This is a genomic window from Acinetobacter terrestris (assembly GCF_004331155.1).
Classification (GTDB): Bacteria; Pseudomonadota; Gammaproteobacteria; order Pseudomonadales; family Moraxellaceae; genus Acinetobacter; species Acinetobacter terrestris.
Window position 1 is genome coordinate 1 of record NZ_SJNZ01000002.1, and the last position, 57,671, is coordinate 57,671.

Sequence of the window (57,671 nt, forward strand, 5' to 3'; positions counted from 1 at the left end):
AATAATTCAAGTGAATTTATTTGAAATAAAAACCTTAAAAGCGTTATTTTCACCCGATAAAGTCCCCATCAAACAAGAGAAGCTTAAATGAGCTTCCTCTTGTAAAAATTGTGGGACAGCAGTGCCCTTTGGGGTGCTTTTTTATTTCTATAAAAAACATTTCTTGCTCAACCCACAATGAGTCTTGCATTTCAAATCCTGAAATGTAGATTTACCACGTTCTTGGATCCCACGGCTTAAATGGCGTAGTCAGTTGTACATCTTCCTCAGGATCATATTTCGCAGGTTTCAACTTTTGAGCTTTTTTACGCACTTTACCTGTATTTTGATCTTGGGCCACAAAGTTAAGACTTTCCGACTTTAACTGGGTAAATGCGATTTCGTTTAAGCCTGCTTTTTCAGGCACGATCATCAAGGGTCCCGAAACTTCACGACGGGTACTTAAATTTTCTTCATCATATTTAATGAAATAAGACTGCCCTGCTTCTAAGGTAAAATCTAAATATTTAGGCTTTTGAAAATGCTGTGTACCCAAAGGACGACTGCTCGATAAACGATACGTTCCTGCGGGCAATTCCATCCAGTAATAATGATTATTCAATAAACTCGGAATACGCTCACTATTAATAAAAAGACTGGATGCCACAATTTCTTGACGGTTCCATTTGCTGTCAGGTCGGTACATATACACAATGGCAGCTTGATCATTTTGTGCTTGTACAGGCTGAAAGCGCTGTCCTAATTTTTGGTTGACCCAAGCTCCAATGGTAAACATACCCAGACGGTGCTGCTCAATAAAGCCAGGTTCACTGTTAAAATCAACAGGTTTTAAGGTTGATGTTACTTGAGCATGTTCAACAGCAGATTTGCCATGACAACCCATCAAAATAATACTTGCACAGACCGCAATACAGACTCCACGCATGATTTTCCCTCACCGCGTATTTTTTATTTTTTGTACTCAATTAAACACTTAATTTTTCGCTATTATTAATCGCGATATTAATTTTACTTCGTTAATTTTATTTAGACGTCCACGCCTAGTGATTAAGATTAACATTCAGTTTTATTTTTGGAAATAAAAAACGTGCGAAAACACCAGTTTTCCGCACGTTTCAGACGAATAGCGAATTAAGCAGATTTAGAATTTACAACTTTCAAATCTACTTTAAGCGCAGCTTCAGTCTCTGCTTTAGGTTGACGCTCTGCCTTTAACTCTGGCTTTCCTTCACCACTAATCACCGCATCATTTACAATCACAGTACCCACATCGGTACGGCTTGGTAAATCATACATGGTTTCAAGTAAAGAATTTTCCAGGATTGAACGCAGACCACGTGCACCTGTATTGCGTTCTAATGCTTTTTTAGCAACAGCACGCAATGCAGAATCTTCAAATACAAGGTCAACATTTTCCATACCGAATAAATATTGGTATTGGCGTATTAAGGCATTTTTAGGTTCAGTCAGAATCTGCATCAGTGCTTCTTCATCCAACTCTTCCAAAGTTGCAATAACCGGTAAACGACCAATGAATTCTGGAATTAAACCAAATTTCACCAAGTCATTCGCTTCTACTTGACGGAACAAATCAGACAATTTTTTAGTTTCGTCTTTTTTCTTCACGTCTGCAGTGAAACCAATACCGCCTTTTTCTTGACGTTGTTGTACGATTTTCTCAAGACCCGAGAATGCACCGCCACAAATGAACAAGATATTCGAGGTATCAATTTGAATGAACTCTTGTTGCGGATGCTTACGACCACCTTGTGGTGGAATTGAAGCAACTGTACCTTCGATCATTTTCAATAATGCTTGCTGAACACCTTCCCCCGATACATCACGGGTAATGGATGGGTTTTCAGACTTGCGGGTAATCTTGTCGATTTCATCGATATAGATAATACCCTTTTGCGCTTTTTCTACATCGTAATCCGCTTTTTGAAGAAGTTTCTGTACGATGTTTTCAACGTCTTCACCGACATAACCGGCTTCGGTTAATGTCGTTGCATCTGCCATAGCAAATGGAACATCTAAAAGACGCGCTAAAGTTTGAGCAAGTAAGGTTTTACCTGAACCTGTTGGTCCAACCAGCAAAATATTACTTTTCGAAAGTTCTACAGCATCATCAGGTTTATGGCCTGAGTTGGTGACTTTTAAACGTTTGTAATGGTTATAAACCGCAACTGAAAGCGTTTTTTTCGCGACATCTTGACCAATGACATATTGATCAAGCGCAGCACGAATTTCATGTGGTTTTGGCAAAGGTTTAGTTGCCCAATCACCAGATTCGACTTGCTGACTGGTCTGGACTAAATCTAGGCATACGTCCACACACTCATTACAGATGTAAGCGTCCTCACCTGCAATCAGTTTCCCGACTTCAGACTGCGTTTTACCGCAAAATGAACAATGCTTTTGTCCTTGAGGATGTTCGGACATATTCACTCCAATATTAAAATCTGAAAATTATGGACGTTTACTTAACACTTCATCCACGAGACCGTATTCTTTCGCAGCCTGAGCTGTCATAAAGTTGTCACGGTCAGTATCTCTTGCAACAGTTTCATAGTCTTGACCACTATGCTCTGCCATTAAACGGTTTAAACGTTCTTTGATGAATAGAATTTCACGGGCGTGAATTTCAATATCCGATGCCTGGCCACGGAAACCACCGAGTGGCTGGTGAATCATGACACGGGCATTTTCCAAGCAATAACGTTTGCCTTTTGCACCGGCATTCAACAAGAACGCACCCATAGATGCCGCTTGACCCATACAATAAGTCACCACATCCGGTTTAATAAACTGCATGGTGTCATAAATTGCCATACCTGCAGTTACAGAACCACCTGGTGAGTTAATATAGAGGTGTATATCTTTATCTGGGTTCTCTGCTTCTAAAAACAACATCTGCGCAACAATTAAGTTGGCCATGTTGTCTTCAACTTCACCGCTCATAAAGATGACACGCTCACGTAAAAGACGTGAAAAAATATCAAAAGAACGCTCACCACGAGACGATTGTTCTACAACCATTGGTACTAAAGCGTTATTAATTGTTGGAACATACATACGTTATTTATTCCTAAATTTTTTGTTACTCAACTCATAGTCACAATATGAGGGATAATTGTCGAAATTGCAAAATATTCCCAATTAAATAACAGATATTTTTTGCATAAGCATTATTAATACAAGCCACGCTCAGTATAAGCCAATGCATAAAAAAAGGCGCATGATGCGCCTTTTTTCGATCAGCTAAACTTAGCCTTGTTGACGAGCTTGTTGCTCTTTCAACAATTCTTCGTAGCTTACCGCTGTATCAGTCACTTTAGCAGACGCTAAAATGTGATCAACAATTTGATCTTCTAATACAACCGCTTCGATTTGAGCACGTTGCTGTTTGTCATTTTTGAAGTATTCAATCACTTCAGTCGGGTCTTCGTAAGAAGAAGCCATGTCGTCGATATAAGCTTCAACGCGAGCAGGATCAACTTCGATTTTAGCATCAGCTAAAACTTTGCTCACCAACACACCCAATTTAACTGCTTTTTGAGCTTGTTCTTTGAACAAGTCATCTGGAAGCATGCTGCTGTCAAATGCTTGCGCACCTTGAGCACCAAACTGTTGAGTGAATTGTTGAATCATTTGTTGACGTTGACGGTCAATTTCTTGAGCCAACATAGATTCAGGAACTTCAACTTCGTTTGCAGCTACAAGCGCGTCAAAAGTCGCAGCTTTAACTTGATTACGAAGACCGTTCTTCACTTCACGATCCATGTTTTTGCGAACGTCAGCTTTTAATTTTTCAACGCCTTCTTCTTCAGTTAAACCAAAGGTTTTCAAGAATTCAGCATCAATTTCTGGAAGTTTTGGTTTTTCAACCAGTTTCACAGTAATTTTGAACTGTGCAGCTTTACCAGCAAGGTTTTCAGCTTGGTAGTCTTCAGGGAAAGTAACATCAATCACTTTCTCTTCGCCTTTCTTCATTCCAACGATACCGTCTTCGAAGCCAGGAATCATGCGACCAGAACCTAAAACAAGTTTAAAGTCTTCAGCAGTACCACCTTCAAACTTTTCACCATCAACAGTACCTTCGAAATCGAAAGTTACTTGCATGTCTTTTTTAGCCATGCCTTTGGTTTCAGCCCAACCTTGACGTTGTTTCTGAAGATTTTCAATCATCTGGTCAACGTCTTTGTCGTTAACTTCAGTTGTTTTACGTTCAACTTCCAAAGCGTCAAAAGCTTTCACTTCAACTTCTGGATAAACTTCTACAGTTGCTTCATAAACAAGAGCATCTTCTTTATTTTCAACTTTATCAATGTTTGGCATGCCAACAGCATTGATTTTTTCTTGCTGAATTGCTTCGAATACTGTGTCACGAATTACATCGTTCACAACTTCTTGATAAATACCCGCGCCATATTCACGACGTACAACATTCAAAGGCACTTTACCTGGACGGAAGCCGTTGATCTTCACAGTTTTAGCAGTGCGTTTTAAACGAGCTTCAAATTGCTCGTTCACACGGCTCGTCGGTACAGATACATTTAAACGACGGGCAACGCCCGAAACCGCTTCAGAAGTTACTTGCATGGCTTCCTCGATATAGAAATAGTAATTGCAATTTTGAAAGTGCCATATTATATGACAACATTGGAAGATATACAAAACAGGATGATTTAACCATTAAATTTTAAGCTTTCTTCCGATAAAAATCCGTTTTTATTTCAATTTCCTAACATTTTATCTGCCAAAGACGCTCATTTCGTATATATTTTAGCTAAAAGCGTAAATTTTTCCAAGTTTGAGTTCTTTGCTGATTTAATTCATGCATCTTAAAGTAGTGTTGGATCATTGCTTATATTGACCAATAAAAAACCTGCATCAACTTTTAACAATTCCAATCACTGCACATCAGTTTTTAATGACTTGGAAAAATATATAACTCACCAATGCCATCGTTCCAACTTCTCTTCATCACATTCATCATCCAAAACAAAAACGGATGATCTGTGTGTAATTTCATTACAAGACATCTCTTTCATCACAAAAGATCTAGAATAAGTTGGGTATCCCTCTCCCATCGAGTGAAAAGATCCATTAAACGTTGCAGATTATTTGTATGAAATTATAAAGTCCAGACAGAGATTTTAAAAATGAGGCTGAACATCTGGAATTAAAATTACTTTTTTGTTTTGGCATGAATTTATAATTCAAGATAATTGTAACCAGCTTATGCGGTGGCTTTAACTCGAGCTATTCCAAATAAATGTAAGCGATGAAATCGAATAAACATGATTTAACATTAAATTAACTGTTCGATATCATAAATTGCTTAAAAAATGCTAAATATCAGTATGATTAAAATTCACAATCATAAAGAACGAATCAAGAGATTTTATAGATATATATTTAAAATCATATGCTTGATAAAAATTTATCGTATTTTATTATTCTTTCTTGGAATTATAAATACGATAATGATCGCAAACTCCAATCCAACTTAATAGTTATAAAAAATAAGAATCATTATTATTCTCATACCTTTTCCCAGTACACTTTTTGAGTTAGAAATGGCCTTCATTAAAACACGCAAAAAAATCGTATCTTCTGCGATTGTGTCATCACTTTCAGTCATGGCGGGTAATGCAATTGCACAAGATCAAGTGACCCAACTTGATACTATTCGTACTCAAGCAGAAACAGAACAAACACTTAAAGTCGATAAATCTGCGAATTCCAAGTTTGTTGCTCCACTGCTCGATACGCCTAAATCAGTTTCTGTGATTTCTAAACAGCTGATTGCAGATACTCAAGTGACAACTTTAAGCGATGCTTTGCGTACTGTGCCTGGTATTACTTTAGGCGCGGGTGAAGGTGGTAACCCAAATGGCGATCGTCCATTTATTCGTGGTTATAACTCTGAAAGTTCGATGTATGTGGATGGTGTGCGTAGCGCAACTTCACAAAACCGTGAAATGTTTGCTGTAGAACAAGTGGAAGTTACTAAAGGTTCTGCATCTGCAATGGGTGGTGCGGGTACCACTGGCGGTAGCATCAACATGATTTCTAAAGTTGCGAAGCAAGGTGACTTCCTAGAAGGTTCTGTTGGCGCAGGTACAGACAATTACCAACGTATTACTTTAGATGGCAACAAAGATTTTGGTAATGGCATTGCAGCCCGTGTTGCGGTATTGGGCCACAAAAATGAAAAAGCGGGTCAAGCCGATGGTGCTGAATATGCACGTGCCGGTATTGCGCCAAGTATTACTTTTGGTTTAGACACCCCTACTCGTGCAACTTTAAGCTATTACTACTTAAAATCTGACGATACTCCAGATTCAGGTGTTCCATATTGGAATTCTGCAGACAATACTGCTACTGGTAAACCATTAAATGCTAAACAAGGCATTTACTACGGCTGGAAAGACCGTGATTTCCAAAAACAGGAAAATCAGATTGGTACAATCAAGTTAGAACATGATTTAACCGACAATTTAACCATTAGCAATACTGCTGTGTATAGCAATTCTAAAAACGATTATCTATGGACCAACCCAGATGATTCTCAAGGGAACATTTATAAAAATGATAATGTGTGGGCACGTGTAAACTCTCGTGTCGCTGATACAGATACCTTTACCGACCAGCTGGCATTAACCGGCAAGTTCAATACTGGTGCTCTTGAGCATAGCTTTAACTTGGGCGCTGAATATTCAGATCAGGAAACTGACCGTACCCAATACATTATTGATGGCCTTAACGCTACAGGTAGTGCAAATAATGCCTGTACGCCTGCCAATATTACTTCGGGTTGGTGTACTTCTGTTCAAAATCCTAATCGGGGGCCATGGACAGGAAGTATCAGTACAGAAGGTGCAGACCAATACAATACACAAACCAAATCCACTTCTGTTTATTTCTTAGACAGCATTGAATTCAATCCACAATGGATTTTAGACTTGGGCGTTCGTTGGGACAAGTTTGATACTGAACAAACCATGACTTATGGTGCACGCAATAGTGCTGTTTTAGGATCATCCACTACCCCCCCAACAAAACTAGTTGGCGAGAAAGACACAGCTGAAAGTGATACTGACTTCTTTACTTATCAAGCAGGTCTTACTTTTAAACCTGTAGAGCATGGTTCAATCTATGCAAGCTATGCAACATCTGCAAACCCTGTTGGTGTAGATGCTGGTGACGGTTCCGAAGGGGTAGGTGCGGCATATAGCAACTTAGATCCTGAAGAAAGCCAAACTTTTGAAATTGGTACTAAATGGGATCTTTTACAAGATCGCTTGAATTTAACTGCCGCAATTTTCCGTACTGAAAAGCAGAATGCTCGTATTCAGTTGACTCCTACCACTTATAGCAACATTGGTGAAAGTAAAGTTGACGGTATCGAGCTTGGCTTGAACGGTAAAATTACTGACAAGTGGGATATCTCTGCAGGCTATACCTATCTAGATAGTGAAGCGACTAAGAATGGCGTAAGCTGTCGCGGTACAACCTGTACTGACCAAACTGTATTTAACGGTAACCAAATGCCTAACGTTCCTAAAAACAGCGCTACACTTTGGACAACATATCAAGTTCTTCCACAACTTCAACTTGGTGCGGGTGCAACCGCAATGGATAAAGTCTACGGTGACTTAGCCAATACCAAGTATGTTCCAGGTTACGTGCGTTACGATGCCATGGCACGTTACAACGTAAACAAAAATGTTGATCTGCAATTGAACGTCAACAACTTGTCTGACGAACGCTACTTCACGAAAGCTTATGCATCACATTATGCAACTGAAGCAGAAGGCCGTAGCGCTGTATTGTCTCTAAACTTCAAATACTAAGCTCAATTAAAACCATAAATTAATTATGGATTTGATTTTAAATAGCCTCATAATGAGGCTATTTTTATAGCTATACAAAATTCATTCTTCCAAAGGTGTATTGCCGTGATTCATCATATTCCTAACGTCCTGACTAAAGAACAAGTTCAATATTTCCGCGAAGAAATGAATAAAATTGAATGGGTCAATGGTAAAGTCACTGCGGGTACACTTTCAGCTACGGTCAAACAGAACCAACAGCTTCCAGAAGATCTTCCGCTGACCCATCATTTAAGTACGATTATTTTAGAATCACTCGGACAACATCCATTATTCCTGTCTGCCGCCATTCCTTTAGACATCATTCCTCCCCTGTTTAACCGTTATGAACGCAATGAAGCCTTTGGTTTTCATGTCGATAATTCAATTCGTCGAATCCGAGGAACCAATGAGCGTTTAAGAACCGATTTGTCCTGTACAGTTTTTTTAAGCGAACCAGAAGAATATGAAGGTGGTGATTTAGTCATCGAAGACACATATGGCTACCATGAAGTTAAACTTCCGGCAGGCGACATGATTCTCTACCCTTCCACAAGCTTGCATGAAGTTACGCCTGTGACCTCCGGTTGCCGTATGGCATCCTTCTTTTGGGTGCAAAGCATGATTCGTGATGAAGCAGAACGTCATATGTTATTTAATCTTGATCAGAGCATTCAGAACCTGCGTATGCAGCTGGGGGACCAGCATGCTGAAGTGATCAAGCTGACCAATCTTTATCATAATTTAATGCGTAAATGGGCTGAACTTTAAGCTTTATAACGCCAAAATAAAAAAGGCTGCTGGAACTTAATATCAGGCAGCCTAACCAGTAACTTGCAAGTATTTGAATTCTTAATTATTTTATCTTTTAGTCGAATTTAACTTCTTTGACATCGTTTTTCCCTTTAAGCATGATTGCTTTATCTAATAAATAAGCGCGAATTAAGTCATATTTCCATCCAATTTCATCATCATTAAATACTTGTTACTATTGTTAATGATAATAATTATCATTAGAATTCGCATCAATTGTTACAGGCCATAACAATATCTCCGCTTTTGCTGCTATTTTGCCGACTTTAAAAGTTGCAAGGCAGTAATGGAATTTTGTCATATACGATATTAGGGATTAGCTACAATGGCACAGATTAAAAGCCGCAAACACAATCGAAATGCTCAACTGGTTGCTTTAGCGGCCTCTCTCCCGCTCATGGCTCATGCAGCGAACACACAAGATGTCACTCAGCTTCCAACCATTACAGTGAAATCAGATGCAGAAAATAAATACAAAGCCGATAAGGTGAGTTCGCCTAAATATACTCAACCTCTGGTCGATACCCCGCAAACAGTTTCAGTCATTAAAAAAGAATTATTAAAAGAACAAGGTGCAACCTCCCTGGTTGAAGCCTTAAGAAATACCCCGGGAATTACCCTACAACTGGGTGAAAATGGCAATACCAGTGCCGGTGATGCTTTCCAGATGCGTGGATTTTCCACTCAAACTTCGACCTATGTCGATGGTATTCGTGATCTGGGTGCTGTTACTCGGGATGTATTTAATCTGGAACAGATTGAAGTAGTCAAAGGCCCTTCTGGTGCAGAAGCAGGACGCGGGTCGGCATCGGGTTATATTAACCTGGCCAGCAAACTTCCTCAGACTGAAAATAGCCGTGAATTTTCGGCTACCTACAATACTGCTGAGCATGCACGTCTGACTGCCGACATTAATCAGGTGATTAATAATAGTACCGCTTTTCGCTTAAATGCGATGGGACAAGACGGCGGGGTTGAAGGTCGGGACTATCTTGAAAATAATAGTTGGGCCATTGCTCCTTCCATTTCCTTCGGCTTAGATACCGATACACGTCTGCATCTCTATTCGCAACATGTTCGTCAACGTAATATTCCAGATGGCGGAATTCCGACTGTAGGGATGAAAGGCTTTTACAATGCCGATTCTGCTTTAAGTTCAGCGCCTAAAGTCAACCGTGAAAATTATTATGGTCATGTGGATGATCATGAAGATGTCGATGCCGATATGTTTACGGCAAAGATTGAGAGTGATCTGGCTGAAAACGTCAAACTGACCAATATTATTCGTTTAGGCAAAACCCATATGCAACGTGTATTAACCGGGATTAATACACTCAGTACCAACAGTTCAACCAATCCTAACGACTGGACAGTGAGCCGCTCTCGCCAAGGGGTGGATCAGGAAAATAAAATTCTCGCTAACCAGACGACTTTAAATTTAAATCTAAAAACCAGAGCCATTGAACATGATGTCGTTGCGGGTTTAGAATTTTTAAAAGAACAACAACATACAAAAACTTTAGCGACTCAAATGCCGGGCCAAACGGCTGTAGCAACACCTTGGGCAAATTTATACAATCCTGATCGGAATCAAGTATTACCCGGCTTAGTTTATAACGGTGGCTACAGCAACGGTGAAACAGATACAGCTGCCGCTTATTTGTTTGACACCCTGAAGTTTGGTGAACGCTTCCAGCTGAATGGGGGTGTGCGTGTCGATTATTATGATACTGAATATGATGGACTGGCTATTCCCCGTAATGAAAATGCCTTAGTCGCATCCAGTTTTGCTGCACATGACACGTTGGTCAGCTGGAAACTCGGTGGTTTATTTAAGCCAACCCCATTTAGCAGTGTCTATGCATCTTATGCAAAATCACTGACGCCTCCGGGAAGCGCGAATTTCACCTTGTCCGAAACAGGTGCAAACAGCTCGGCAGCCGAAGCTCAAGAAACCCATCATTATGAAATTGGCACAAAATGGGATCTTTTAGAGGGCAAATTGGCGTTGAATGCTGCAGCTTACCGTACTGAAAACGAAAACCAGTTTACGATTGATCCCATTACCCAGCTCTCGGTACAAGAAGGTAAAAAGCGCGTTGATGGTGTAGAACTCAGTGCTGTGGGACAAATCACCGATGTGTGGAATATTTCAGCAGGTGTCGCGCATATGAAAGTGAAACAGCTGAATCAACAGACGGAAACAGCAACAACCTTGGCTGAACGCTGGTCACCGGAATGGACTGCAAGTTTATGGTCTACTTATGATGTTGCAGGCTTTAAACTGGGCTTAGGTGCACGTTATGTCGATGATCAAAAACGTGTGATTACGGACAGCACTACAGCGGCAAATATGCCAAGCATTCCAGGCTATGTGGTATTTGATGCCATGGCAGGTTATACCCTGAATAAAAATACCTCTGTAAACTTGAATGTCTATAACCTGGCAGATAAAGAATTCATCAGCACCTTGAACAATGGGGGTGGTCGTGTGATATTGGGGCAACCGCGTTCTGCAGCCTTAACCTTTAACTATAAGTTTTAAGCAATTCGCCAAGTCTTAGCAGATTGAGTATAAATGTAGTGTATTAAAGCTAATGCACTACATTATTTTATTTTTGGGCCTCAACAATTCAAGGGATGCATAAAGCTGATGATGTTACATATTCCTGAAATTTTAACCAAACAGCAGGTTGCTGAATTACGTCAGCAACTGGATGCGAGTCATGCCTGGGTTCATGGTCAGCAAAGCGCCGGCTTTCAGGCTCAAAAAATTAAAGATAATCTGCAAATTGATGTGAACAGCATTATTTATCAGTCCCTTTCCCCGAAAATACTGCAGGCCTTACAACGAAATGCTCAGCTAAAATCGGCTGCCCTCCCCAAACATATCCTCTCTCCTTTATTTAACTGCTATCAAGAGGATGGCCATTATGGCAATCATGTCGATAGCGCAGTGCAATATTCAGATGCAACCGGACATGCGATTCGTACCGATGTTTCAATCACGCTGTTTTTGTCTGAACCTGATGAATATGCAGGGGGTGAACTGATTATTGAAGATAATTATGGCAGCCATGAAGTGAAGCTGGATGCTGGCGATGCCATTCTCTACCCAGCTACAAGCTTGCATCGGGTTGAACCAGTAACGCACGGTAAAAGAATTGCAGCATTTACCTGGTTACAAAGCATGGTCAAAGATGACTGGCAACGCAGTATGCTATTTAACTTAGATATGACCATTATGAAACTACGGCTACAAGTGGGTGATTCCGAAGAAATCATCAGTTTAACCAGTCATTATCATAATTTATTGCGCCAATGGGGCGATCTATGAAACCAGCTATCCCCCTTGAGCCCTTCAGCCAAATTCCAGCACATTTACAAACCCTTGCCGATTATGAACAACAGGCTGAAAAGCACCTTCCGAAAAATACCTGGCACTACTTACAAGGCGGTGCGATGGATGAAGTCAGCGTTCAAGAAAACCTGGATCAATTTAAAAAAATTCAGCTGATTCCCAGACATTTAAACGACCTGACTCAAGGCAATACAGAATGTGAAATTTTGGGGCAGACTTTTCCTCATCCAATTTTTTTGGCCCCGATTGGTCATCAGCAACTGTTCCATGCTGACGGTGAAATGGCGACTGCCTTAGCGGCTGAAGTACTACACAGCAACCTTATTTTAAGCACCTTTAGCAATACCGATATGCGTAGCCTCAAAGCTGAAAATCAGTACAAATGGTTTCAGCTTTACTGGCAAGGCGATCGTGAAAAATCGCTGGCACTGGTTAAACTGGCTGAACAGCAAAAATTCAAGGCGCTGGTGATTACGGTAGATTCACCGCATAGCGGCATTCGCGATCGTGAACGACGGGTATTTTTTCAGTTACCGCAAGGCATGCAACATCCACATACCCCGGCACATATTCCCCTGCCTGAAATTGGTGAAGATCAACATCCTGTCTTTAATGGCTTAATGCAGATTGCGCCGAAATGGCAGGATATTGAATGGATGATTGCCAACACGTCTTTGCCGGTTATTTTAAAAGGTGTGGTTCATCCCAAAGATGCAGAACGTGCAGTTCAATCTGGTGTGCAAGGACTGATTATTTCCAATCATGGTGGGCGGGTTTTAGACAGCTGCATTTCGCCACTCACTGCCCTGCAGCGGATTAAAGCAGTTGTGCCTCAGGATTTCCCTTTAATTGTCGATGGTGGAATTCGTCGTGGCACCGATATTTTTAAAGCCATTGCCTTAGGTGCTTCAGCGGTCTGTATTGGTCGACCTTATATTCATGGTTTAGCGGTTGCCGGTGCTTTAGGCGTTGCCCATGTGATTAAAATCTTGAAGGAAGAATTTGAGATTACAATGGCTTTAGCAGGAACTGCGACATTAAACGAGATCACTTCCGACTATATTTTTCATAAACAGCCAAATTAAAGGAAAATATTTTCTATAAAGTTGTTGTAAACGCAAAAATAGAAAATTATTTTCGGAATAAATGGATTAATATTTAGTTATAGATTTGCAAGTGCTGCAATAAAGCTAAGTCGTAATAATTTATCAATATTTTACGACTTTCGACTAAAGTATCCTAAGCATTACTTGTAAATTGATAGAATAGACACAATCTATATTCGTAGTACGTTGCCGTTATCCACGACTTAAGCAATGCCTGCTACACAAGGAGTTACCTCATGATGTTGGCTGATCCAAGTAAAAAATATCGTCGCATGTATCAACGTGTCGACTTGCCAGACCGTCAATGGCCAAATAATGAAATCAATCAAGCGCCTATTTGGATGAGCACTGACCTTCGTGACGGTAACCAAGCCATTTTCGAACCGATGGATATGGAACAGAAATTCAAAATGTTCCAGATGTTGGTGAAAATCGGCTTTAAACATATTGAAATCGGTTTCCCTTCTGCATCGCAAATTGACTTTGATTTCACCCGTAAATTGATTGAAGAAAATCATATTCCGGATGACGTTTACATCGAAGTTTTGGTTCAGGCACGTGATCATTTGATCCAACGTACGTTTGAGTCTTTACAAGGCGCGAAACGTGCGATTGTGCATATCTATAACTCCAACTCCCCGACTTTCCGTGAAAAAGTGTTGAATGTTGATGTTGCCGGCGCAAAACAGTTGGCGATTAATGCTGCACAGAAAGTGAAAGAATATGCAGCAAAACAGCCTGAAACTGAATTTGTATTCCAGTACAGTCCTGAATGTTTTACTGCAACTGAATTAGAAGTCGCAAAAGACGTTTGTGATGCAGTCACTGAAATCTGGGAAGCATCACCGGCCAACAAAGTAATCTTGAACTTGCCTGCAACGGTTGAAGTTTCAGGCCCACATGTGTATGCCGACCAAATTGAATGGATGCACCGCAACATTCAACGTCGTGACGGCGTGATCATTTCTGTGCACTGTCACAATGACCGTGGCTGTGGTATTGCAGCTTCCGAATTGGCGATTATGGCCGGTGCTGACCGTGTCGAAGGTTGTGTATTTGGGAATGGCGAACGTACCGGTAACGTCGACGTTGCAGCGATTGCCTTGAACATGTACACCCAGGGTGTTGCACCAAACTTGGACTTCTCCAATATTAATGAAATTATTGCGACCGTTGAAGAATGTACTGGTTTGCCTGTTCACCCGCGTCATCCGTATGCTGGCGACTTGGTCTTCACCGCATTCTCGGGTTCGCATCAAGATGCGATCAAGAAAGGTTTCGAGTTCCAGAAGAACCAAGAAATGTGGGATATGCCATACTTGCCAATCGACCCTAAAGATTTAGGTCGTGACTATGATGCGGTGATTCGCGTCAATTCACAGTCTGGTAAAGGTGGTATCGCCTACTTGTTAGAATCAAACTACAACGTGGTATTGCCGCGTCGTTTACAAATTGAATTCTCGCAAGCGGTTCAGCAAGTGACAGATGAACAGGCTAAAGAAGTTTCAGCACAAGATATCTGGGCTTTGTTCAAACAGAATTATGTTGCAATCAAAGATGCACATTACTCTGCGAAAAACTACCGCTTGTTTGATGACAATGGCAATCAGGTGATTGAGTTGGATATCGAAGTGAACGGTGAAAAGCAGCACTTGCGTGGCGAAGGTAACGGTCCTATTTCTGCCATCTTGAATGCTTTGCAATTGCCAATTGATGTGTTGAACTATGAAGAACGTAGCATTAGCTCGGGTGCGCATGCCAAAGCCTTGGCTTTAATTGAACTTCAAGTGAAAGGTACCGGTAAATCTGCATTTGGCGCAGGTATTCACGATAATATTGTGACTGCCTCAATCGAAGCGATTATTGCCTGCACCAACCGCATGATCGAGCAAGGTGTATTAAGTACAGAACAGGTGATTGCGGCTGCCGTATAGGTATTAGCAATAATATTTAGCACTAAAATGACTTTAGAAGGATACCCTCAAGTGGTATCCTTTTGTTTATACATCCTAAAGATTTAAGGCGAATTATTCCTGTGTCTTTTCCAGCTGACTCAGTGGGTCTCGTTACCCCACAAAAGTTTTCATTCGAAGAGCCGTTAGAGCTTGAATGTGGCCGCATTCTCCCACGTTTCGAAATCATGATTGAAACCTACGGTACGCTTAATGCCGATAAATCGAATGCAATTCTGATTTGCCATGCGTTGTCTGGGCATCATCATGCCGCCGGCTATCATCATGAAGATGATAAAAAGCCCGGTTGGTGGGATGCCTGTATTGGCCCGGGTAAAGCGATTGATACCTCTAAATTCTTTGTTGTTGCCCTCAACAATATTGGTGGCTGTAGTGGCTCTACCGGTCCGATCTCGCCGAATCCTGAAAATGACAACCGTCCTTATGGGCCAGATTTCCCTTTAGTTACCGTTCGCGACTGGGTCAAAACCCAAGCCATGCTGTCTGACCGTTTAGGCATTGATGTCTGGTACTCAATTATTGGCGGTTCGCTTGGTGGCATGCAGGCTTTGCAATGGTCGGTCGATTATCCTGATCGTTTAAAAAATTGCGTGATTATTGCCAGTGCACCCAAACTGTCGGCACAAAATATTGCCTTCAATGAAGTGGCGCGTCAGTCAATTTTGTCAGATCCAGATTTCCATAATGGCCGTTATCTGGAAAATGACAGCTATCCAAAACGCGGTCTGATTCTAGCCCGTATGGTCGGTCATATTACTTACCTGTCTGAAGAAGCCATGAAACAGAAATTTGGTCGTGACCTGAAGTCCGGCAAGTTTATGTACGGTTTTGACGTGGAATTTCAGGTCGAAAGCTATTTGCGCTATCAAGGTGAGCAATTCAGCCGTAACTTTGATGCCAATACTTATCTGATTATGACCAAAGCACTGGATTATTTTGATCCTGCACGTGAATATGAATTGTCTTTAACCAAGGCGATGGCGAATACCCAATGCCGTTTTCTGGTAGTTTCATTCACTACGGATTGGCGTTTTACCCCGAAGCGTTCACAAGAAATTGTGGATGCGCTGATCACCAATCATAAACCTGTCAGCTATGTCGATATTGATGCAGAACAAGGCCATGACTCGTTCCTGTTCCCTATTCCGCTTTATGTGAAATCATTACGTGCATTTTTAGGTGGCGCAGAACACCTTGCAGCAACACCTCAGGAGACTGTGTAATGCGTATCGACCATCAATTGGCAGAAACATGGATTAAACCCGATTCAAGCGTACTCGATTTAGGCTGTGGTGATGGTGAACTGCTGGCTCATATGGGCAAAAAGCACAATATTCGTGCCTATGGACTGGAAATTGATCAGGAAAAGATTGCAATTGCGGTCAGTCGAGGTTTAAATATTATCCAACAAGACTTGAACCTCGGTTTAAGCCGCTTTGCAGACCAGTCATTTGACTATGTCGTTATGGCACAGGCTTTGCAGGCAGTAGATGCACCAGACGTATTATTGCGTGATATGGTGCGTGTGGGGAAACAAGCGATTATTACCTTTCCTAACTTTGCGCATTGGAAGACGCGTTCTTTCTTGGCTTTAAAAGGAATGATGCCTGTTTCAAATGCTTTACCGTATATGTGGTATAACACGCCTAATATCCACTTATGTACTTTCCGTGATTTTGAAGCACTTTGTGCTGAAAATGATATCCGGATTATTAATCGACTCGCCGTGAATGGGGATCAACAAGGTAGTTTACTCAGTAAACATGTCCCGAATCTGTTTGGTGAAGTCGCTATTTATCGAGTGAGCGCATTATGAAAAAAATATTATTAAGCACACTACTGGTTGGTTTTTTTAGCATTCAAGCGCATGCGGATTATGTTGCACCAGCACCGTCTATTTCCAGTCAGGCTGCACAATATTCTGTCATGGATATTAATAGCCTGATTAAGTCAGCAAAATCTGGCCAGGCCGCTGCACAGTTTTATTTGGCGACCAAATATCAACTCGGCAAAGATATTCAAAAAGATGTACAGCAAGCTTTTGCCTGGTACAAAGCCGCTGCGGACCAAGGTCTGACTGCTGCCCAGTTGAATGTCGGTCGTATGCTGGCTGATGGTATGGGCACCAAAAAAGACGAAGCTTCGGCGCGTAAATACTTTGAAAAAGCTGCGAGTCATGGTGACAACCGTGCCAGCTTTAATCTTGCGATGATGGAAGAGCAAAAGAAAAATTACGTGGGTGCATATCAGTGGTATGAACTTTCTACCCGTGATGGCATGCTCGACAATAAAGTGATTTCATTATCTGAAGGTAAGAAGACAGCATTGGCTGCCAACTTAACTCAAGAGCAAATCCGTATGGCACGTGACCGTGCCGATAAATGGATTCAAGCGCAATAATTTTGCCTGACTCTAGAAAGCACCTTCGGGTGCTTTTTTATTGGCTAAATTATCTAGATAAGTTTGCTAAAATACACACAATTATTTTCACATTAAGATTGAAATCATGGCGTCTCAAGACTGGTTATCTCAAGGAACTCTCGTTCTTGCAAGCAACAACAAAGGTAAAATTGCAGAATTTGAGAAAATGTTTGCAGAACTCAAGCTGCCTGTCGAAGTGGTTGCTCAGGGCAAGCTCAACATTGAAGATGCGGTAGAAGATGGGCTGAGCTTTGTTGAAAATGCCATTATTAAAGCCCGTCATGCGGCTAAAATTTCTGGCAAACCGGCCATTGCCGATGATTCCGGAATTTGTGTACCAATTTTAGGCGGTGCACCGGGTATTTACTCAGCACGTTATGCAGGTGAGCATGGGGATGATGCTGCCAATAATGAAAAACTGTTAGCGGACTTAAAACCGCTACGTAAAGACGGCGAAGTGATTGAAGGGATGTTTGTCTGTGTACTTGCTTTGGTACAACATGCAGAAGATCCGCTTCCACAAATTTTCCAAGGTATCTGGAAAGGAGAAGTCTTGGAAGCAGCACGTGGTGAAAATGGTTTTGGTTATGACCCATTGTTCTGGTTGCCTGAACTTGGGATTTCCAGTGCAGAACTTTCTAAAGCAGAGAAAAATAAAATCAGTCACCGTGGTCAGGCGATGCAACTGTTTAAGGCGAGTTTGGAGAAGTAAAACCTTTTCCAGCACCTCCCTTTTTCAAAGGGAGGTTGGGAGGGATTTTATATTGAGCTCCCCTCACCCTTGCGCAACAGTGTTGCTCATCTCCCAGAGGGAGAGAGAACTTTTCTTATCTTTATAAACCCGGCACTAAAACGTGCAACACCACCCCATAAATCCCAATCAAGATTGCACTGGCAATTGTCCCTGATGCAATATATTTCGCTGAATGTCCTGTGCCCTGGTAATAGGTTTCTAAAGCCACAATATTGGCTGCTGGTGGCAAGGCAAAGAACATAAACATGACCGCATAAGTCAGCCACTGATGCGGTATCGGCAAAACATAATAAGCTGCCAAACACACAAAGACAGCTAAAAACATCCGGCTACTGATCAGTAATAAACTCTGTTTTAGATCACTCAAACCAATACGAATTTTACTGAGCCACATGCCCAGAATGCACATCCCGGTAAAGGTCACCAAGATCTTATTGGTTTGATACAACCTCTGTACCCATGGATGCGACTCATAAGCGGTAAAATCCCAGATCGACAGAATAGCGGCTAGACTTAAGGCAAGAACAGGAGGAGAAAGCAGGACATTTTTAATAATAAATTTTGGATCTTGCTTGCTTTGACTGACTGCCATCACTGCACAAATATTGCCAAACAAGGAACCGCCAATATATAAAGCGACAATTGTGCTGCTGGCTTTCGGGCCAAATAATGCCAAGGCAAAGGGAAAACCCAACCAAGCCCCATTTAGATAGCTTAAGCACAGCGCACGTAATTTATCTTTTTTAAAATAATAAAAAATACAAAAGAAGAATACCGAACTGATAAAGCTAAAACCAATCAGCCACAAACTGCCCTCTTGGTAAAACACCATATTGTAGACAATGATCGCTGGAATAAGCAATCGTGCCAGTAGCGAAGCCAATAGCTGTCGTATCGGTGTTAAAACATGGACTCCCCAATATCCAATCAAGAATGAAATTAAAGGAAGAATCAATGCCATAAGATGTAGTTTGATAAAAGCAGAATGGCTTAAATCCTAACATAATTCTATCGGGCAAATGGCTTGTTGCATCTAAACTGAAGAACAACGACGTTTATATTCTGCTTCAATCTCAATATAAAAAATCATCCTGCTTAGATTTAAAAAACTGGCTTGTTACCCGCATTTTTTAGTGGCTTATTTAGTAGCTTAAAGGCAAATTAATGTGAATAACATCCCCTTGAGTTTGGCCCTGTTGCGATTTTTCCTGCCACAACCATGTTTGATTTTTCATTCTTAAAAAATTAGAACAGCGTGTGCCATACACGGGACTTTGAATGAAAGTCGATGAAAGTAATTCTTCCATCTCTGCACTAATACCGGTTTGTGGGAGATGTCCAGGAAGGATCTTTCGTTCATCTTCTAGAATATCCCACACCATAACTTCAAGATCCGCTTCTGGTGTATCTGCATGCTGCAACATCGGCAAGAATTCTTGGGTAAAGCGTTTACGCAAATGTTTGGTCTTCTCCCAATGTTCAGTCATCAAACCATTGGATACCACATACACGCCTTTGGCTAAAACCTGGGGTGCTTCACCGCGATTGCTCATATAAACCGCCTGATCTTGATCGCCGAACAATAAATTAAAACCAGCATAATCACATTGGCGTTTTTCTAATGCTTGAGCAAAGCGGATCGGGGTTAAATCAGATTCTAAAAAGGCTTGAATCAGATGACCGCGTGAAGTCGGATAGGTTTTTTTATCGGTCGCATCCCGGAAGTTGGTCACGACTGCCCATCTGCCGGATTTTGTTACGCCCATCCATGTTCCACCCGATTGCAGGTCTTGTCCGGCAATAATCGGGCTATTTTCCCAAGCTTTTAAACCGGTTGTCGGGCGCTGATAAAACTCATCCCGGTTTGAAATAAGACATAAAGGCGTATCTTCCAAGACTTGCCAAGCTAAAGCGACAATACACATAATCTATGCTCTTTATCTTTACACATTGAATGTACAACATTTTTCATCACATTCAGCTAAAATCTGTGCAAAACAGAATCACAAGGAACAGGAATGCTGACCTATCCAAATATTGACCCAGTTGCCGTATCGCTGGGACCGTTACAAGTCCATTGGTATGGACTGATGTATTTACTGGCATTTTTATTTGCCTGGGGACTTGCCACTTATCGTACCAAACACCGGGATGGCTGGACACCCGACATGGTCTCTGACCTGATTTTCTATGGGGCTTTAGGTGTCGTGGTCGGTGGTCGTCTTGGCTACGTGTTCTTTTATGGCTTTGAGCAATTCCTTGCCAATCCGCTCTGGCTATTCCAGGTCTGGACAGGTGGTATGAGCTTCCATGGTGGCTTCCTGGGCGTGATGATTGCCATGCTGTTCTGGTGCAGAAAATATCAGAAAACCTGGTTCCAAACACTCGACTTTATTGCACCCTGCGTACCGACGGGCTTGATGTTCGGCCGTATTGGCAACTTTATTGGGGGCGAACTCTATGGTCGCCAAGTCACCGATCCAAACTTTGCCTTGGGCATGGTTTTCCCGACCGATCCGCTGCAATTGGTGCGTCACCCCTCACAGCTTTATCAAGCATTGGCTGAAGGCTTAATCCTGTTTATTGTGTTGTGGTGGTTCAGTTCAAAATCACGTCCACGTATGGCCGTTTCAGCCTTGTTCCTGATCGGTTACGGTATTGCACGTTTTGTGGTGGAATTCTTCCGCGAACCCGACAATGGACAGCTGTTTATTGGCTGGATGAGCAAAGGTCAATTCCTGACTGTACCGATGATTTTGATCGGGCTATGGATGATGTGGTATGCCTACCAAAAGAAAATTTATGATTGGGGTCCACAGAAAAATACTTAATTTTTAGCGAGGCAAAAGCCTCGCTTTTTTAGCTTTGTTTTTGCTAAAGTGCAGTCAGTCTCCGTCTATCTATCAGAAGAATATGCTCGAATTTTGGTTTAATCCTAAAGTGTCTATGCTCGGTAAACTCATGATCTTTGCTGTCATTGCGATTGCAACAGGCGTGCTTTACTGGATGGATCCGCTAAAACCTGATGCAATTCTGATGTTCCTGGGAACAGGGATCATTTTCCTGATTTGTCGTTATTGCAAAATTCATTTTGCCGCAAAAAACCCAACCGGACTGTTATATCGCCTGCTGACCTGGATTCCGATTGCCTTGTTACTGGCCCTTATTTTTATGCAGATGAAAGAGGGTGAAATTTTAATTCCGGGGGCACAAGGCATTGGCTTTACGGCTTTAGCCATCTGCCTGTTTTCACCTTTGTCTTTGCTAAATAAAAACAATGTTTCAGACGAGAAAAAATAATGCTGGAATTTTGGTATTCAGATCAATGTAGCCTTCAAATCAAGCTGATGGTCTGTATTGCTACCTGTGTGATGATTTATCTGTGCTCCACAGTGCAACAGCTTTCACCTATATTTACAGGAATTAGCATTGTGATCGGCATGGGCATCCATGGCTTAAGAGCATTAAGCTTAAAAATTGCAGCAGATAATCCCTATAAAAAAGGTTTTGTTATTCTCATTCTGGTGATGCCGCTTATGGCGTTCATCACTTTAATTTCAGCTTTACCGGCCCAGCATAAAATCATTCTCGCCATGCAAGTGATTGGATTTGCTGCAATCGGTTTGTTTATCTTGTCAATGTTTCCAAACCGTAGCTTTGATAAAAATGAACAGAGATGACCAGGCATCTTTGTGATTCAGCTGCAATTCATGCATCATTATCAAGATTGATGAATTTTATCATTGATCAATTTTCTATTTCTGAAAAATAAAAAAGACCGCTAAAAGCGGTCTTTTTTTCAATCATCCGAAGACGATTAAGCAGCTAATGCGTCTTTCGCTTTTTGAGCGATAGCAGCAAATGCAACTGCATCATGCATAGCGATGTCTGCAAGTACACGACGGTCGATAATCACTTGAGCTTTTTTCAAGCCAGCGATCATACGGCTGTACGATAAACCATTAAGACGCGCACCAGCATTGATACGTGCAATCCACAAAGCGCGGAATTGACGTTTCTTTTGACGACGGTCGCGGTAAGCATATTGACCTGCTTTAATTACTGCTTGGAACGCTACGCGATATACGCGTGAACGAGCGCCGTAGTAACCTTTAGCACGAGCAAGAATTCTTTTATGACGGCGATGAGCCTGGACACCACGTTTTACACGAGCCATTTATAAATCTCCTAAAGGTATGGGCACATACGGCGAACTGAAGCAACGTCACTTACGTGAACCATTACACAGCCGCGCAATTGACGAATACGCTTAGCAGATTTCTTAGTCAAAATGTGGCGTTTGAACGCTTGTTTACGCTTGATACCGTTAGCTGTCGCTTTAAAGCGTTTAGCAGCACCACGGCGAGTTTTCATCTTAGGCATAACAACCTCTTTTGAACACCTGTTCGGAACGTCTGCACCATTGCAAAAACGACCTGCAGGTAAGGGAGCCAGTATTCTAAAGCATCTTTGCTTAAAACGAAAGCAGATATGCCCAAAATACTCGACCAATCGTCTACTTCTCTTAGTTTTATTTCCCCTATTAAATGCAGGATCTTTTTATTAATAATTCAACTATTCAGCATTATAATTATCACGACATAAGAATATTGGACCAACATGACTCCCGCACAGGATGCTTTTGCAGCACTACGCTATCGTGATTTTTCTATTGTCACGATCAACCAGTTCTGTCTTACCCTCGCCATTTTAATTCAAGAAATTATTGTTGCGTATTCACTTTATCAGATTACCAAAGACCCTCTAACTCTCGGTTTAATTGGACTTGCCGAAGCAATTCCATTTATTACCTTGTCTTTATGGGGCGGCTATTTTGCAGACCGCTTTAATAAACAGACCATTATGAAAATCTGTTTGTTCTTTGCCGTGCCTTTACCTGTGGTTTTGTGGTGGCTGTTTCATGCCTATGGCCTAGGTCAAATCGGAGTGAATACGCTGTCTTGGGGAATTTATGCCGTGATTTTTGGCTTGGGCACGATTCGTGGTTTTTACAACCCATCTGCAACTTCACTCAAGCCTTTTCTGATTCCACGTGAACTCTATGCCAATGGTGCAACCTGGACCACGATCGGATGGCAAAGTGGTGTGATTATTGGTCCTATGCTCGGTGGTTTTATGCTGGCATTTTTAGGCCGTGAAACCAATTTGCTGTCGGTCGCGGTATTGCTGAGCATCAGTTTTATCCTGATTAACCTGTTGCAGAAACGCAGTTTCCCCAAAATTGAAACAGATAACCTGCTGGAAAGTCTGGGCGATGGTTTCCGCTTTATCTGGAAAACCAAGATTGTGTTGTGGGCAATTTCACTGGATCTGGTTTCCGTCCTGTTTGGTGGGGTCATTGCCCTGCTGCCTATTTTCGCAGAAGATATTTTAAAAATCGGCCCTGAAGGTCTAGGTTATTTACGTGCAGCTCCTTCCATTGGCGCACTTTTTACCATGATTGCCTTAACCAAGTTTCCACCCACGCAAAATGCCTGGCGCAATATGCTGCTTGCCGTAGCCGGTTTTGGAGTATTTACACTGCTGTTTGCCTTCTCGAACAACATGTGGCTATCCCTGTTTGCGCTAGCCATGACCGGTGCCTGTGACAGTATTTCAGTCGTGGTTCGGCAAACCATTCTGCAGATTTACCCACCGGAAAATATGCGTGGTCGCGTTGCCGCAGTAAACGGCATGTTTGTCTCAAGCAGCAATGAACTCGGGGCATTTGAATCGGGCTTGGCCGCAAAATATATGGGCACCATTATGGCAACAGTCTTTGGTGGCTGTATGACCATGGTGGTGGTTGCGATGAGCTGGGCAAAAACCCGTGATTTATTTGGCGTAGATATCACGAAAGGTGATGATCAAACAGGTTAATTTACTGTTTAGACTTGCGAGTATTTCTAATTCAGGAAATACTTCGCACTCACCATGCTCCGCTATCGATACAACCTCTGGCTTGATTAAAGAAATAAATATTTATGAAGCAAATCCTGTGTTTTTCTCTACTTATAAGCTTACCTTTAACTGCTACCTATAGCGCTACAGCTAAAGCACCAAAACAACTCTCGGTTCAGAAAAGTGCAGCCCTTCCCGCGCATTTAACCACGCGCATTCAGTGGACCAAATTCCCACATCCTTCTTATAAAAATGAAGACTTAAAAGATCAGAACCGTAGCGCGATTATCCGGATCTATGCAGATGAAACCGGCACAATTAGTAAAGCCAGCGTACAAGAAAGTACCGGCTTAACGCATTTAGATGATCTGTTAATTAAAGCGGTTCGTGAAGCCCACGTAAAACCCCATGTCGAAAATGATACTGCCCTGCCACAAATTGGCTATCAAACCTTTAGCCTTAAACTCAGCCAAGAAGATGATGCAGAAGTTTGCCAATACAGCTTTAATTCTGAAAATTGGCAGGCGCAGCAATATAATAAAAAAGCCCCCTTTTCGTATCGTGCTCAACCGGACTTAGATCTCGACTCTGAACAACTCAACGGACACAATCGTGCGGTGAAATTCACCTTTAAAGTGAATAAACAGGGTAACGTGAAAAAAGTAAAAGTGAAAAAAGGTTCAGGCATTTATGCTTTAGACCAGCAAATTGTACGTGCAGTCTCAAATGCAAAAGTAGATGTGCCGCGCAAATATTGGGTTTATAAAAAATCGACTCTTAAAGATGAAATCAAGTTTGATTTAGCTCAATGCCGGTAATTTAAATACTGATCTAGGCCATAAAAAGAGATGCGCAAGGCATCTCTTTTTTCAAAACATTAAAAAAGCGGCATAGATAAATAAATAACGGCCTACTTTGGCAAGGCTCACGATCCATAAAAAACGCCAAAAGTTTTCTTTGAGTAAGCCTGCAATCAAGGTAACCGGATCACCAATAATCGGCACCCAGCTCAATAGCAACGACCAGTAGCCATACTTTTGATAGGTTCTCTGTGCTTTCAACATTTGCTGCTCAGAGACAGGAAACCATTTTTTATCTTTATAGTGCTCGATTTGAAAGCCCAGCCACCAGTTCACGCAGGAACCCAGAATATTGCCCAAGCTTGCAACACACAGCAGTCCAATAACTGAATGGCTGCCCTCGGCCAACAAGGCCAATAGGACAGCTTCAGACTGTAATGGCAATAAGGTCGCTGCGCCAAAGGCAGAAATAAACAGTAAAGCGTAGGACAGCATTATGTGAACAACAGTTTAAAGGCCGAGTTTTAAAGACCAAGTTGTTTCTTGGTTTTTTTATATTCGTAAATCGACCACACAATGAATAAAGCCATCGCCAACCATCGTGCTAAATCATAGCGATGCGCAATCACGCGAAAAATTTCTTTAGATACAGATGGATCATTGGCTTTTAGCGTTTCTGCCACGGATTGCATATGCACAACTTCAGCAATAAACAGCAACAGGCAAGCTGCGATACCAAAGATGATTGCCCAATAAATTTTCTTATTCGTTTCAATAATACGGGTCAAATTTAAGAAAAAGTCATTCATAGCCATGAGGTCCAATAAAAAACCACCGCAACGGGTGGTTTATTTTTGCGAGATTTAAGCGGTGTTATTCCGCAATCTTAGCACAAAAAACATTTTTCAATTTTACCCTCAGCTATTCACTTGAATGGCCAATGCACGTTGCACTGCCGGACGTGCAGTTAAACGCTCCACATATTCTTTTACGTGTGGATAATCTTCGAGTTGAATTTGCTGCCATTCATAACGCAAAATCCACGGCAGAATGGCCATATCTGCAATTGAATATTCGCCAGCTACATATTTTTGACCAATCAGCTGCTTATTCAATACACCATATAAGCGTTTGGTCTCGGCGACATAACGATCAATGGCATAGGGAATTTTTTCAGGTGCAAATTTACCAAAATGATGATTCTGACCAAGCATCGGCCCCAAGCCACCCATTTGCCACATTAACCACTGCTCAACTTCAACGCGTTGCTGTTCATCCTCTGGATAATACAAGCCGGTTTTGCGGCCCAAATATTGTAAAATTGCACCAGATTCAAATACCGAAATGGCTTCACCACGTGGTCCATCCTGATCGACAATGGCCGGAATTTTATTGTTTGGAGAAATACGTAAAAAGTCAGGTTGAAACTGATCATTTTCCATAATATTGATGGGAAAAACTTGATAATCCAAGCCCATTTCTTCTAAAGCGATTGTAATTTTATGACCATTGGGCGTTCCCCAATAATATAGATCAATCATGTTCTCTACCTTTTGCCGTTCTCGTTTTACATGACATTATTGAACTGTGCCCATACTTATATCATGTTTTATATTGATAAATCATTAATCTTTACTCAAACTTAAAAGATAAAAAATTATGTATAAGCATTTATTTTTATTCACTATTATAAATTTTATCTTTTTTTAATCAGGAATTCTTGAAAACACCCAAAACAGTACAATATAAAAAAGAGCAATGATCTTTTCAGATATTGTTCCACATACTGTTGATGAAATACATCACAGAATTGCAATCTTGTTTATAAAACTTTTCTGAACTCAGGAGGTTATATCAATGAGCAATCTCAGTCTTACTCCGCTATTCCGTCGTAGCATTGGTTTTGACCGTTTCAATGATCTATTTGATTATGCAATGCAAAGCGATACGCCGAATTATCCAAACTATAATATTGAAAAAACAGGTGATAACAACTATCGCATTGTGATTGCTACCGCTGGATTTAATGAAGATCAGCTTGAGATTAATCTTGAAAATCAGCTGCTCACCATTACCGGCAAAGCGGTTGAAGAAAATTCAGATAGCACGGTTGAATTTTTACATAAAGGCATTGCCAGTCGCTCATTTAAACTTTCGCTACACTTAGATGAACATATTGAGGTACAGCAGGCAGATTATGAAAATGGTTTATTGAAAATAAATTTGCAGCGTTCTGTTCCTGAGGAAGCGATGCCGCGAAAAATTCCAATCGGTCGTAAAACCAATGAGCAGATAGAGACATCTAAAACCGAATAAGCGCGAAAAGGACCCGTCATCGATGGGTCTTTTTAATTTTTGTTTTATTCAAAAAATAATGTTCTAAAAAGCACAACAATTAAATCTTAAAACATCCTGACTTGAATTTAAAATATACTGCCAGATACGGATCTAAAAACAACAATCTATCTTTGTGAAGAAAAACAGGTAAAAAATGAATTATTCAAGACAACCCAATATTAGCCCATTTGCGATCCTAATCGCCTTGATCTGTTTTATTATCCTGATGATTCTGATCCTGTTCGGTTGGCCACATTATAAGGTTTGGAAACAAGGCATGGATGGTCAAGCGGCACTGGCAGAAGCAGAGCAATCGAAAATGATTCAGGTACAGGTCGCCAAAGCAGAACTGGAAAGTGCCAAATTGCGTGCTCAAGCCATACAATTAGTCGGTCAAGCCGCGAAAGATTATCCTGAATACCGTAAACAGGAATTTATTGGCGCCTTTGGCGAGGCATTACGTGATGGCCGTATTCAGCAAATTATTTATGTACCGACCGAAGCCAATATTCCGATTGTGGAAGCGGGCAAGAACACTAGCCCTGTACAACAATAAAAAATACAGGCATAAAAAAGCACTGCATTTGCAGTGCTTTTTTATTAATGGATCAACGCATGCTTATTTCTTACGTTTCGGTCCAATGAGCATGCCCATTTGACGACCTTCCATTTTTGGTGCTTGTTCGACTGTACCGTATTCAATTACGTCTGCTTCAACTTTTTGTAATTGAGCAAGACCTAATTGTTGGTGAGCCATTTCACGACCACGGAAGCGCAAGGTAATTTTTACCTTGTTCCCTTCCTCTAGGAAACGAAGAATTGCACGTAACTTGATGTTGTAATCACCAATGTCTGTACCAGGACGCAACTTAATCTCTTTAACCTGAACTTGATGCTGTTTTTTCTTCGCATCTTTTTGCTTTTGCTTCAGATCGAATAAATGTTTGTTAAAGTCCATGATTTTACAAACAGGCGGCTCTGCATTAGCAACGATCTCAACAAGATCAAGCTCAACTTCTTCTGCAGCGCGCAACGCTTCAGCTAAAGAAACGATGCCCTTTTGCTCTCCTTCAGCACCAACGAGACGTACTTCTTTTGCACGGATCTCGTCATTCAATGCAGGACGATTGCTTTTAGCACCTTGTTGTTGGTTACGGTCAGGCTGTTTAATCTTTATTACTCCACAATATACCGGCCACGTTCGGCTACGGCTGCTTTCACTAGGTCAACGAAGGCATCAATTGACATAGTACCTAAATTTTTTCCTGAGCGGGTACGGACATTTACTGTACCTTCCTCTACTTCACGGTCTCCAAGAACCAGTAAGTAAGGAATACGCTCTAAAGTACGTTCACGAATCTTAAAGCCGATTTTCTCATTTCTCAAGTCAGAAATGGTACGAATTCCACTTTCTTTAAGTTTAGCGACGACTGACTCACACGCCTCAGCTTGTGAATCGGTAATATTCATTACACACGCTTGAACTGGTGCTAACCATGGTGGCATGAAACCAGCGTAGTGCTCAATAAGAATACCAATAAATCGTTCAAAACTACCCAGAATTGCACGGTGCAACATCACAGGCTGATCGCGATCATTATCTTCTGTTACATAAGATGCGTCTAGACGCCCTGGTAAGTTGAAGTCACACTGAATAGTACCACATTGCCAGATACGGCCTAAACAGTCTTTTAACGAGAATTCAATTTTCGGACCGTAGAACGCGCCTTCACCCGGCTGTAAATCCCATTCAAGACCCGCAGCATCTAAAGCATCCGCCAAAGATTTTTCCGCCATGTCCCAAAGTGCATCTTCACCGACACGTTTTTCAGGACGAGTCGACAACTTCATTTGTACGTCTTCAAAGCCAAAGTCTTTGTATACGTCCAGTGTCAATTTGATAAAGTCTGCAACTTCAGGACCAATCTGTTCCTTGGTACAGAAGATATGTGCATCATCTTGAGTAAAGCCGCGTACACGCATAATGCCGTGTAAAGAACCTGATGGTTCGTTACGGTGACATGAACCGAATTCTGCTAAACGTACTGGAAGATCACGGTACGATTTTAAACCCTGGTTAAACACCTGCACGTGACAAGGACAGTTCATTGGTTTAACCGCGTAGTTACGGTTTTCAGAATGCGTGGTGAACATGTTGTCTGCATAGTTTGCAGCATGTCCTGATTTTTCCCACAGCGTAAAATCCACCACTTGCGGGGTACGAATTTCTTCATAACCATTGTCTTGTTGAACTTTACGCATGTACTGTTCAAGAACTTGGTAAATGGTCCAACCGTTCGGATGCCAGAATACCATACCCGGTGCTTCTTCTTGCATATGGAACAAATCAAGCGCTTTACCAATTTTACGGTGATCGCGTTTTTCTGCTTCTTCAATACGTTTTACATAAGCTGCAAGCTGTTTCTTGTCTGCCCACGCTGTACCGTAAATACGTTGTAACTGTTCATTCTTCGCATCACCGCGCCAGTAAGCGCCAGAGATTTTAGTCAGCTTGAATGATTTTAAGAATTTGGTGTTTGGAACGTGCGGACCACGGCACATGTCCAAATAATCCTGATGGTAGTACAAGCCCATTTGAGTTTCTTCAGGCATGTCTGCAATCAAGCGTAATTTGTATTCTTCACCGCGCGCTGTGAATTCTGCAATCACTTCGTCACGAGGAGTCATTTTTTTCACGACTTCATAGTCTTGATCGATGAGCTTTTTCATACGCTCTTCAATCGCTGCCATGTCGTCTAATGTGAATGGACGTGGCATCCAGATGTCATAGTAGAAACCTTCTTCAATGACAGGACCAATTACCATTTTCGCTTCTGGGAACAATTGCTTAACAGCATGACCGACCAAATGCGCGCAAGAGTGACGGATAATTTCCACGCCTGCTTCATCTTTAGGCGTGATAATTTGTAAGGTTGCATCTTCAGTAATCAAGTCAGACGCGTCAACAAGACGATCGTTTACACGACCTGCAACTGTATTTTTTGCAAGACCAGGGCCGATGCTAAGCGCAACGTCCATCACAGATACGGCGTGATCAAATTGTTTTTGATCGCCATTGGGTAAAGTGATAATTGGCATAAGAAAATCCTTAAGGAGTGATGCCCCGTACCATGGGGCATATCACCGCGAGATTATGATCGAGGAGAACCTCAAAAGATAAAAACGGTGGATAAATAAAAATCGACTTGAATTTTACACGTCTTAGCCATGGGATTAAACCTTTTCACCTAGAAAATTCGCGATTTGGCTCATTTTGAATTTATTTGCCAATACTTTGTCTTTACTCAGATCAGGAAATTTTCAGCTTTGTTTTTATTCTCTAAAGCTATTCCATATTTCAAATGTGCCCTGTACGTAAGCATAAAGCTGAGCAAATTGCGGAATAATCGCTTCACTCTGAGTCGGCCTTAAAAACACATAATCATCTACAGCAATAGTGCATTGTTTGGGAACCTGGAGCATTTCCTGATTGCTACTGCGGCCATACAAAATGTGCGGCTGACTTTTTTCAGGATAGATATAATCTGCGCGCCAATAACCGCCATACACGAACAAAGCTTGATAATGATGTGGCAGATGATTCAGCACTTCCAAACCGGGTAATTGGCTATAGGGCAAAACTTTCAATACCGGGGTGGCAATCCAGAGTGCACATTTGAGTTCCGATAAATGATCCAGATCAAAATCACTCGGCTTGACCAGCATGGAACCAAAAGCCAGATCATTGCATTCGCTCTGCTGGCAATGCTGCATAAAAGTTGGACTTCCACCCCCGTTAAAGCACAGACCGTCATGCCATAAATCCGGGAATTGCTGCTGAATAATATTTTTGTATTGTTGATAAGTGTGTTGCGATTGTTGATAACTTTTTTCAGGGCTGGTTATAATTTTCGGCAATTTGGCGACATGTGCGTCATAGCCCATCAAACCGGAGAGTTTTAAATGCCTTGGATGCTGTTGAATCAGCTTGAGCAATGCAACAAATTGCTGCGAATTTTGCACTCCACCACGATGCAAACCGACATCAATTTCAATATTTACATTCAAACTGATGTCGAGTTGTTGAGCGAGCTGCAAATATTGTTGCAATCGGCTCAAATCATCAATCAGCCACTGAATATAAATTTCGTGTTGAGCATTGCTTTGATAAAATGATTCCACTGCCCGGATCGGCATGGGTTTGCCCAGCAAAATATCGGCTTGCCCAAATATCTGGATAATCTCTGCAATATGCGGAAGATGAAACAGCATAAAACGCTGCGTATTGAGCTTTTGGCTTGCCAGTTTGAGCAGCTGCATACTGGCCAAGGATTTCACCACCAAGCGCGGTTTTAACTGCGTAGGCAATTTTGACCGCACAAAATTCAAATTATCTTGATAAGTTTTTATATCTAAAATCAGTTGCGGTGTACCTGTTCCCTGCTGTTTTAAATACTGGGTTAATTGCTGAAAATAATTCGGTTGCATCACTCCCCCGACTGCTCAATTAAAAAAAGCTGCTTTAAATACGGATTGAGCCATTTTTGATTGGGATCCAGTTGTTGACGCAACACCATAAAATCATCCCATTTCGGGTATAAATCCCGAAGTGAAGCTGCGCTCATGGAATGCAATTTCCCCCAATGTGGCCGTCCCTGATATTTCTGCAAAATAGGCTCGACCAAATCAAATACGACGTGATAATCCTGTTTATAAAATTGATGAATCGAAATGGAGACCGAATCGCGCTTATAAAAAGGGCTCAGCCAGATATCATCGCCTTTGACATAGCGAAATTCGATCGGAAAAAACATCGGCACTTGATGCTTGCGTAAGCGATGTAAAACCTCCTCCAGACACTGCAAGCCTTGCTCAAGCGGAATCTGATATTCCATTTCATTAAATTTGGTATTGCGTGGAGTGGGGAAAATCTGATTTGATCAATCCACATAACAAGTCGGTTTGACAAACACACTGAGCAGTTTTTGCAGATAGGAATTTGCAGCAGGCAATCTTCGCGTCAATTCCGAACATAGGGTCAGCAAAGCATCCTCTGAAGGCCATGCATCCTGTCTGGGCTGAATCGCCTCATCCGTTTCATCCAGGGTTTTTAACATCACCTGATCAGAATGAAGAAATGCCCAAAACTCAATATGTCGGTGCTGATGCTTCCATTGATCAATGTTTGCAAATACCTCTTGAATGGGACACAACCGAATCTGCTCTTTTAATTTATAGCGTGGCCGATTTTGCAGGGTGATTTTTGTCAGTATGCCTAAACTGCCCAGGGCAACACGTCCGGCCTGAAAGATATCAGTATTTTGCTGACGATCACATTGCAGCAGCTCGCCCTCTGCGGTCAGCAATTCAAAAGCTTCTACAAAAGCAGAGAGACAGGGTAAATCGATACCCGTGCCATGCGTTCCGGTAGAAATGGCGCCCGCCAGGCTTTGCTGATCAATATCGCCCTGATTGGCTAAGGCCTGATGGATTGGAGCAAGATATTCGCCTAAGTCATATAAACGCGTACCCACTTGTACTGTGCATTGGGTTCGATTTTCATCAAAGGCAACCACGCCCTTGAAATGATCGAGATTGATCAGCACTGCATCCGTCTTGACTAAAGCACTGAATGAATGCCCTGCGCCCACTGCACGAATCTGCGCATGCGACTTTACGATATTTTGCAATTCATAGATCTTTTTGGGCTTAAAAATCTCAGGGCAACCGTGCTGACTGCCCGACCAATTTCGCCATGTTTCATCCGCCTGTTGTATTTTCATTATTATTCCTTGGCTGATATTATTTTAATTGCTCAACTAGAGTAAAATACCTAAAAAATCAAACATGGGAACCCATGCGTTCAAAATATTTGAGTGCGCTAAAATAATTTCATTAATATTTAATATGTTAAAAATTATAAAAATGTACTCGACTAAAGCATAAATGCAAGATTGCCGAGAAGTGCATATCTTTTTAACAGGATATGAAAATAAATACAGAATGGAGTTTCAAAATGGTTAGCGCATACGATGAATTACCGCGTACCCCTGCAAACTTTGTAGCGTTGTCACCTTTACGCTATCTTGATCGCGCAGCATATATCTATCCGAATCAGAACGCGATTATTCACGGTAAGCGCCGTATTACCTGGCGTGAGACATACAATCGTTGCCGTCAGTTTGCCAACCAACTCCAAAACTTGGGCATCGGTAAAAATGATACCGTTTCTGTACTGCTGCCGAACGTTCCTGCCATGATTGAGGCGCATTTTGCTGTCCCTATGGCAGGTGCGGTACTCAACACCTTAAATACGCGCCTAGATGCCAAAACACTCGCATTCATGCTTGAGCATGCTGAAACCAAAGTGTTATTGGTCGATCCTGAATTTACCGCACTTGCGACAGAAGCACTCGCACTCATTAAACAAGATATCTATGTGATTGATGTCGCTGACGAAGAATATGAAAATGCGTCAACACCGATTGGTCAAGTTGAATATGAAGACTGGATTGCGCAAGGCGATGCCAATTTTGAATGGCATTTACCACAAGATGAATGGGATGCCATCAGCTTAAGTTATACCTCTGGAACCACGGGCAATCCTAAAGGCGTGGTTTACCATCACCGCGGTGCCTACATTAACGCAGCCAGTAATATCATTGCCTGCGGTATGACGCCTCGTGCCACCTATTTATGGACACTGCCGCTGTTCCACTGTAATGGCTGGTGCTTTGCATGGACCATGGCTGCTAATGGCGGTACCAACGTCTGCTTGCGTAAAGTCGATGCGGAACTGATCTTTAAACTAATTGCTGAGCATAAAGTGGATTACTTCTGTGGCGCGCCAATTGTCTTGTCCATGCTCATCAACATGCCTGAAGAGAAAAAGACCAAGCTTGATCACCGTGTCGAAGTGATGGTGGCAGGTGCTGCGCCTCCAGCAGCGATCATTGAAGGAATGCGCAATATTGGCGTTAACGTGACTCATGTTTATGGCCTGACAGAAACCTACGGTCCTTCTGCACTTTGCGCATCACAAGCAGGCTGGAGTGATTTGTCGATTCAGGAACAAGCACAGCTGCATTCACGTCAAGGGGTTCCTTACCCATTACAAGACGGCATGAAAGTACTTGATCCTGAAACCATGCAAGAAGTTCCACATGATGGTCACACCATGGGCGAAATTATGTTCCGTGGCAACATCGTGATGAAGGGTTACTTAAAGAATGCTGAAGCGACAGCAGAAGCCTTCGCTGGTGGATGGTTCCATACCGGTGACCTTGCCGTTTGCCAGCCAGATGGCTATGCAAAAATTACCGACCGCTCCAAAGACGTGATTATTTCAGGCGGTGAGAATATTTCATCGCTAGAAGTGGAAGAAGTGCTGTATCAACATCCTGCAGTTCTGACCGCAGCCGTGGTAGCAAAACCTGATCCACGTTGGCAGGAAGTGCCATGTGCTTTTGTGGAATTGAAAGAAGGTAAAACAGCAACAGCTGAAGAACTGATTGAATTCTGCAAACAACATTTAGCACGCTTTAAAGTACCTAAAGATTTGGTGATTACAGAAATTCCGAAAACATCGACAGGGAAACTGCAGAAATTCATCCTGCGTGACTGGGCAAAAGAGCGTGCTACAGGTGAGTTTCAGTAATTTTTTCTTCTAACATCAATAACCTCAATCCCAACCTTTCTTCTAATAAAGGAGTTCCCTCTCATATTAGGAGAGGGTTAGGGAGAGGTCATATACATTGAAGAAATATGTGATTTTTACTTAGCAGTATAAAAATTGGTAATTTGAAAATATTTTTTGGAATAAAGGTCAGCCCTCTCTCTAACTCTCTCCCTGAGCAAGCGACAATGGCATTGCATTGTCGCAAAGCGCAAAAGAGAAATACCAAAGCATAAAAAAAGCGACTCATATGAGCCGCTTTTTTATTTCGATCAGGGAAAACTCAGTTATCTGAAATCAATGCCACTTGCTGAATATAGTTAAATAATTTCAGCTTAGAGGCCGCGATTTGTTCTTCAGGTAACTGTTTGCTGATGTCACGCTGAATACGCAGGATATGCTGACGAATCGGATGATGTTCTGCCGCATTATGTGCTTTCATGAATTCTTTGATTGCCGGATCACCCTGTGCAATCATGCGGTCAACCCAACGCTGCAACTGTGCGGTTTTTTTCGCACCTTGTTGCGGCGTTAAATAAGACAGAATAACTGCCTCATCTTCATTACGTAATAATTTACCAATACGTAAGAACTGACGGCGGCGGGCTTCGTGCGAAGTAATTAAACGTACATCTTCCAATGCTTCAATTAAACGTTCTTCCACAGGGAGTTTCTGAATTTGTTTAAGACTCAATTCAGCGAGTTGTTCACCTAAAGCAGCCATACGCTGAACTGCTTTTTTTTGTTCGGTTTTGCTTGCACGTCCTTCTAAAGTTTCAAAGTCATCTTCAGTAAAACGCTGTTGCGGTCGACGTGCCACGATTAATCTGCCTCGTAAAATTTTGCTGCAAATAGCGCCTGAATTTCAGATAAAGCTTGTTCTTCATCTGTACCCTCAAGCACTAAACGTAAAGTTGTGCCTTTGCCTGCACCGAGCATGAGCAAGGACATAATATTTTTTGCATCGACTAATTTATCACCTTTACCAATTTGAATCGATGAACGAAATTTGGTGGTAACTTCAATTAGCTTTCCAGATGCACGCGCATGTAAACCTAGTTTGTTAATTACGTCAACAGTTGTGTCAATCATGACCAGTGCTTCATTTCCCTGTGTAAGACCTGAATAGACCATTTTGTCTCAAGAGCTTTTTTGAGTCTATCCACTATATATACTGAACGGTGCTGCCCTCCCGTACACCCAATCGACACTGTCATATAGTGACGATGCCCCTCTGCAAAGGCAGGCAACCATTTATCTAAAAAATGATAAATGTCTTCGAACATTTCGCCGGTTTGTTCACTCTGCAGTAAAAACTGCTGCACAGGTAAATCTAAACCTGAATATTTTCGTAATTCCAGATCCCAATGCGGATTAGGCAAATGACGGACATCAAAGACATAATCGGCATCCAGAGGAATACCGTGCTTATAACCAAAAGATTGTAAAATTAAAATTAAGTTATCGGATTGTCCAAGTTTAGACAACAAAGTGTGCTTTAGATCATGCACACTTTTATCCGTTGTATCAATATGAACTGTGGAACGTAATTGTATCGGAAGCAATAAGGTTTTTTCTTCCTGAATACACTGATTCAAACTTTTAAAACGGCTGGCTAAGGGATGTGGGCGACGCGACGCACTAAAACGGGAAATAAGTTCCTGGTCTTGTGTAGTCAAATAAATGATATCGACCGAACCATGGCTCTGCATTTGTTCAAAGACATGATCAAACTCCTGTAAATCCGCGCGCGTACTGCGTACATCGACCCCTAGAGCCAATTGTTCCAGATTATTTTCACTGTCCAGTTTGGCAACAATTTCAGGCAGCAATGCCAAGGGCAAATTATCTATACAGTAATATCCCAAATCCTCCAGCACCTGCAAGGCAGATGATTTTCCTGATCCGGATTGTCCTGTAACGATTAAAATACGCTTCATGGCAAGGCTGTCCTTAACTAAATCTTACACAGTATACTTAACTTGCAAGTTATCAATCAGTCGTGTTTTACCTAATTTTGCAGCAACAAACAAAACCAGATCCTGATCAAATGCTTCTATTTTTTGTAATTCCGGAGTACGTGCTTCCACATAATCCACAATAAAGCCTGCTTGTGTCAACGTATGCTTAATACTTTCCAACACGTCCGCCAGAGCCACACCACTTTGAAGTTGTTGTTCAGCAGCTTTTAAACTTTGGAAAATGGTCGGTGCAATCTGACGATGTTCTTCACTTAAATAACCATTACGTGAACTGAGTGCCAAACCATCTTCTGCACGGGTAATCGGCACACCAATCACTTCCAGCGGAATATTCAAGTCACGCACAAACTGACGAATTACTGCCAGCTGCTGATAATCTTTTTGGCCAAAGAAAGCAAAATTCGGCTGCACCATATTAAACAGTTTCGTCACAACAACCGCGACGCCATCAAAATGGCCGGGACGCTGTAAGCCACATAAATCATTGGTAATGTCAGACACAGTGATATTGGTTAAACGCGGCTTGTTACCATACATTTGCTCAACGGTGGGCGCAAATACAATGTCACATCCCACATCTGCTAGCAAATGACTGTCATGCTCTAAAGTGCGTGGATAATTTTCAAAATCTTCATTTGGGCCAAACTGAATGGGATTGACAAAAATACTGACCACCACAACATCACAGATCTTGCGTGCTTCACGTACAAGGTTTAAATGACCTTCGTGTAAATTGCCCATGGTTGGAACAAAACCAATAATTTTTCGCGCTGATCGAGCCGGACTCAGTGAAGCAGTTAATCCTTGAATGGTAGTTTCTGTTTTCATGTTTACAGCTCGACTTGAAAAGTGTGTTCTTTAGCAGGGAAAGAACCATCCTGTACTGCAGCATGGTAGGCTTTAAAAGCATCCAGAATTGCAGTTTCCCCTGCCTGTTCTTTCATAAAGTTACGTACAAATTTAGCCACGCGACCAAAGGTCAAGCCCAACATATCTTGAACGACCAGCACTTGACCGTCGGTATCTGCACCCGCACCAATCCCAATCACAGGAATATGCGGGAACAATTCACTAATTTCTTTACCCAATTGTGCCGGCACACATTCTAATAATAATAATGCAGCCCCCGCTTCTACCACGGCTTTACAATCTGCAATCAGTTGATCCGCTGCTTCACGCGTACGTGCCTGTAATTTATATCCGCCAAAGACATGAACGGATTGAGGTGTTAAACCTAAGTGTACACAGACTGGAATGCCATTACGTGTCAAAACAGTGACAGTTTCACTTAACCACGCACCGCCTTCCATTTTGACCATTTGCGCGCCAGCTTGCATGACGGTTTTTGAGCTTATCAATGCATCATTTAAAGTGGCATAACTCATAAACGGCAAGTCAGTCATAATGAAGGCATGTTGATTCCCACGGCGTACCGCAGCGGTATGGTAAGCCATATCTTCCACAGTCACAGGCAGAGTTGAATCACGGCCCTGGATCGACATCCCTAAAGAATCACCAATTAAAATGCTGTCGACTTCTGCAATTTCCATTGCCTTTGCCATACTGGCATCGTAACAGGTCAGACAAGAAAATTTGCGTCCATCAGTTTTAAATCGTCTTAAGTCGCTGAGACTAATCATCAAGATGTTCCTCTAACACGTTCCAAGAACATGCCTAAATTAAATATTTGACCAAGATTCATCATCCAAAACAGTCAGGGTTGGATGTTGAACCACGGGTAAATCTTTTAATCGTTGTGCTTTAATTTGTATATTTGCATCTAAATCTAACAAGGGTATGACCACAAAATCACGTTCGAACAATCCCACATGTGGAACGGTTAAACGTTCATTTTGAATGTGTTCTTGACCATAGACCAATAAGTCTAAATCTAAAGTACGCTCGCCCCAACGACGTAAACGCACCCGACCGGACTCTTGCTCGAAACGTTGTAACTCATCCAATAAAACCAAGGGAGCCAAATCAGTTTCCAGCTGTACCACCGCATTTAAATAATTCGGTTGGTCTTGTGGTCCCATGGGTGGGCTTTGATATAACCTGGATGTTTTCACGGTTCCAAGCGTTGCCAGCTTTTGCACAGCTTCAAGCAAAATCTGACGTGAATCACCCAAGTTACTACCTAAGCCAATATAGGCGACTGTGCTCATTGTGTCGGTCCAAAAACAACTTGGCTTAAATCACGTTTTACACGTTTACGTTTTAGAATTGGATGGTCATATGCAATCTCTGAACCACCTGCAGAAACGGTTTGAACAGGTCTATCTGGTCGGGTTCTGCTCTTGCGTTCACGACGGCGTGGTTCAGGCTCGTTTACCAAAGGCTCAATTTCAACAGAGACGGATCTAGGTTCAATCACATCTTCTGTTGCAGCTTTACGACGACTTTTTGCACGTTGACGATTGTATTGACTAATGGCACGTTCTTTTTCATCCGTACTCATCAGCTGATATGAATCCCACCACATGCCCATACCTTGGGTGGTGTTGTCGCCTGACTTCTCACGAAGCAACAGGAAATCGAAGCCGGCACGGAAACGTGCATGGGTCGACAACGCTTGGATTTGTTGTGGTTTTGGATTCAGCAAACGGGTTTGCATTTCCCAAACTTCACGAATAAAGGTTTCTGCAAAACGTGGAATGATAGTACGGGTGGCCTGACGCTTTAATACATCCAAGCCCGCTTGTGCACGTGCTTCTGCAGCAACAACACCTTTACTGAGATAAAATTCACAACGTTCTAAAAAGGGCTTCCACAGCAACACTGCATAGAAAAATGCAGGGTTAATGGTTTTACCGATTTGAATACGCTGATCGGTATTGATGGCGGCACGTTCGATAAATGTCGAAATATCTGGACGGATATCCGCAAATAGCTGACGCCAGATATCAAAATCAATCAGCATTGGGAGCACACGGTTCAAATGGCCCATGGTGAACAATTTCTGCGATTCGTCATATAAACGATGCGGAGAAATATCACGCAACAACTGGGTCATTTCAGGGGTGAAAATCTCTAAAATCTCAGGTGCAATACTGAAATTTAATTTTGCCGCGAAACGCAAAGTACGCAGCATACGCACTGGATCTTCTTCAAAACGTAAAGTCGGATCGCCCAATAAGCGTAAAGTTTTATTTTCTATATCATCAATTGCATTACAGAAATCGAGCACGATCCCTTTACGCGGTTGGTAATACATCGCATTAATGGAAAAATCACGACGGACAAAATCTTGCTCAATCGTGCCCCAATTATTGTCACGTAAAATCATGCCTGAAGCAGAAGTGACTGCTTTTTTAGGCGGTGCACGGAATGTCGCAACTTCGATCAGTTCTCGGCCTGAATAGACATGAGCAAGCTCAAAACGTCGTCCAATAATACGACAACGCCGTCCGAAAACTTCTTTCACTTGCGCCGGTGTTGCATCAGTGACTGCATCAAAATCTTTGGGATTAAGACCCAACATTAAGTCACGGACACCGCCACCGACGATATAAGCTTCAAAGCCTGCCTTATTTAAGGCATCGATAACATCTAATATGGAAGAAGGTAATTGAGCGGTTGATAAACCACATTTTGACGCGCGCAAAGTTTGCAAAAGACGCTGTCTCCTACGTCTGAACGTAAAATATCTAAGATGACGCTAATCATATATCTAACACAATCAAAGGGCAATTTGATTATCTCAATGCTAAATATATTGTTTGGCTCTTCTTGACTGCTTGACCTATGAATTACAGGCTTAATCGTTCTTTATTCTTGGCAAATAAAGCGGGTCCAATCCCCTTCACCTGCTGTAATTCCTCAATGTTTTTAAATTTTCCATTTTTTTGACGATAGGCAATAATTGCTTCCGCTTTTTTTAAACCTACCCCAGACAGCTGTTGTAACTGTTCCAGATTGGCTTGGTTCAAACTTATTTTAGCCCCAGTGGATGCCTGTAAAGCAGGTTTCGCCAAATAATAATTTTTTGGCGGAGATACATGCGGTATTTTTAAGCGTGCATCTTCGGCTTCCTGTTCAGCCTTCCATTTTAAGTATTGTTGATCAAACTGTTGAGCATAACCGGTCGTTCCGCTCAGCACTGACATCAATACACCCATATAAAAAATTGCATTCAGGATCTGTATTATTTTTTTCATTATCGGCCTTTTATTTTAATTGTTGTTTTGCCTGCTCCCAGAGTCGATCCATTTCTTCTAAAGACAGCGTTTCAATTTTTTTATGTTGTTGCTGAGCGTGATCTTCAATGAAAGCAAAACGGGTTCTAAATTTATGAATGGTGCTTAAAAGCGCCATTTCACTGGAAAGTCCCAGTTTACGTCCAACATTGATGAGTGAAAACAAACAATCACCAAATTCATCGAATATTTCGTCGGAATTTTGATTTTGCATGGCGTGTTGCAGCTCTTCTAGTTCTTCATTCAGCTTGCCATAAGCGCCTGCTACATCAGGGAAATCAAAGCCAATTTGTGCCGCATTTTTTTGAATTTCATGTGCTTGTTGAATTGCAGGACCATGCTTGATGTCATCCAATCGTGATTGGGCTTTGCCTTGTTTTTCTTGTTGTTTAATTTTTTTCCAAAGTACGGCTACATCATCGGAACTGAGCTGTGAAAATTGCTCTGCCTGAAACACATGTGGATGACGACGGATTAACTTTTCAGTAATCGCATTCACCACATCATTAAAATCAAAAGCCCCAATTTCACTATACATTTGTGACTGAAACACCACTTGCAGGAGTAAATCACCGAGTTCATCGCGTATCTCGTCTGTATTTCCTTCCCTGACTGCTGCTTCTACCTCATACGCTTCTTCGATGGCGTATTTGGTGAGGCTTTGCGGAGTTTGCTGCTGATCCCATGGACATTTTTCACGTAACTCACGCATTACTGTCAATAATTTATCCATGTTTTCATCACTCCAATCATTTTGAAAAAATCCGTTTTTCGCAGTCAATATTTGTTATGCTCAACTAAAATCTTTAAAAACAAGCGCTACAAAAACAAAACTGAAAGGAAAAAAAATATATGCACAGTATCTTTATTAGTGGTGCAGCACAAGGAATTGGGGCCGCAATTGCAACACTGTTTTATCAACATGGCTATAAAGTCGGCATATATGATATCAACGAAATTCAAGCCCAGAAACTTGCTCAGCAATTAGGACCACACGCGAAAGCTGGTTTGCTCGATGTTGCCAATTATAAACAATGGCAACAAGCTTTGAGCGAATTTCAGACTTGGGCAGGCGAAATGAATGTGTTGGTCAACAATGCTGGCATTCTCTATTCAGGGGCTTTTGAACAGACTGATATCGCAGAGCATCACCGAACCGTCGATATTAATATCAAAGGTGTTTTAAATGGTTGCCATGCCGCTTTACCTTTTCTAAAGCAGGCTTCTTCCGCTCGTATTATCAACCTGTCTTCTGCCTCTGCGATTTATGGACAACCTGATTTAGTCTCGTATTCAGCCAGTAAGTTTGCGGTTCGCGGCATTACCGAAGGCTTAGATATTGAGTGGCAAAAATACGGCATTCGCGTTTTAGATGTCATGCCCTTATTTGTTCAAACTGCTATGGTTAAAGAGATGGATGCAGGCAGCATCCAAAATATGGGTGTGCATTTAACTACAGAAGATGTCGCTCAAGCAATTTATGCACGTGTGCAAGCGAAAGACTCCATATTCACCAAAACTCATCAAGCAGTCGGACTTAAAACCAAAGTGCTGATGACCCTTTCCAAGCTCAGCCCGCAGTTCCTCAACCGGATGAGCAATAGGTTTTTGGCGAAAAGAAAATGAGAGAAATCAAAATAAAAAAAGAACCTGATGAACAGGTTCTTTTTTTATTAAGAAAATCGCTCAATTATTAGTGAGAGATTTTCTTATTTACTTTTAAACATAGAAACAAGCAAGTTATTATAAAAATGAAGAGATATCTTGTGGTTTCGATGCAGCACTCTCAGGCATTTTAAATTCAATCCCAGCTTTTTTAAGTAGTTTCGGATATTCCACCAGAGCCATACTTGAGTTTTTAGCAATACCGGTAATATCACCTACAACATTTTTTGCATCAATCAAAGATAGACCAGTATTTGTTAAGCTCATAGGATTTGTCATCACGCCCATGCTGACTTGTTTCGCACCCAAAGCCAAGTCACGAGCTGTTAAACTTGCAATCACAAAGTTTGATGCAGACGCCAATAAATATTTCTTTTGCTCTGCACTAAGTGATGAAAGTTTTGCAACTGTTGCATCTTCATCCTTTTTCGATGCATCAAGAACCGCATTCGACATTACTACAATTTCTTTTTGAATCGCTTCTTTTTCTTTCGGATCAGAAGTCGCTTTCAAACTTTTTTGTTTTGTTCTTAATTCATCTGAATCTTTTTTACTTGCAAGCAATGAAGCCAAAGCACTACGGCTTTCAATGAACATTGCATTGGTTGCTTTTGCTTGAGTAAAAAACCCATTCAAATCCATATTTGAAGAAGATACACCTGTAGCAGATTCAGTGAGTGTCGAAGCAAGACTGCTGAGTGAACCAAAGCCTGCATAAACGCTTGAAGCCCCCATTGATGCTGTTATTGCTAAAACAATCGCAATTTTTTTCATACGTCATTACCCTTATTGTGTGGAATCGGCTTTTTGCACGATTTGATTTAAAATTTTTGGTAAAGCTTCAAACATCTGAATGTTGTACATTTCATGACGATGTTGGTGATCGATACCCTTCAATCCGATTTCTTGCTGCAACCCATAGGCACCAATTTTTTCAGCTTTATCATTAAATCTGCGCGCACCACTCGCCATGACCAAGGTGGCATCACAGTTGCTTTTATCTGCATTGCATTTAATGCTGTCTTGTTTCACTTCGATCTTAAACACCGGTTGCAGACATTCATTTTGCGGAATATGGAAATTGACTTTCATATCCTTTTTGAATCCGGCATTTTCAGTCATGCTAACCACTGAATCTTTCAATAAAGTCTGGCCTTTAAAGCCTGAACCTGTAGCATAAAATGGCCGTTTCGACTGACTGGTAAACGCGTGATAAATCAAAGGACCAAAACCATAGAAAGGAATTTCGCCGACTTGCTCGGTATGCAAACCCGGACATAAAACACGGGCTTGTTTTGAATCACCAACCGGAGCAGAGCTATCCAGCAAAACACTGTCACCAGAACGCACTGGTAAACGATCTCTGCTGCTGACAGGAAAATCTAATTGCGCTTTGACTTTCGCACCCTGACGTTCCAGTACAGTGGCTTCCCATGTTGGAATCAGGATATTACGCCCTGCTGCTTTATCTTGATGATAGACATGGACTTTCATGCCGGTCGTTAAGCGCTCGCCAGCATCATCAATGCTAATGCTCTGACCACTTGAAGCCGAGACTTTTAAATCAGAACGGGTGAATTGAATGCCTTTTTGAAATTTTTGACCTAGTTTCAAAAGTGCATTTTTCAGTACCACTTCCTTACGCGCATCTAAAGAAAAGCCCATTCCTTCAGAAATAACGTCTTTAATATCATCTGTTGCGTGGGCGGAATAAATAACACGACCGGAGTGATCAATCATTTCAGCAAAGACTTCGCTATGAAAAACCTGCTGCTGGGTCATTTTGCCGATCTGCTGTTGGTAGGCAATCACTGGAACGACATTAATGCGAATAAAGAATTCCGGTAATTCACGCTGATTAATATCTTCACTTTGAGCCAAGGCAGTCTGTTCACTGACACTTTGTGCCATGGCACTATAGCGTCGGTTGACGGGAGTTAAACTAAACGAGGCTTGCTCTCCCACCGCATCAGAAAAGATTTGCTCGATTAGATCTTTCGACTCACCTTGATAAGTCAGCACATCAACCACCAAAGCCTTTGGCTTATTCATGGCTTGACGCGTATTGGTAGATACTTTGCTAAAACGTTTACTATTACCTGACATTAATACTGGCAAAGCTACAGCGTAATCACTGTCCGCATGAACCACACGAATCAAATCACCGTCTGTCGAACTTAGCTCATCCTGTGCGGCAATCCCCTGATTAAAACCTTTATCTAGAACCAGATAAGATTTCCATTGATCGATCACTTGAGTTTCGGTTTCAGCAATTTTAAGTTTCGAGTTTAATTCCTGAGTAACCTGTTGCGTCAAGCTCAGTAAAGTACTTTGAAATTTTTGCTTAATTGCTGCTTTTGTTGCAGCAGATTCAATTTCAGCAGTGAGTACTTGAATCGGTTGAGACAGGGTTGCACTATCGCTATAAATCACTTCGCCCGACAATATATTGGTAAGCTTTAAGCTTAAGGTGACAGGCAGAAAAATTTCTGCGGTCGAATCCTTTTTCACAATGTATTGACTCGCACGTAAAACCTCTAGCGATACAATATAGGTACGATTTTTAGTTTTTTGCGAAATGGTATCAACAATTTGCGTACCAAAATTTTGCTTTAAACTTTGTAAAAAAATTTGCTCTGCTTGCTTACGTGTTGCCGGGTTATCAATCGCCCGACTAAAATCACAGTCAATTGAAGAACCATTGGCTTCATACTTGTTGGGATCTGTACGACAACCTTGTTCTAGACCAAAAATACCTTGAGATGGATAGATTTGTATATTGGCTTGTGCAACAGATACCGAAAGCATCGACATTGCAAACAAGAGTGCTTTAGCTTTTACTTGCATTGTGTACCGCCAATACAAAGTGTAATCGTATTACCTGCCTGTAGGCGTTCTGCACTTGAAAGCGTTGGATTGACTTTACGTAGGGCTTTCGCCAACTCACCGGTAATTGGTTTACTGCTCTTATAGGTCATGGTCAATTCGACCAGTTTGCCATCCTGTGTACGTACATCAATGTTTTCTGCACCTTCAATTTCTTCAAGTGCCATATACAAATCATCACCTAAACGTGTAGAGACATTGCCTGAAACACTTTTCACAAAAATGGTGATGTCTTTACCGTACATTGAACGATTTTTAGAGTAGGCAAGAATTTGTGGTCCCACTTGGCTAATCGCTAAATCACCCAGTTTTTTTGCCACATTGGTTCGACATGAATCTGTAGTTGCACCTGTCGATGACTCAGTACGAGTTTCACCGCCCATTAAAGTGCCATCATCTACAGAATAAATTTTAAAACTGACTGCGCCGTCGCAAACAAACTGTCCTGTTGCTTGTGAACGACCACGGTCATAAATGTACGAACTTCCCGCCATAAACCAATCGGCTTTTTCCTTACGTGCCGCAACTGCCAATTTCGCAAGCTCTGTATCACTTAAAAGCTGTTGAATAGTCAGGCTGCGACCTTTCAGGTAAGTACTACGAAAAATATCGGAATCCAACAAGCGTAAATCGTAACGGGAAGCTGCAGCGGCAATTGCATTTAAGGTTTGATTGTCATGTTCAGCTTTAGTACTTGGTGTCTGATATTCCACATATTTCACAAAGCTTTGAATATCGTTCTGGCGTTCAGATTGACTGTAATTTGCCGATTCACTGGCGTTATAACTGCTTGAAGATGCAGATTTACCCGAATTGTTATGACTTGCTGAACGTGCAGAAATGCCTGCACCAGCCCCATAATAATTGCCATAGACATAGCCTGATGCCGCTGCAGATTTGCCTTTAGACGAATAAGAACTGCTGTCGCTTGCTTTGGCACTTTCACTCGCTTTATAGCTAGCATCTTCATCATAGCTATAGCTACGATCGGAGAAATATGAAGTAAATTCTTTTACCGGTTTAGAGTTATCTTTAGGTACACCGAAATATTCGTCCATAACAATCATGATTGGGCTTGAACGACTGTTCTTTTTAGAGAGACCAAAATCATTCAGAATAGAGCGGAATTCTTGGTCGTCCATTTCCAAGCTAATTTGAGTCACTAACTCATTCTTGCCTTGAGTCGAACTTCCACGATTCATGATATAGGTCGGATCAACTTGCTTCACAATTTCATCTAAATACTGTTGTGCCTCACCCATGGCTTGTGGACCATTTATTTTTTTGATCATTGCAATGACGGCATCTGTTTTCGCATTGTTGAATGCCTGGTTACGTGTGCCATTCGGATCTTTTTTGATAATAGCTGCTTTACCCTCACCATTTACTTTAATGATTTCTGCATTGGCAATTTGTCCTGCAAATATACACATGAGCGTCAATACGGTTTTTTTCATCTTTTTACCTTTTTCACTAAAGTTTTTTTGGGTATTACAACTTTTACATTTTGTTTATTTTTTACGTGATTTATAAATCTACAAAAAACCAACAAATAATAAACACATTTTAATATTAACTCCATCACATAATTTTATTTTTTATTGATTTTCAATAAATTATAAATATTTAACTTATTATTTAGAAACTCTAAACAAAAAATTCTTAGATTAAGGGCGAGTTTTAAATGAGTTTTAAATGAGTTTTAAATGAGTTTTAAATGAGTTTTTTAAATAATTTTAAGTGTGTTCGGAGTAAGACCAATAAAGCTGATCCAAACCCAACAGGTCATAATGAAAAGAAAAATGTGAGGTGAAGCTGAATAATAAATTGAGATGCTTTTTTCAAACCAAAATAGCCATTAAAAGACACCTGCCAAACTCAGCCCGCAATTTATTAACCGAATAAGCAATATGTTTTTGGCGAAAAGAAAATAAGTAAAATTGAAATAAAAAAGAACCTGATTAACAGGCTCTTTAAAAAACTCAATGATCCATAAAGTTTATTTTAAAAAACTCTTTTAGGATGGGAAAAATATTTTAATTTCTGGAAAAGTAAAACCTTTACAGGATGCCTCTGAACGCCATGCGACCGTTAACATGACATGAGCTAAATTGAAATTTTGATACGCAAATGTTCCGATTAAAGGATGACTACATAATCCTCCATCATAAACAGGATGCACCCGAGTCTCCAGCTCATTTAAATTGAGATGTATCCCCAAGCCAGATGCTTTCAATACCGCTTCTTTTGTGGTCCAGACTTTAAACCAATAATCACGATCGTGTTCCAGTTCATTCCAGTGTTGCAATTCATTGGGGTGAAAAGCATGTGCTGCTAAAGCTTCAAATCGTACCTTTCGGTCCAAGTCTTCAATATCCACCCCTAAATCTTGCATATGAATACTGGTGGCTAATGCATATTTTTTTTGACTATGACTATGATTAAAATAAAATTCAGGAGATTTAATCAAATATGGTTTGCCATGTTGGGTTGTAGCAAAATCTTCTTGCTGAATGGTTGTGCCTAATTGCTGGGAGAGCAATTGATTGCGGTAACGATAGATGGCCTGTTTTTGCTGTTGAATTTTGGTCTTGCGATCTAATTCCGTAGATAAAGGGACAATATGCTCAATTGTATCGACATCTATACGTATCAATCTGGTCACGTGTACACCCATTATCCCAAAAAATATAATGACATCTTAAAACAAAAAAGCCCAAAGTAAACTTCGGGCTTTTATGATCAATAAACGCTTAATTAGCTTCTAAATTTCTTTTCAGCTTTCTTGAATTTCTGAACATAACGACGTTTACGTGCTGCAATGCGTTCATCCATTTGCGTTTTACGACCTTCAAATGGATTTTCAGACGTTTTAAAGTCAATACGAACCGGTGTGCCTTCAAGTTTATAGACACGGCGGAATACATTTTCCAAATAGCGACGATAATCCGCAGGTGTTTTATCAACCTTGTTACCATGCACAATGATTGTTGGTGGATTTTGACCACCCATATGGGCATAACGCATTTTAATACGTTTACCGCTAATCATTGGCGGTTGATGGGCTTCAGTTGCATCATTCAAAATTTGGGTTAATTTCGCAGGTGAAACTTTCAAATGTGAAGAATCAAACGCACGGTGAATTGAAGGATATAACTCCCCTACACCTGTACCATGCAATGCAGAAATTAAATGCACTTTAGCCCAGGGGATAAAGTCAAAACGACGGTCGACATCAAGCTTACATTGCTTGCGGTCGTATTCTGTCATATTGTCCCATTTGTTGATTGCAATCACCATTGCCCGGCCCGCTTCTAAAGCATAGCCAATCAAATGTAGATCTTGTTCAACCACGCCTTCACGTGCATCCAACACCACAACCACAACGTGAGCGTCTTTAATGGCTTGCAAAGTTTTCACGATTGAGAATTTCTCAACCATTTCATCTACCTTGCCTTTACGACGTACACCTGCAGTATCAATCAGCGTGTATTTCTGCTCATTCCGTTCATACGGAATATAAATAGAATCACGCGTGGTACCTGGCATGTCATAAACCACAACACGCTCTTCACCCAGTAAACGGTTAACCAAAGTCGATTTTCCGACATTCGGACGACCAATGACGGCTAAGCGTAAACCGGTGTTCTGATCATGTAACTCAGGATCTTCATCCTCAGGAACATCTTCAAGTACATCTTCAAGCATTTGAGCGACACCACGACCGTGGCTTGCTGCAACATGCATGGGTTCGCCAAAGCCGAGTTGATAAAATTCAACCACTGCAGCTTCTGCATGTACACCATCAACTTTGTTTGCAACCAAGTAAACTTTTTTCCCGAGGGTACGAAGTTCTCGTGCAATTTGTTCATCTGACGCTAGTAATCCCGCACGCGCATCAACAACAAAAACAATAATATCGGCTTCATTAATGGCTGTTTTTGATTGCTCAGCCATATATGAATCAATACCGGCTTCACTTTCGCCGATACCGCCTGTATCGACTACAATGAAGGATTTATTTTGGAATACTGCATCGCCATATTTGCGGTCACGAGTAAGACCAGCAAAGTCAGCAACGAGTGCATCACGACTCTTGGTAATCTGGTTAAATAACGTTGATTTACCGACGTTCGGACGTCCAATTAGCGCAATTACGGGTTTCATAAATTAACGGTTCTGCCAAACGCTTAACGCGCCCTTTCTGGTGGAGACATATAGTTGTCCATCAATTTCGCGTAGTGAACGTACTTCACCACTTGTTTTTGATCGACCAATGAGTTGCCCAGAAGTTGGATCGATCAGGTGCAATACACCATCTAGATCACCAACCACAAGGTCTTGTCCGAGCACAACAGGATTACTGAGCTGACGATTGAGCAAGCTATCGTTTTGCCATAATTGCTCACCTGTTGTGAGTGCATAAGCAGTGATTTTTCCATCTGCCTGTGCAACAAAAACGGTATTATTCATTACTTCTGGACGTTGAATACTGCTTGCATCTTCACTCCACACCACTTGTTGTGAAGCCAAATCTGTAACAGTGACTTGTCCTTGGAAACTGGTTGTTACAAGAAACTGACCTGCAACAACTGGATCGCCATCAATATCATTGAGGCGTTGAATATCTGAACGGCCATCGCTTACTGCAACACGGCGCTGCATACGCGGTACGCCACTGAGTATATCAAGGGCATACACATAGGCATTTGATGAAGCAATCAATACCGTACGCGGATCGAGTGCGACCGGAGATGCCATTCCACGTAAGCTAAATTGTACATTAGGAAGGTTATATGTCCAAACTTGCTGACCGGTGGCAAGGTCATGTCCATAAACAGTGCCATCATTACTGACGGTAATCACACGACCGGACTGGATCAATGAAGTCGATAAAATTGATCCAGTTAATTGTGCAGTCCACTTTTGCTCGCCTGTCGCCTGATCTAAAGCAAACAGTTGACCTTTTTTATTGCCAACAACAACAGTGCCTTCACCCGCTTCCACACCAGAACTTAAGCCCTGCTTAGAAACTTTTTTCTCCCAGACACGTTGCTTACCTTGATAAGCCGCGACTTCACCTTCTGGATCTAGGGCAAATATCACACCGTTATCTACATCTAAACGCAGACGTAATGGATCTGCTTTCGAGGTTGATGAAACACTTTGAGAAAATACCGGAACAAGACTTTTGGCTTGGGCCAACTTAGGTAACGGATTCGGTTTGACCTCTTCCACTTTAATTTTATTGGTTGAACAGCCAACAAGTGCGAATGTTAAAATTGTCAGCGCAAACGGTATTTTGTATTTTCTATCCATCATGACTCATCCACTTGTGTTTCTAAAATTGGTCGTTCCACATCAGGATCATCAACTAAAACGCCGACACTTTCGAGTTTAATTTGTAAAACTTGACGCTCCTGCTGACGCTCAACCAGTGCATCCCATGCACTCTGGTACGATTTTTTAGCATTTTCTATATCATTTTTAGCAACATACACATCACCCAGCGCTTCATCAGCAGTCGCTTTAAAAGCGGGATCTGTCACTGCAACCAATGTCTTTAATGCATCATCATATTTCTTTTGTGCAAGTTGAGCATAAGCCAAGCGCAGCTTAACCAACTGAACCAGACCGGCATCATCAAGCTGAGAATTTTCAACTTTCTTTAACGCTCTTTCTGCGTGTGCATAATCCGCTTTGTCATAAGCCAGTTTAGCCATCAACAATTGCGTTTGAATGGCTTGGGCAGAATCTGGGGCTTCTTTTACAATTTTGTCCGCAGTTGCAGACAAGGCATTAAATACGTTGGCATCGCCTTGCGCATTTTTAGCATCATCCATCAACTGTTGAACCTTGGCTGTTTCCATCTGAGATTCAGCCAGGTTTTTCTTCTGCCAATATTCCCATCCGAAAAAGGCAATCAACGCAATTAAAATCCCACTAATCATGGCAGAGCCATATTTCTTAGTGAAAGATTTCAAGCTATCAAGTTGTTCTTCATCACTCAATGCGTTCATGTGATTACCTTTTCCTTATGTTTTTTAAGCTTATTTTGAAGAAAATTTTTCAATGAAAAATGGCACAATATTCGCCACAACAACATCAGTTTGCTCAGCGGTCGCCAATTCTTTCACAGCTAATTGCTGAGCTTCCCACTCACGTTCACCTGCAATCACAGCAAAAATAGCGCCTGATTGATCCGCTTTTTTCATCTGAGATTTCATCGAACCTTGTGAACCGACTTTCAGGCGAATATCGCTATTTGCCGCTTCCAGCTGGTTACGAATTTGTTCTGCAAGTACCAAGGCTTTCCCTTGTGATGCAGGATCCGACAACAAGAATACTTCACAATCGCGTACAGGTGTATGGTCTTCAACCTGCTCAAGTAGAAGCAGTAAACGCTCCATCCCCATCGCAAAACCAACTGCAGGTACAGACTGATCAGCCTTACCTTTCAATTGCCCTACAAGGCCATCATAACGACCACCGGCACAAACTGTTCCTTGTGAACCCAAGTGCGTAGTTGTCCATTCAAAGACAGTTTTGTTGTAGTAGTCCAGACCACGAACCAGTTTCTGGTTGATCACGAAGCTAATACCAGCGTCAGTTAAATACTGCTGCAATTGCGCAAAATGCGCCAAAGTTTCTTCACCCATAAAGTCGTGAAGTTTCGGTGCATTTTCAAGAATTTGTTGCGTACGTGCATCTTTAGAATCGAGAATACGCAGCGGATTGGTTTCTAAACGACGCTGTGAATCTTCATCCAGTTCTGCTTTATGTGACGTTAAGAATTCCACCAATGCAGCGCGATATTCCGCACGTTCGTCTGATTCACCTAAAGTGTTCAATTCAAGTTGAACTTTATCAGCAACACCCATGCGTTTCCACAAACGCGCAGTCATCAAAATCAATTCTGCTTCCATATCTGGTGTAGCCACACCAAATGTTTCCACACCAAATTGATGGAACTGACGGTAACGGCCTTTTTGTGGCTTTTCATAACGGAACATTGGTCCGACATACCACACACGAGGGGTCGCACCGCGAAGCAAATTATGTTCGAGCATGGCACGTACACAACCTGCAGTCCCTTCAGGACGCAAAGTCAAAGACTCAGGTGGATTACCCTTATCTAGGAAAGTGTACATTTCTTTTTCAACAATATCCGTCGCATCACCAATTGAACGTTTGAACAGATTGGTCTGTTCAACAATCGGCAAACGGATTTGCTGGTAGCCATAAGCATCCATAAGTGATGCTAAATGTTGCTCAAGACGTCTCCACGCAGCAGTTTGCGTTGGAAGAATGTCATTAAAACCTTTGATTGCGACAATTGAACTCATGATCTACTCAGAAAAACCTGTGCGAATAATCTCTTTAGATTTAGCTTTTTCAAGCTCTAGAACGCGTTGACGAACCATCGTTTCGATTTCATCAACCAGTTGATTGGTATCGATTAAATGGCTTTTCTCGCCATTACGATACACCAGTGAACGCGGACTTGCACCTACAACGCCAATATCGGCTTCTTTGGCTTCGCCCGGACCATTCACCTTACACCCGATCACGGACACATCCATGGGGGTACGAATATCTTCCAAACGCTCTTCCAGTGATTGCATCACTTTAATCACGTTAAATTCCTGGCGCGAACAGCTTGGGCAGGCAATAAAGTTAATGCCGTTAGAACGAAGCCCCAATGATTTTAAAATATCAAAACCAATTTTCACTTCTTCTTCAGGCTCTGCTGCCAAGGAAATACGCATGGTATCGCCAATGCCTTCCATCAACAGGCCGCCCAAAGCAATCGCTGATTTCACTGAACCAGTCCGGTAAATGCCGGCTTCAGTCACACCCAAATGCAGTGGATTATCGATTTGCGCTGACAATAAACGGTAAGCATCCATGGTCAAAAACACATTTGATGCTTTCACCGAAATCTTGAATTCCTGGAAATCCAGACGGTCTAAAATATCGATATGGCGCATCGCAGATTCAAGTAATGCCTGACCTGTCGGCTCGCCATATTTTTTCTGAATATCTTTTTCCAGTGAACCGGCATTTACACCAATACGCATGGAAATATCGTTATGACGTGCCGCAGCCACCACTTCACGAATTTTTGCTTCCGAACCAATATTGCCCGGATTGATCCGCAAGCAATCTGCACCAGCATCGGCCACAGCCAAAGCAATTTTATAGTCGAAATGAATATCGGCAACCAAGGGTACTGTAACTTGCTTACGGATTTCACCGAATGCTGCTGCTGCTTCCATTGAAGGTACAGAAACACGCATGATGTCCGCACCGACATCGGCACAGCGCTGAATTTGTGCAACAGTTGCCGCGACATCACAGGTTTCAGTATTGGTCATACTCTGGATGCTAATCGGTGCATCACCACCTACATAGACGGAACCAACACGAATTTTACGAGTGGGACGGCGCTTAATCGGATTTTCAATCATTAATATCGCTCTTCTCTTTACCCATTAACGTGACAAACGGAAATCTGCTTTGCTATTCACTGTATAAGGTGACAACGCAATATTTTCATTATTCAAGGTTAAGGTTACAGCTGATGCATCATCCAGACGAATTTGGAATGGAGTTTCACCATTTAATTTCACTGTCGATGCCTGACGACCTGTTGCCAGAACTTTACCGGTTGAATCCACAATATGCACAGAGGTTGGACGGCTAAACTGAAGTTCCAGTTGATCACCCGATACAGCGGTTGAATTATCTAAATTCAATACTTCCACGTCAGATTGTGCTGGGGTAGTTTCTGGGCCATCTTCTTTATTTGACGACATGTTTTGCACAGCTATCACGGCAGCAACTACAGCAAACAGCACCACTAAAGCAATAACACTACGTTTTAACCATTTCTTATTGCGATCACGATTTGAACCTGGCAGTTTGCCCATGATCTTAATCGGTGAATTGTTTAAGGCATGATTCGGCAATAATCCTGTATCATTTTGATAAATTTCATCAAAACGTTGAATAATTGCGCTTGCATCGACCTTTAAATATTTGGCATAAATACGGTAGTAACCTTTAATAAAGGTCGCTTCCGGCAAAGCTTTATAATCATCTTGTTCTAAAGCTGTCAAAGTTTTCACTTGCATGTTCAAATCTTTGGCAGCGTCATTTAATTCACGCTTTTGTGCAATTCGAATTTGACGTAAGTACTCACCTGGACGCTGAACATTTCCTAATGCATTGGGTACTACGCTTGAACCATTTGATTGCTGTGAATTAGGATTTACTTCCATACGGCCTCAGTACTGTACTGTAATTGCAGATAACGTTGGTATTCCGGACTTTCCGGGAAAAGCGCACGCAATTGATTGACTAGTGCCTGCATTCCCATCGTGTCACTATTTGCCCGTGCATTTCGGATACCAATCCAGAGCGCACGCGCACCTTGATTCTTTTGACCTACACCACGCACAAACTGTTCATACAACTGTGTCGCAGCAGTGGTCTGCTGTTTCAAATAAAAAATTTCGGACAACTCTAACATTGAAATAGAGGAATCGCGATTTACTTGTAGGGCCTGTTTGAATGATTTTTCAGCATTCGTCATGTCACCTAGTTTTAAGTAAATGCGTCCAACATTTTCCAGTGCTTTATAGCGCTGATCATAACCCAATGTTGTCGCAGCTACATTGAGTTGCTCAATCGCATCATTATAACGCTCAATTTGATACAAATAAGTACCGTAGTTGTTACGCGCTTGTGCATTTTTCGGATCCGCAGAAATGGCACGCTTAAAATATGCGTCTGCTTTATCCATACTGACTTTACTGCCCTCTTGTTGCAGTAAAATCCCCATCATCATATTCGCAGCGGAATCTCGAGAATTCATTTCAAGCGCTTGATCTAAAGTACGCTTTGCAGAATCCAGATCACCGGATTTAATATATTCTGCAGCCAATTGAGTGCGAACTTTAACTGCTTTTTCTGGATCTTTCTTCACCATTGTTGTCTGTGTCTGACAAGCAGTGATAAAAATAGCAGACATACAAATCGTTGTAATAAAAGCTAATTTATATGCGGGCTTTCTCAATTGACGTCCCCTTTTATTATCCTTGAGAGCGCATAATCTCATTACTTTGCGCAATTTTCTTTTTCCACTGTTCCGCACGACGGGTACGGTCAGCCACTTGACCCACTAACTGTCCGCACGCAGCATCAATATCATCACCACGTGTCTGACGAATCGTACACACAAAACCGGCATCAGACAAAGTTTTTTGGAAAGAAATAATGCGGTTACGGCTTGAACGACCGTATGGTGCATGTGGGAATGGATTAAATGGAATTAAATTAATTTTACTTGGTAAATTTTTGAGTAACTTAATCATTTGTTGTGCATGTTCAGGATGGTCATTCACGCCATCCAGCATCACATACTCAATGGTCACATGTTTACGTGAACTTTCGTTGCCATCTTTAGCAATATAACGTTGACATGCAGCAATCAATTGCTCTAACGGATATTTTTTATTAATTGGAACCAATTCATTACGCAGTTCATCATTTGGCGCATGTAAAGAAATGGCAAGCGCCACATCAATATCTTTCACCATTTGGTCAATCTTCGGTACCACACCTGAAGTTGATAAGGTCACACGGCGTTTAGACATACCATAGGCAAAGTCATCCAGCATAATGCGCATTGAGCTAAGAACAGCTTCATAGTTAAGCAATGGCTCGCCCATGCCCATCATCACCACATTAGTCACTGAACGCTCACGTTCTGCAACGGGGACTTCTTCCATATAGGAATAGTTTGCCATCCAAAGCTGACCGATGATTTCTGCAGGAGTTAAGTCACGCTGGAAACCCTGTTTACCGGTCGAGCAGAATGAACAATCCAGCGCACAACCCACTTGTGAAGAAATACACAAGGTTTTACGTAGACCGGTTTTATCTTCTGCTGGGATCAGTACGGTTTCAACCAGTGAACCTTCACCATCGCCAACGCGGAACACCCATTTACGGGTACCGTCTTTAGAATAGTTACGGTGTACCACTTCTGGTGCTCTGACTTCACAAACCCGTTCGAGTTTTTCACGAAGTTTGCCTGAAATATTGGTCATTTCAGCAAAATCAGTCACAAAGAACTGATGAATCCATTTCATCACCTGACCGGCACGGAACTTCTTCTCGCCAATATCTTCGAAGAATTTTTCCAATTGCGGACGTGACATGCCGAGTAAGTTCACTTTTTCCACAGCATTTTGCTGTGTTGGAGTGGATGGAGATGGTTGCTGTTCAGCTGAAATTGCAGAGACAGCGACGACTTCAGTACTCATGTGTAATTACCTAAACCATGTCTAAAGATGAAAGGAGAAGCTCAATAATCGAGCAAAGTTTTATTCAGAGAATAAAAAAACCAGATAAGTATAATAACACTTATCTGGCTTGAATACTTCGAATTAACGAGTACGTGGAGCAATCTCAGTTTGCGCGAAGAAGTAGTTAACTTCACGATCAGCAGATGCTACAGAGTCAGAACCGTGAGCAGCGTTTTCGTCGATGCTTACAGCGAAATCTGCACGGATAGTACCAGGAGCAGCTTCTTTAGGATTCGTTGCGCCCAAGATATCACGGTGAGCAAGAACAGCGTTTTCGCCTTCAAGAACAGATACAACAACAGGACCAGAAGTCATGAATGCAACTAGGTCACCGAAGAAACCGCGTTCTTTGTGCTCAGCGTAAAAGCCTTCAGCTTCAGCTTGAGTCAAATGTTTCATTTTAGTTGCAACGATTTTAAGACCAGCTTTCTCAAAACGAGCAAAGATGTCGCCAATGTGGTTTTTAGCAACTGCGTCTGGTTTAACGATAGATAAAGCGCGTTCGATAGCCATGATTGGCTCCTTATGTCAATTTGACGAGAA

55 protein-coding genes and 1 pseudogene are annotated in these 57,671 nt (G+C 41.7%); 19 read left to right on the plus strand and 37 right to left on the minus strand.

Annotated elements, in window-relative coordinates:
- Window positions 1-211 precede the first annotated feature (211 nt).
- The 4 genes from E0H81_RS01260 to tig form a co-directional block, all read right to left on the minus strand.
- Entirely contained in the window at window positions 212-925 is a 714-nt protein-coding gene (locus E0H81_RS01260) for a DUF2846 domain-containing protein (RefSeq protein WP_131315886.1), read from the minus strand.
- Window positions 926-1,131: 206 nt separating this feature from the next.
- Window positions 1,132-2,442: an ATP-dependent protease ATP-binding subunit ClpX gene (gene clpX / locus E0H81_RS01265; RefSeq protein WP_131315888.1), complete on the minus strand. Its 1,311-nt coding sequence runs from the start codon at window positions 2,440-2,442 to the stop codon at window positions 1,132-1,134.
- A gap of 27 nt (window positions 2,443-2,469) precedes the next feature.
- A complete protein-coding gene (gene clpP, locus E0H81_RS01270) occupies window positions 2,470-3,075 on the minus strand; it encodes an ATP-dependent Clp endopeptidase proteolytic subunit ClpP (RefSeq protein WP_131315891.1) in 606 nt (201 codons plus the stop codon).
- 192 nt (window positions 3,076-3,267) lie between these two features.
- Window positions 3,268-4,602 (minus strand): trigger factor, encoded by a 1,335-nt coding sequence (tig, locus tag E0H81_RS01275; RefSeq protein WP_067866496.1) that lies wholly within the window; start codon window positions 4,600-4,602, stop codon window positions 3,268-3,270.
- 980 nt (window positions 4,603-5,582) lie between these two features.
- Between tig and E0H81_RS01280 the strand changes: the two genes are divergently transcribed.
- The 10 genes from E0H81_RS01280 to rdgB all read left to right on the plus strand — a co-directional run bounded on the left by E0H81_RS01280 (window position 5,583) and on the right by rdgB (window position 18,266).
- On the plus strand, window positions 5,583-7,862 hold the full coding sequence (locus tag E0H81_RS01280; RefSeq protein WP_131315893.1) for a TonB-dependent receptor: 2,280 nt from the start codon (window positions 5,583-5,585) through the stop codon (window positions 7,860-7,862).
- Window positions 7,863-7,967: 105 nt separating this feature from the next.
- On the plus strand, window positions 7,968-8,651 hold the full coding sequence (locus tag E0H81_RS01285) for a Fe2+-dependent dioxygenase (protein ID WP_131315895.1): 684 nt from the start codon (window positions 7,968-7,970) through the stop codon (window positions 8,649-8,651).
- 367 nt (window positions 8,652-9,018) lie between these two features.
- Window positions 9,019-11,238, plus strand: a complete 2,220-nt coding sequence (locus E0H81_RS01290; RefSeq protein ID WP_131315897.1) for a catecholate siderophore receptor Fiu — start codon at window positions 9,019-9,021, stop codon at window positions 11,236-11,238.
- A gap of 108 nt (window positions 11,239-11,346) precedes the next feature.
- Complete coding sequence (locus tag E0H81_RS01295; protein WP_131315899.1) at window positions 11,347-12,030, plus strand: Fe2+-dependent dioxygenase; 684 nt, start codon at window positions 11,347-11,349, stop codon at window positions 12,028-12,030.
- Window positions 12,027-13,139 carry an alpha-hydroxy acid oxidase gene (locus tag E0H81_RS01300; protein ID WP_131315901.1) on the plus strand — a complete coding sequence of 371 codons (1,113 nt, stop codon included), beginning with the start codon at window positions 12,027-12,029 and terminating at the stop codon, window positions 13,137-13,139. Before E0H81_RS01295 ends, E0H81_RS01300 begins: the two co-directional genes overlap by 4 nt.
- Window positions 13,140-13,396: 257 nt before the next feature.
- Window positions 13,397-15,094: a 2-isopropylmalate synthase gene (gene leuA / locus E0H81_RS01305; protein WP_131315903.1), complete on the plus strand. Its 1,698-nt coding sequence runs from the start codon at window positions 13,397-13,399 to the stop codon at window positions 15,092-15,094.
- A 101-nt stretch (window positions 15,095-15,195) separates the two neighbouring features.
- Window positions 15,196-16,356 carry a homoserine O-succinyltransferase MetX gene (gene metX, locus E0H81_RS01310; RefSeq protein ID WP_131315905.1) on the plus strand — a complete coding sequence of 387 codons (1,161 nt, stop codon included), beginning with the start codon at window positions 15,196-15,198 and terminating at the stop codon, window positions 16,354-16,356.
- Window positions 16,356-16,949 (plus strand): methionine biosynthesis protein MetW, encoded by a 594-nt coding sequence (gene metW, locus E0H81_RS01315; protein WP_067866482.1) that lies wholly within the window; start codon window positions 16,356-16,358, stop codon window positions 16,947-16,949. Before metX ends, metW begins: the two co-directional genes overlap by 1 nt.
- Window positions 16,946-17,533, plus strand: coding sequence for a tetratricopeptide repeat protein (locus tag E0H81_RS01320; RefSeq protein ID WP_131315907.1), 588 nt, complete (start codon window positions 16,946-16,948; stop codon window positions 17,531-17,533). Before metW ends, E0H81_RS01320 begins: the two co-directional genes overlap by 4 nt.
- Window positions 17,534-17,639: 106 nt before the next feature.
- Window positions 17,640-18,266, plus strand: coding sequence for an RdgB/HAM1 family non-canonical purine NTP pyrophosphatase (gene rdgB, locus E0H81_RS01325; protein WP_131315909.1), 627 nt, complete (start codon window positions 17,640-17,642; stop codon window positions 18,264-18,266).
- A gap of 121 nt (window positions 18,267-18,387) precedes the next feature.
- On the opposite strand, the gene E0H81_RS01330 is transcribed toward rdgB, so the two are convergent.
- Together E0H81_RS01330 and E0H81_RS01335 are read right to left on the minus strand one after the other, a co-directional pair.
- Complete coding sequence (locus E0H81_RS01330) at window positions 18,388-19,269, minus strand: AEC family transporter (RefSeq protein ID WP_131315911.1); 882 nt, start codon at window positions 19,267-19,269, stop codon at window positions 18,388-18,390.
- Window positions 19,270-19,450: 181 nt separating this feature from the next.
- Entirely contained in the window at window positions 19,451-20,233 is a 783-nt protein-coding gene (locus tag E0H81_RS01335; RefSeq protein WP_131315913.1) for an NRDE family protein, read from the minus strand.
- Between the two features lie 93 nt (window positions 20,234-20,326).
- On the opposite strand from E0H81_RS01335, the gene lgt reads away from it, so the two are divergent.
- From lgt to E0H81_RS01350, 3 genes are all read left to right on the plus strand, one after another.
- A complete protein-coding gene (lgt, locus tag E0H81_RS01340; RefSeq protein WP_131315915.1) occupies window positions 20,327-21,139 on the plus strand; it encodes a prolipoprotein diacylglyceryl transferase in 813 nt (270 codons plus the stop codon).
- A gap of 82 nt (window positions 21,140-21,221) precedes the next feature.
- Complete coding sequence (locus E0H81_RS01345) at window positions 21,222-21,608, plus strand: hypothetical protein (protein WP_131315917.1); 387 nt, start codon at window positions 21,222-21,224, stop codon at window positions 21,606-21,608.
- Window positions 21,608-21,988, plus strand: coding sequence for a hypothetical protein (locus tag E0H81_RS01350; protein WP_131315919.1), 381 nt, complete (start codon window positions 21,608-21,610; stop codon window positions 21,986-21,988). Before E0H81_RS01345 ends, E0H81_RS01350 begins: the two co-directional genes overlap by 1 nt.
- 137 nt (window positions 21,989-22,125) lie before the next feature.
- Here the strand turns inward: E0H81_RS01350 and rplT are convergent, their stop codons facing one another.
- The gene (gene rplT, locus E0H81_RS01355; RefSeq protein ID WP_067721943.1) at window positions 22,126-22,485 is read right to left on the minus strand and encodes a 50S ribosomal protein L20; all 360 of its coding nucleotides are present in this window, start codon (window positions 22,483-22,485) and stop codon (window positions 22,126-22,128) included.
- Window positions 22,486-22,496: 11 nt separating this feature from the next.
- Window positions 22,497-22,691, minus strand: a complete 195-nt coding sequence (gene rpmI / locus E0H81_RS01360; RefSeq protein ID WP_067721945.1) for a 50S ribosomal protein L35 — start codon at window positions 22,689-22,691, stop codon at window positions 22,497-22,499.
- Window positions 22,692-22,928: 237 nt separating this feature from the next.
- On the opposite strand from rpmI, the gene E0H81_RS01365 reads away from it, so the two are divergent.
- Both E0H81_RS01365 and E0H81_RS01370 read left to right on the plus strand, forming a co-directional pair.
- The gene (locus E0H81_RS01365; protein ID WP_131315921.1) at window positions 22,929-24,188 is read left to right on the plus strand and encodes an MFS transporter; all 1,260 of its coding nucleotides are present in this window, start codon (window positions 22,929-22,931) and stop codon (window positions 24,186-24,188) included.
- Window positions 24,189-24,292: 104 nt separating this feature from the next.
- Window positions 24,293-25,027 carry an energy transducer TonB family protein gene (locus tag E0H81_RS01370; protein WP_131315923.1) on the plus strand — a complete coding sequence of 245 codons (735 nt, stop codon included), beginning with the start codon at window positions 24,293-24,295 and terminating at the stop codon, window positions 25,025-25,027.
- Window positions 25,028-25,078: 51 nt separating this feature from the next.
- Here the strand turns inward: E0H81_RS01370 and E0H81_RS01375 are convergent, their stop codons facing one another.
- The 3 genes from E0H81_RS01375 to E0H81_RS01385 form a co-directional block, all read right to left on the minus strand.
- Window positions 25,079-25,501: a YqaA family protein gene (locus tag E0H81_RS01375; protein WP_131316202.1), complete on the minus strand. Its 423-nt coding sequence runs from the start codon at window positions 25,499-25,501 to the stop codon at window positions 25,079-25,081.
- Between the two features lie 32 nt (window positions 25,502-25,533).
- Window positions 25,534-25,818: a hypothetical protein gene (locus tag E0H81_RS01380; RefSeq protein ID WP_131267104.1), complete on the minus strand. Its 285-nt coding sequence runs from the start codon at window positions 25,816-25,818 to the stop codon at window positions 25,534-25,536.
- A gap of 108 nt (window positions 25,819-25,926) precedes the next feature.
- Window positions 25,927-26,550, minus strand: coding sequence for a glutathione S-transferase N-terminal domain-containing protein (locus E0H81_RS01385; RefSeq protein ID WP_131267105.1), 624 nt, complete (start codon window positions 26,548-26,550; stop codon window positions 25,927-25,929).
- 316 nt (window positions 26,551-26,866) lie between these two features.
- Between E0H81_RS01385 and E0H81_RS01390 the strand changes: the two genes are divergently transcribed.
- Together E0H81_RS01390 and E0H81_RS01395 are read left to right on the plus strand one after the other, a co-directional pair.
- A complete protein-coding gene (locus E0H81_RS01390; protein WP_131315925.1) occupies window positions 26,867-27,325 on the plus strand; it encodes an Hsp20 family protein in 459 nt (152 codons plus the stop codon).
- A 175-nt stretch (window positions 27,326-27,500) separates the two neighbouring features.
- Entirely contained in the window at window positions 27,501-27,902 is a 402-nt protein-coding gene (locus E0H81_RS01395) for a hypothetical protein (protein WP_131315927.1), read from the plus strand.
- A 63-nt stretch (window positions 27,903-27,965) separates the two neighbouring features.
- Here the strand turns inward: E0H81_RS01395 and infC are convergent, their stop codons facing one another.
- The 4 genes and pseudogenes from infC to E0H81_RS01415 form a co-directional block, all read right to left on the minus strand.
- On the minus strand, window positions 27,966-28,517 hold the full coding sequence (infC, locus tag E0H81_RS01400) for a translation initiation factor IF-3 (RefSeq protein ID WP_131216524.1): 552 nt from the start codon (window positions 28,515-28,517) through the stop codon (window positions 27,966-27,968).
- Window positions 28,518-28,522: 5 nt separating this feature from the next.
- Window positions 28,523-30,445, minus strand: a complete 1,923-nt coding sequence (thrS, locus tag E0H81_RS01405; protein WP_131315929.1) for a threonine--tRNA ligase — start codon at window positions 30,443-30,445, stop codon at window positions 28,523-28,525.
- Window positions 30,446-30,679: 234 nt separating this feature from the next.
- Window positions 30,680-31,834 carry an alanine racemase gene (locus E0H81_RS01410; RefSeq protein ID WP_131315931.1) on the minus strand — a complete coding sequence of 385 codons (1,155 nt, stop codon included), beginning with the start codon at window positions 31,832-31,834 and terminating at the stop codon, window positions 30,680-30,682.
- A pseudogene (locus E0H81_RS01415) lies at window positions 31,834-33,129 on the minus strand (D-arabinono-1,4-lactone oxidase). Before E0H81_RS01415 ends, E0H81_RS01410 begins: the two are co-directional and overlap by 1 nt.
- Window positions 33,130-33,362: 233 nt before the next feature.
- On the opposite strand from E0H81_RS01415, the gene E0H81_RS01420 reads away from it, so the two are divergent.
- Window positions 33,363-35,003 carry an acyl-CoA synthetase gene (locus E0H81_RS01420; RefSeq protein ID WP_131315933.1) on the plus strand — a complete coding sequence of 547 codons (1,641 nt, stop codon included), beginning with the start codon at window positions 33,363-33,365 and terminating at the stop codon, window positions 35,001-35,003.
- Between the two features lie 301 nt (window positions 35,004-35,304).
- On the opposite strand, the gene yjgA is transcribed toward E0H81_RS01420, so the two are convergent.
- From yjgA to mazG, 9 genes are all read right to left on the minus strand, one after another.
- Entirely contained in the window at window positions 35,305-35,841 is a 537-nt protein-coding gene (gene yjgA, locus E0H81_RS01425; RefSeq protein WP_131315935.1) for a ribosome biogenesis factor YjgA, read from the minus strand.
- A gap of 2 nt (window positions 35,842-35,843) precedes the next feature.
- Window positions 35,844-36,113 carry an HPr family phosphocarrier protein gene (locus tag E0H81_RS01430; protein ID WP_131315937.1) on the minus strand — a complete coding sequence of 90 codons (270 nt, stop codon included), beginning with the start codon at window positions 36,111-36,113 and terminating at the stop codon, window positions 35,844-35,846.
- Window positions 36,110-36,961 (minus strand): RNase adapter RapZ, encoded by an 852-nt coding sequence (gene rapZ, locus E0H81_RS01435; RefSeq protein WP_131315939.1) that lies wholly within the window; start codon window positions 36,959-36,961, stop codon window positions 36,110-36,112. Before rapZ ends, E0H81_RS01430 begins: the two co-directional genes overlap by 4 nt.
- Window positions 36,962-36,985: 24 nt before the next feature.
- Window positions 36,986-37,831: a pantoate--beta-alanine ligase gene (gene panC, locus E0H81_RS01440; RefSeq protein WP_131315941.1), complete on the minus strand. Its 846-nt coding sequence runs from the start codon at window positions 37,829-37,831 to the stop codon at window positions 36,986-36,988.
- Window positions 37,832-37,833: 2 nt separating this feature from the next.
- A complete protein-coding gene (gene panB / locus E0H81_RS01445; RefSeq protein WP_131315944.1) occupies window positions 37,834-38,643 on the minus strand; it encodes a 3-methyl-2-oxobutanoate hydroxymethyltransferase in 810 nt (269 codons plus the stop codon).
- A gap of 39 nt (window positions 38,644-38,682) precedes the next feature.
- A complete protein-coding gene (folK, locus tag E0H81_RS01450) occupies window positions 38,683-39,171 on the minus strand; it encodes a 2-amino-4-hydroxy-6-hydroxymethyldihydropteridine diphosphokinase (RefSeq protein ID WP_131315945.1) in 489 nt (162 codons plus the stop codon).
- Complete coding sequence (gene pcnB, locus E0H81_RS01455; RefSeq protein WP_131315947.1) at window positions 39,168-40,619, minus strand: polynucleotide adenylyltransferase PcnB; 1,452 nt, start codon at window positions 40,617-40,619, stop codon at window positions 39,168-39,170. The genes folK and pcnB overlap by 4 nt, the downstream gene beginning before the upstream one ends.
- 136 nt (window positions 40,620-40,755) lie before the next feature.
- On the minus strand, window positions 40,756-41,112 hold the full coding sequence (locus E0H81_RS01460) for a ComEA family DNA-binding protein (protein ID WP_228139698.1): 357 nt from the start codon (window positions 41,110-41,112) through the stop codon (window positions 40,756-40,758).
- Between the two features lie 61 nt (window positions 41,113-41,173).
- Window positions 41,174-41,935 (minus strand): nucleoside triphosphate pyrophosphohydrolase, encoded by a 762-nt coding sequence (gene mazG / locus E0H81_RS01465; RefSeq protein ID WP_131315949.1) that lies wholly within the window; start codon window positions 41,933-41,935, stop codon window positions 41,174-41,176.
- Window positions 41,936-42,054: 119 nt separating this feature from the next.
- On the opposite strand from mazG, the gene E0H81_RS01470 reads away from it, so the two are divergent.
- Window positions 42,055-42,828, plus strand: a complete 774-nt coding sequence (locus E0H81_RS01470) for an SDR family oxidoreductase (protein ID WP_131315951.1) — start codon at window positions 42,055-42,057, stop codon at window positions 42,826-42,828.
- 117 nt (window positions 42,829-42,945) lie between these two features.
- Here the strand turns inward: E0H81_RS01470 and E0H81_RS01475 are convergent, their stop codons facing one another.
- The 13 genes from E0H81_RS01475 to ndk all read right to left on the minus strand — a co-directional run bounded on the left by E0H81_RS01475 (window position 42,946) and on the right by ndk (window position 57,641).
- On the minus strand, window positions 42,946-43,641 hold the full coding sequence (locus E0H81_RS01475) for a hypothetical protein (RefSeq protein WP_131315953.1): 696 nt from the start codon (window positions 43,639-43,641) through the stop codon (window positions 42,946-42,948).
- Window positions 43,642-43,653: 12 nt separating this feature from the next.
- Complete coding sequence (locus E0H81_RS01480; RefSeq protein ID WP_131315955.1) at window positions 43,654-45,714, minus strand: hypothetical protein; 2,061 nt, start codon at window positions 45,712-45,714, stop codon at window positions 43,654-43,656.
- On the minus strand, window positions 45,705-47,210 hold the full coding sequence (locus E0H81_RS01485) for a hypothetical protein (protein ID WP_131315957.1): 1,506 nt from the start codon (window positions 47,208-47,210) through the stop codon (window positions 45,705-45,707). Before E0H81_RS01485 ends, E0H81_RS01480 begins: the two co-directional genes overlap by 10 nt.
- Before the next feature lie 560 nt (window positions 47,211-47,770).
- Window positions 47,771-48,418 (minus strand): 4'-phosphopantetheinyl transferase family protein, encoded by a 648-nt coding sequence (locus E0H81_RS01490; RefSeq protein ID WP_131315959.1) that lies wholly within the window; start codon window positions 48,416-48,418, stop codon window positions 47,771-47,773.
- A gap of 92 nt (window positions 48,419-48,510) precedes the next feature.
- Window positions 48,511-49,920 carry a ribosome biogenesis GTPase Der gene (gene der, locus E0H81_RS01495; protein ID WP_131267124.1) on the minus strand — a complete coding sequence of 470 codons (1,410 nt, stop codon included), beginning with the start codon at window positions 49,918-49,920 and terminating at the stop codon, window positions 48,511-48,513.
- Window positions 49,921-49,923: 3 nt separating this feature from the next.
- Complete coding sequence (bamB, locus tag E0H81_RS01500; RefSeq protein WP_131316204.1) at window positions 49,924-51,072, minus strand: outer membrane protein assembly factor BamB; 1,149 nt, start codon at window positions 51,070-51,072, stop codon at window positions 49,924-49,926.
- Window positions 51,072-51,773: a YfgM family protein gene (locus tag E0H81_RS01505; protein WP_131315961.1), complete on the minus strand. Its 702-nt coding sequence runs from the start codon at window positions 51,771-51,773 to the stop codon at window positions 51,072-51,074. The genes bamB and E0H81_RS01505 overlap by 1 nt, the downstream gene beginning before the upstream one ends.
- A gap of 30 nt (window positions 51,774-51,803) precedes the next feature.
- Window positions 51,804-53,099: a histidine--tRNA ligase gene (hisS, locus tag E0H81_RS01510; RefSeq protein WP_131315963.1), complete on the minus strand. Its 1,296-nt coding sequence runs from the start codon at window positions 53,097-53,099 to the stop codon at window positions 51,804-51,806.
- A 3-nt stretch (window positions 53,100-53,102) separates the two neighbouring features.
- The gene (gene ispG / locus E0H81_RS01515; RefSeq protein ID WP_131267127.1) at window positions 53,103-54,224 is read right to left on the minus strand and encodes a flavodoxin-dependent (E)-4-hydroxy-3-methylbut-2-enyl-diphosphate synthase; all 1,122 of its coding nucleotides are present in this window, start codon (window positions 54,222-54,224) and stop codon (window positions 53,103-53,105) included.
- 24 nt (window positions 54,225-54,248) lie between these two features.
- Window positions 54,249-55,037: a helix-turn-helix domain-containing protein gene (locus E0H81_RS01520; RefSeq protein WP_131315965.1), complete on the minus strand. Its 789-nt coding sequence runs from the start codon at window positions 55,035-55,037 to the stop codon at window positions 54,249-54,251.
- The gene (pilW, locus tag E0H81_RS01525; RefSeq protein WP_131315967.1) at window positions 55,028-55,789 is read right to left on the minus strand and encodes a type IV pilus biogenesis/stability protein PilW; all 762 of its coding nucleotides are present in this window, start codon (window positions 55,787-55,789) and stop codon (window positions 55,028-55,030) included. The genes E0H81_RS01520 and pilW overlap by 10 nt, the downstream gene beginning before the upstream one ends.
- 61 nt (window positions 55,790-55,850) lie before the next feature.
- On the minus strand, window positions 55,851-57,086 hold the full coding sequence (gene rlmN, locus E0H81_RS01530; RefSeq protein WP_131315969.1) for a dual-specificity RNA methyltransferase RlmN: 1,236 nt from the start codon (window positions 57,084-57,086) through the stop codon (window positions 55,851-55,853).
- Window positions 57,087-57,209: 123 nt separating this feature from the next.
- The gene (gene ndk / locus E0H81_RS01535; RefSeq protein ID WP_131267131.1) at window positions 57,210-57,641 is read right to left on the minus strand and encodes a nucleoside-diphosphate kinase; all 432 of its coding nucleotides are present in this window, start codon (window positions 57,639-57,641) and stop codon (window positions 57,210-57,212) included.
- Window positions 57,642-57,671 lie beyond the last annotated feature (30 nt).

What these genes read in the sequence shown, in the direction of transcription:
- hisS (WP_131315963.1), bottom strand. Translation starts at nt 53,099, where the DNA reads ATGAGTTCAATTGTCGCAATCAAAGGTTTTAATGACATTCTTCCAACG.
- E0H81_RS01345 (WP_131315917.1), top strand. Translation starts at nt 21,222, where the DNA reads ATGCTCGAATTTTGGTTTAATCCTAAAGTGTCTATGCTCGGTAAACTC.
- E0H81_RS01335 (WP_131315913.1), bottom strand. Translation starts at nt 20,233, where the DNA reads ATGTGTATTGTCGCTTTAGCTTGGCAAGTCTTGGAAGATACGCCTTTA.
- rdgB (WP_131315909.1), top strand. Translation starts at nt 17,640, where the DNA reads ATGGCGTCTCAAGACTGGTTATCTCAAGGAACTCTCGTTCTTGCAAGC.
- lgt (WP_131315915.1), top strand. Translation starts at nt 20,327, where the DNA reads ATGCTGACCTATCCAAATATTGACCCAGTTGCCGTATCGCTGGGACCG.
- E0H81_RS01485 (WP_131315957.1), bottom strand. Translation starts at nt 47,210, where the DNA reads ATGAAAAAAACCGTATTGACGCTCATGTGTATATTTGCAGGACAAATT.
- E0H81_RS01350 (WP_131315919.1), top strand. Translation starts at nt 21,608, where the DNA reads ATGCTGGAATTTTGGTATTCAGATCAATGTAGCCTTCAAATCAAGCTG.
- rpmI (WP_067721945.1), bottom strand. Translation starts at nt 22,691, where the DNA reads ATGCCTAAGATGAAAACTCGCCGTGGTGCTGCTAAACGCTTTAAAGCG.
- panC (WP_131315941.1), bottom strand. Translation starts at nt 37,831, where the DNA reads ATGAAAACAGAAACTACCATTCAAGGATTAACTGCTTCACTGAGTCCG.
- E0H81_RS01300 (WP_131315901.1), top strand. Translation starts at nt 12,027, where the DNA reads ATGAAACCAGCTATCCCCCTTGAGCCCTTCAGCCAAATTCCAGCACAT.
- der (WP_131267124.1), bottom strand. Translation starts at nt 49,920, where the DNA reads ATGAAACCCGTAATTGCGCTAATTGGACGTCCGAACGTCGGTAAATCA.
- rplT (WP_067721943.1), bottom strand. Translation starts at nt 22,485, where the DNA reads ATGGCTCGTGTAAAACGTGGTGTCCAGGCTCATCGCCGTCATAAAAGA.
- E0H81_RS01390 (WP_131315925.1), top strand. Translation starts at nt 26,867, where the DNA reads ATGAGCAATCTCAGTCTTACTCCGCTATTCCGTCGTAGCATTGGTTTT.
- tig (WP_067866496.1), bottom strand. Translation starts at nt 4,602, where the DNA reads ATGCAAGTAACTTCTGAAGCGGTTTCGGGCGTTGCCCGTCGTTTAAAT.
- E0H81_RS01290 (WP_131315897.1), top strand. Translation starts at nt 9,019, where the DNA reads ATGGCACAGATTAAAAGCCGCAAACACAATCGAAATGCTCAACTGGTT.
- bamB (WP_131316204.1), bottom strand. Translation starts at nt 51,072, where the DNA reads ATGGATAGAAAATACAAAATACCGTTTGCGCTGACAATTTTAACATTC.
- mazG (WP_131315949.1), bottom strand. Translation starts at nt 41,935, where the DNA reads ATGGATAAATTATTGACAGTAATGCGTGAGTTACGTGAAAAATGTCCA.
- E0H81_RS01505 (WP_131315961.1), bottom strand. Translation starts at nt 51,773, where the DNA reads ATGAACGCATTGAGTGATGAAGAACAACTTGATAGCTTGAAATCTTTC.
- E0H81_RS01385 (WP_131267105.1), bottom strand. Translation starts at nt 26,550, where the DNA reads ATGATTGATCTATATTATTGGGGAACGCCCAATGGTCATAAAATTACA.
- rapZ (WP_131315939.1), bottom strand. Translation starts at nt 36,961, where the DNA reads ATGAAGCGTATTTTAATCGTTACAGGACAATCCGGATCAGGAAAATCA.
- E0H81_RS01380 (WP_131267104.1), bottom strand. Translation starts at nt 25,818, where the DNA reads ATGAATGACTTTTTCTTAAATTTGACCCGTATTATTGAAACGAATAAG.
- E0H81_RS01320 (WP_131315907.1), top strand. Translation starts at nt 16,946, where the DNA reads ATGAAAAAAATATTATTAAGCACACTACTGGTTGGTTTTTTTAGCATT.
- E0H81_RS01260 (WP_131315886.1), bottom strand. Translation starts at nt 925, where the DNA reads ATGCGTGGAGTCTGTATTGCGGTCTGTGCAAGTATTATTTTGATGGGT.
- clpP (WP_131315891.1), bottom strand. Translation starts at nt 3,075, where the DNA reads ATGTATGTTCCAACAATTAATAACGCTTTAGTACCAATGGTTGTAGAA.
- thrS (WP_131315929.1), bottom strand. Translation starts at nt 30,445, where the DNA reads ATGCCAATTATCACTTTACCCAATGGCGATCAAAAACAATTTGATCAC.
- E0H81_RS01470 (WP_131315951.1), top strand. Translation starts at nt 42,055, where the DNA reads ATGCACAGTATCTTTATTAGTGGTGCAGCACAAGGAATTGGGGCCGCA.
- pilW (WP_131315967.1), bottom strand. Translation starts at nt 55,789, where the DNA reads ATGTCTGCTATTTTTATCACTGCTTGTCAGACACAGACAACAATGGTG.
- E0H81_RS01520 (WP_131315965.1), bottom strand. Translation starts at nt 55,037, where the DNA reads ATGGAAGTAAATCCTAATTCACAGCAATCAAATGGTTCAAGCGTAGTA.
- folK (WP_131315945.1), bottom strand. Translation starts at nt 39,171, where the DNA reads ATGAGCACAGTCGCCTATATTGGCTTAGGTAGTAACTTGGGTGATTCA.
- E0H81_RS01420 (WP_131315933.1), top strand. Translation starts at nt 33,363, where the DNA reads ATGGTTAGCGCATACGATGAATTACCGCGTACCCCTGCAAACTTTGTA.
- leuA (WP_131315903.1), top strand. Translation starts at nt 13,397, where the DNA reads ATGATGTTGGCTGATCCAAGTAAAAAATATCGTCGCATGTATCAACGT.
- ispG (WP_131267127.1), bottom strand. Translation starts at nt 54,224, where the DNA reads ATGATTGAAAATCCGATTAAGCGCCGTCCCACTCGTAAAATTCGTGTT.
- E0H81_RS01395 (WP_131315927.1), top strand. Translation starts at nt 27,501, where the DNA reads ATGAATTATTCAAGACAACCCAATATTAGCCCATTTGCGATCCTAATC.
- rlmN (WP_131315969.1), bottom strand. Translation starts at nt 57,086, where the DNA reads ATGAGTACTGAAGTCGTCGCTGTCTCTGCAATTTCAGCTGAACAGCAA.
- E0H81_RS01330 (WP_131315911.1), bottom strand. Translation starts at nt 19,269, where the DNA reads ATGGCATTGATTCTTCCTTTAATTTCATTCTTGATTGGATATTGGGGA.
- E0H81_RS01365 (WP_131315921.1), top strand. Translation starts at nt 22,929, where the DNA reads ATGACTCCCGCACAGGATGCTTTTGCAGCACTACGCTATCGTGATTTT.
- E0H81_RS01410 (WP_131315931.1), bottom strand. Translation starts at nt 31,834, where the DNA reads ATGCAACCGAATTATTTTCAGCAATTAACCCAGTATTTAAAACAGCAG.
- ndk (WP_131267131.1), bottom strand. Translation starts at nt 57,641, where the DNA reads ATGGCTATCGAACGCGCTTTATCTATCGTTAAACCAGACGCAGTTGCT.
- metW (WP_067866482.1), top strand. Translation starts at nt 16,356, where the DNA reads ATGCGTATCGACCATCAATTGGCAGAAACATGGATTAAACCCGATTCA.
- E0H81_RS01460 (WP_228139698.1), bottom strand. Translation starts at nt 41,112, where the DNA reads ATGTCAGTGCTGAGCGGAACGACCGGTTATGCTCAACAGTTTGATCAA.
- E0H81_RS01280 (WP_131315893.1), top strand. Translation starts at nt 5,583, where the DNA reads ATGGCCTTCATTAAAACACGCAAAAAAATCGTATCTTCTGCGATTGTG.
- E0H81_RS01430 (WP_131315937.1), bottom strand. Translation starts at nt 36,113, where the DNA reads ATGATTGACACAACTGTTGACGTAATTAACAAACTAGGTTTACATGCG.
- E0H81_RS01370 (WP_131315923.1), top strand. Translation starts at nt 24,293, where the DNA reads ATGAAGCAAATCCTGTGTTTTTCTCTACTTATAAGCTTACCTTTAACT.
- E0H81_RS01480 (WP_131315955.1), bottom strand. Translation starts at nt 45,714, where the DNA reads ATGCAAGTAAAAGCTAAAGCACTCTTGTTTGCAATGTCGATGCTTTCG.
- panB (WP_131315944.1), bottom strand. Translation starts at nt 38,643, where the DNA reads ATGATTAGTCTCAGCGACTTAAGACGATTTAAAACTGATGGACGCAAA.
- E0H81_RS01295 (WP_131315899.1), top strand. Translation starts at nt 11,347, where the DNA reads ATGATGTTACATATTCCTGAAATTTTAACCAAACAGCAGGTTGCTGAA.
- clpX (WP_131315888.1), bottom strand. Translation starts at nt 2,442, where the DNA reads ATGTCCGAACATCCTCAAGGACAAAAGCATTGTTCATTTTGCGGTAAA.
- E0H81_RS01475 (WP_131315953.1), bottom strand. Translation starts at nt 43,641, where the DNA reads ATGAAAAAAATTGCGATTGTTTTAGCAATAACAGCATCAATGGGGGCT.